Annotated in this window: 39 protein-coding genes and 2 pseudogenes; 18 read left to right on the top strand and 23 right to left on the bottom strand. The window is 70.5% G+C overall.

The genetic code is table 11. From position 1 onward, the window contains the following. Window positions 1–379: 379 nt before the first annotated feature. Window positions 380–1,012 (top strand): HAD family hydrolase, encoded by a 633-nt coding sequence (locus F3T56_RS10550; protein ID WP_149824605.1) that lies wholly within the window; start codon window positions 380–382, stop codon window positions 1,010–1,012. Here the strand turns inward: F3T56_RS10550 and F3T56_RS10545 are convergent. Beyond that, entirely contained in the window at window positions 1,009–1,260 is a 252-nt protein-coding gene (locus F3T56_RS10545; protein WP_149824604.1) for a hypothetical protein, read from the bottom strand. The genes F3T56_RS10550 and F3T56_RS10545 overlap by 4 nt on opposite strands. Before the next feature lie 225 nt (window positions 1,261–1,485). Here F3T56_RS10545 and F3T56_RS49255 point away from each other — a divergent pair, with 225 nt between their 5' ends. Then, window positions 1,486–1,869: a cold-shock protein gene (locus tag F3T56_RS49255; RefSeq protein WP_149824603.1), complete on the top strand. Its 384-nt coding sequence runs from the start codon at window positions 1,486–1,488 to the stop codon at window positions 1,867–1,869. 141 nt (window positions 1,870–2,010) lie between these two features. Here the strand turns inward: F3T56_RS49255 and F3T56_RS10535 are convergent, their stop codons facing one another. The 4 genes from F3T56_RS10535 to F3T56_RS10520 all read right to left on the bottom strand — a co-directional run bounded on the left by F3T56_RS10535 (window position 2,011) and on the right by F3T56_RS10520 (window position 5,679). Continuing rightward, on the bottom strand, window positions 2,011–2,928 hold the full coding sequence (locus F3T56_RS10535) for a 1,4-dihydroxy-6-naphtoate synthase (RefSeq protein ID WP_149824602.1): 918 nt from the start codon (window positions 2,926–2,928) through the stop codon (window positions 2,011–2,013). Next, a complete protein-coding gene (locus F3T56_RS10530) occupies window positions 2,918–3,628 on the bottom strand; it encodes a futalosine hydrolase (protein WP_149824601.1) in 711 nt (236 codons plus the stop codon). The genes F3T56_RS10535 and F3T56_RS10530 overlap by 11 nt, the downstream gene beginning before the upstream one ends. 47 nt (window positions 3,629–3,675) lie before the next feature. Beyond that, window positions 3,676–4,170, bottom strand: a complete 495-nt coding sequence (locus F3T56_RS10525) for a hypothetical protein (RefSeq protein WP_149824600.1) — start codon at window positions 4,168–4,170, stop codon at window positions 3,676–3,678. A 117-nt stretch (window positions 4,171–4,287) separates the two neighbouring features. Then, a complete protein-coding gene (locus F3T56_RS10520; RefSeq protein WP_246203553.1) occupies window positions 4,288–5,679 on the bottom strand; it encodes an MFS transporter in 1,392 nt (463 codons plus the stop codon). 528 nt (window positions 5,680–6,207) lie between these two features. On the opposite strand from F3T56_RS10520, the gene F3T56_RS10515 reads away from it, so the two are divergent. Next, window positions 6,208–7,140, top strand: a complete 933-nt coding sequence (locus F3T56_RS10515; protein WP_149824599.1) for a DUF3027 domain-containing protein — start codon at window positions 6,208–6,210, stop codon at window positions 7,138–7,140. Window positions 7,141–7,223: 83 nt separating this feature from the next. On the opposite strand, the gene F3T56_RS10510 is transcribed toward F3T56_RS10515, so the two are convergent. Further along, a complete protein-coding gene (locus tag F3T56_RS10510) occupies window positions 7,224–7,481 on the bottom strand; it encodes a Txe/YoeB family addiction module toxin (protein ID WP_149824598.1) in 258 nt (85 codons plus the stop codon). Beyond that, window positions 7,478–7,753, bottom strand: coding sequence for a type II toxin-antitoxin system Phd/YefM family antitoxin (locus F3T56_RS10505; RefSeq protein WP_149824597.1), 276 nt, complete (start codon window positions 7,751–7,753; stop codon window positions 7,478–7,480). The genes F3T56_RS10510 and F3T56_RS10505 overlap by 4 nt, the downstream gene beginning before the upstream one ends. 251 nt (window positions 7,754–8,004) lie before the next feature. Between F3T56_RS10505 and F3T56_RS10500 the strand changes: the two genes are divergently transcribed. The 3 genes from F3T56_RS10500 to F3T56_RS10490 all read left to right on the top strand — a co-directional run bounded on the left by F3T56_RS10500 (window position 8,005) and on the right by F3T56_RS10490 (window position 13,209). After that, the gene (locus F3T56_RS10500) at window positions 8,005–11,130 is read left to right on the top strand and encodes a sacsin N-terminal ATP-binding-like domain-containing protein (RefSeq protein WP_149824596.1); all 3,126 of its coding nucleotides are present in this window, start codon (window positions 8,005–8,007) and stop codon (window positions 11,128–11,130) included. Between the two features lie 157 nt (window positions 11,131–11,287). Continuing rightward, the gene (locus F3T56_RS10495; protein ID WP_246203552.1) at window positions 11,288–12,079 is read left to right on the top strand and encodes a calcium-binding protein; all 792 of its coding nucleotides are present in this window, start codon (window positions 11,288–11,290) and stop codon (window positions 12,077–12,079) included. A gap of 209 nt (window positions 12,080–12,288) precedes the next feature. Further along, on the top strand, window positions 12,289–13,209 hold the full coding sequence (locus F3T56_RS10490; RefSeq protein ID WP_149824595.1) for a hypothetical protein: 921 nt from the start codon (window positions 12,289–12,291) through the stop codon (window positions 13,207–13,209). 41 nt (window positions 13,210–13,250) lie between these two features. Here F3T56_RS10490 and F3T56_RS10485 read toward each other — a convergent pair whose 3' ends face one another. From F3T56_RS10485 to F3T56_RS10470, 4 genes are all read right to left on the bottom strand, one after another. Continuing rightward, on the bottom strand, window positions 13,251–14,756 hold the full coding sequence (locus tag F3T56_RS10485; RefSeq protein ID WP_246203551.1) for an NCS1 family nucleobase:cation symporter-1: 1,506 nt from the start codon (window positions 14,754–14,756) through the stop codon (window positions 13,251–13,253). 133 nt (window positions 14,757–14,889) lie between these two features. After that, a complete protein-coding gene (locus tag F3T56_RS10480) occupies window positions 14,890–17,310 on the bottom strand; it encodes an HAD-IC family P-type ATPase (RefSeq protein ID WP_149824594.1) in 2,421 nt (806 codons plus the stop codon). 124 nt (window positions 17,311–17,434) lie between these two features. After that, window positions 17,435–17,746, bottom strand: a complete 312-nt coding sequence (locus F3T56_RS10475) for a DUF2530 domain-containing protein (protein WP_149824593.1) — start codon at window positions 17,744–17,746, stop codon at window positions 17,435–17,437. A gap of 101 nt (window positions 17,747–17,847) precedes the next feature. Further along, on the bottom strand, window positions 17,848–18,030 hold the full coding sequence (locus F3T56_RS10470; RefSeq protein WP_172638885.1) for a ribbon-helix-helix protein, CopG family: 183 nt from the start codon (window positions 18,028–18,030) through the stop codon (window positions 17,848–17,850). A 149-nt stretch (window positions 18,031–18,179) separates the two neighbouring features. Between F3T56_RS10470 and F3T56_RS10465 the strand changes: the two genes are divergently transcribed. The 3 genes from F3T56_RS10465 (at window position 18,180) to thpR (ending at window position 20,887) form a co-directional block, all read left to right on the top strand. Next, complete coding sequence (locus F3T56_RS10465) at window positions 18,180–18,620, top strand: MarR family winged helix-turn-helix transcriptional regulator (RefSeq protein WP_149824592.1); 441 nt, start codon at window positions 18,180–18,182, stop codon at window positions 18,618–18,620. A 261-nt stretch (window positions 18,621–18,881) separates the two neighbouring features. After that, window positions 18,882–20,309, top strand: coding sequence for an MFS transporter (locus F3T56_RS10460; RefSeq protein WP_172638884.1), 1,428 nt, complete (start codon window positions 18,882–18,884; stop codon window positions 20,307–20,309). A 5-nt stretch (window positions 20,310–20,314) separates the two neighbouring features. After that, the gene (gene thpR / locus F3T56_RS10455; protein ID WP_149824590.1) at window positions 20,315–20,887 is read left to right on the top strand and encodes an RNA 2',3'-cyclic phosphodiesterase; all 573 of its coding nucleotides are present in this window, start codon (window positions 20,315–20,317) and stop codon (window positions 20,885–20,887) included. Between the two features lie 233 nt (window positions 20,888–21,120). Here thpR and F3T56_RS10450 read toward each other — a convergent pair whose 3' ends face one another. Next, entirely contained in the window at window positions 21,121–22,113 is a 993-nt protein-coding gene (locus tag F3T56_RS10450) for an aldo/keto reductase (RefSeq protein WP_149824589.1), read from the bottom strand. 29 nt (window positions 22,114–22,142) lie between these two features. Next, window positions 22,143–22,397, bottom strand: coding sequence for a hypothetical protein (locus F3T56_RS10445; RefSeq protein ID WP_149824588.1), 255 nt, complete (start codon window positions 22,395–22,397; stop codon window positions 22,143–22,145). Window positions 22,398–22,695: 298 nt separating this feature from the next. Here F3T56_RS10445 and F3T56_RS10440 point away from each other — a divergent pair, with 298 nt between their 5' ends. The 3 genes and pseudogenes from F3T56_RS10440 (at window position 22,696) to F3T56_RS10430 (ending at window position 24,634) form a co-directional block, all read left to right on the top strand. Further along, window positions 22,696–23,637 carry a hypothetical protein gene (locus tag F3T56_RS10440; RefSeq protein WP_149824587.1) on the top strand — a complete coding sequence of 314 codons (942 nt, stop codon included), beginning with the start codon at window positions 22,696–22,698 and terminating at the stop codon, window positions 23,635–23,637. A gap of 257 nt (window positions 23,638–23,894) precedes the next feature. Further along, window positions 23,895–24,065: pseudogene (locus tag F3T56_RS50035) on the top strand (nuclear transport factor 2 family protein); the annotation flags it as partial. 128 nt (window positions 24,066–24,193) lie between these two features. Further along, window positions 24,194–24,634 (top strand): hypothetical protein, encoded by a 441-nt coding sequence (locus F3T56_RS10430; RefSeq protein ID WP_149824586.1) that lies wholly within the window; start codon window positions 24,194–24,196, stop codon window positions 24,632–24,634. 52 nt (window positions 24,635–24,686) lie between these two features. Here the strand turns inward: F3T56_RS10430 and F3T56_RS10425 are convergent, their stop codons facing one another. Further along, window positions 24,687–25,955 carry an MFS transporter gene (locus tag F3T56_RS10425; RefSeq protein ID WP_149824585.1) on the bottom strand — a complete coding sequence of 423 codons (1,269 nt, stop codon included), beginning with the start codon at window positions 25,953–25,955 and terminating at the stop codon, window positions 24,687–24,689. A 126-nt stretch (window positions 25,956–26,081) separates the two neighbouring features. Then, window positions 26,082–26,669, bottom strand: a complete 588-nt coding sequence (locus F3T56_RS10420; RefSeq protein WP_149824584.1) for a Uma2 family endonuclease — start codon at window positions 26,667–26,669, stop codon at window positions 26,082–26,084. Between the two features lie 138 nt (window positions 26,670–26,807). Here F3T56_RS10420 and F3T56_RS10415 point away from each other — a divergent pair, with 138 nt between their 5' ends. Then, window positions 26,808–27,572 (top strand): SAM-dependent methyltransferase, encoded by a 765-nt coding sequence (locus F3T56_RS10415; protein ID WP_149824583.1) that lies wholly within the window; start codon window positions 26,808–26,810, stop codon window positions 27,570–27,572. Between the two features lie 21 nt (window positions 27,573–27,593). Here the strand turns inward: F3T56_RS10415 and F3T56_RS10410 are convergent, their stop codons facing one another. Then, window positions 27,594–28,277, bottom strand: a complete 684-nt coding sequence (locus F3T56_RS10410; RefSeq protein ID WP_149824582.1) for a GDSL-type esterase/lipase family protein — start codon at window positions 28,275–28,277, stop codon at window positions 27,594–27,596. Between the two features lie 296 nt (window positions 28,278–28,573). Between F3T56_RS10410 and F3T56_RS10405 the strand changes: the two genes are divergently transcribed. Further along, window positions 28,574–29,596, top strand: coding sequence for a WD40 repeat domain-containing protein (locus tag F3T56_RS10405; RefSeq protein WP_149824581.1), 1,023 nt, complete (start codon window positions 28,574–28,576; stop codon window positions 29,594–29,596). Between the two features lie 72 nt (window positions 29,597–29,668). Here the strand turns inward: F3T56_RS10405 and F3T56_RS46945 are convergent, their stop codons facing one another. Then, the gene (locus F3T56_RS46945) at window positions 29,669–30,679 is read right to left on the bottom strand and encodes a hypothetical protein (RefSeq protein ID WP_216372950.1); all 1,011 of its coding nucleotides are present in this window, start codon (window positions 30,677–30,679) and stop codon (window positions 29,669–29,671) included. Beyond that, window positions 30,676–31,341, bottom strand: a complete 666-nt coding sequence (locus tag F3T56_RS46940; protein WP_216372949.1) for a hypothetical protein — start codon at window positions 31,339–31,341, stop codon at window positions 30,676–30,678. The genes F3T56_RS46945 and F3T56_RS46940 overlap by 4 nt, the downstream gene beginning before the upstream one ends. Before the next feature lie 226 nt (window positions 31,342–31,567). On the opposite strand from F3T56_RS46940, the pseudogene F3T56_RS10395 reads away from it, so the two are divergent. The 3 genes and pseudogenes from F3T56_RS10395 to F3T56_RS10385 all read left to right on the top strand — a co-directional run bounded on the left by F3T56_RS10395 (window position 31,568) and on the right by F3T56_RS10385 (window position 35,972). Continuing rightward, window positions 31,568–32,396: pseudogene (locus F3T56_RS10395) on the top strand (ABC transporter permease). A gap of 188 nt (window positions 32,397–32,584) precedes the next feature. Further along, on the top strand, window positions 32,585–34,114 hold the full coding sequence (locus F3T56_RS10390) for a cellulase family glycosylhydrolase (protein WP_149824580.1): 1,530 nt from the start codon (window positions 32,585–32,587) through the stop codon (window positions 34,112–34,114). A 241-nt stretch (window positions 34,115–34,355) separates the two neighbouring features. After that, on the top strand, window positions 34,356–35,972 hold the full coding sequence (locus F3T56_RS10385; protein WP_149824579.1) for an alpha/beta hydrolase: 1,617 nt from the start codon (window positions 34,356–34,358) through the stop codon (window positions 35,970–35,972). A 72-nt stretch (window positions 35,973–36,044) separates the two neighbouring features. On the opposite strand, the gene serC is transcribed toward F3T56_RS10385, so the two are convergent. The 5 genes from serC to F3T56_RS10360 all read right to left on the bottom strand — a co-directional run bounded on the left by serC (window position 36,045) and on the right by F3T56_RS10360 (window position 41,412). Next, window positions 36,045–37,163 carry a phosphoserine transaminase gene (gene serC, locus F3T56_RS10380; RefSeq protein ID WP_149824578.1) on the bottom strand — a complete coding sequence of 373 codons (1,119 nt, stop codon included), beginning with the start codon at window positions 37,161–37,163 and terminating at the stop codon, window positions 36,045–36,047. A 188-nt stretch (window positions 37,164–37,351) separates the two neighbouring features. Beyond that, window positions 37,352–38,563 carry a cytochrome P450 gene (locus F3T56_RS10375; protein ID WP_149824707.1) on the bottom strand — a complete coding sequence of 404 codons (1,212 nt, stop codon included), beginning with the start codon at window positions 38,561–38,563 and terminating at the stop codon, window positions 37,352–37,354. Between the two features lie 76 nt (window positions 38,564–38,639). Then, window positions 38,640–38,987, bottom strand: a complete 348-nt coding sequence (locus tag F3T56_RS10370) for a DUF742 domain-containing protein (protein WP_149824577.1) — start codon at window positions 38,985–38,987, stop codon at window positions 38,640–38,642. Beyond that, window positions 38,984–39,484, bottom strand: coding sequence for a roadblock/LC7 domain-containing protein (locus F3T56_RS10365; protein ID WP_246203550.1), 501 nt, complete (start codon window positions 39,482–39,484; stop codon window positions 38,984–38,986). The genes F3T56_RS10370 and F3T56_RS10365 overlap by 4 nt, the downstream gene beginning before the upstream one ends. Further along, the gene (locus F3T56_RS10360; RefSeq protein WP_149824576.1) at window positions 39,481–41,412 is read right to left on the bottom strand and encodes a sensor histidine kinase; all 1,932 of its coding nucleotides are present in this window, start codon (window positions 41,410–41,412) and stop codon (window positions 39,481–39,483) included. Before F3T56_RS10360 ends, F3T56_RS10365 begins: the two co-directional genes overlap by 4 nt. 252 nt (window positions 41,413–41,664) lie before the next feature. Here F3T56_RS10360 and F3T56_RS10355 point away from each other — a divergent pair. Beyond that, window positions 41,665–42,652, top strand: a 988-nt coding sequence (locus F3T56_RS10355; protein ID WP_425473556.1) for an FAD-binding oxidoreductase, incomplete at its 3' end; no start/stop codon positions are given.

Raw genomic sequence — 42,652 nt, 5'->3', positions numbered from 1 at the left:
CCCCCCCCCCCCCCCCCCCCCCCCCCCCCCCCCCCCCCCCCCCCCCCCCCCCCCCCCCCCCCCCCCGATGAATGTGGCGGTGGCGGAGACTTGGCCGTGGGTGCTTCGGGTCGCCGCGATCTCGTCGGCGCTCTATCTTTTGTGGCGGTCGCAGCGGGGGCGTTGACCTGGAGGTTTTCTCGCCCCCGCCGCCCCTACCCGTTCCCATCGTCCAGGGGCTGCCGCCCCTTCGACCCCGCTCCGCCTTCTCGCCGTAGGGGCTTGTGTGTTTGTGCGTGTGCGGGATCGTCGTGGCTTGTCGCGCCCACGCGGCGGAGCCGCATATCGACACAGCCCCGCGCCCCTTCGGGGCGCGCTACTGCTGGGCACAATGGGGGGCATGGACTCTTGCCTGCTGACCGTCGGGTTCGATCTCGACATGACGTTGATCGATTCTCGGCCGGGGATTCACGCCTGTTTTGAGGCGTTGGCGGCGAGGACGGGGGCGTACATAGACGCCGATATGGCGATCACGCGGCTGGGGCCGCCGTTGGTGGATGAGCTGGCGTACTGGTTTCCGGCGGAGGAGGTGCCGGCCATGGCGGACATGTATCGCGCCATGTACCCGTCCATCGCCATCGCCGCCACGCCCGCGATGCCCGGCGCGGCGGAGGCGATCGCGGCGGTTCGGGCGGCCGGGGGGCGGGCGATCGTGGTGACCGCCAAGTATGAGCCGAACGCGAAGCTGCACCTGGAGCACCTCGGGATGGTGCCCGACGAGGTGGTGGGGGATCTGTGGGCGGAGGCCAAGGCGGAGGCGTTGCGGGAGCACGGGGCGAGTGTGTACGTCGGCGACCACACCGGCGACGTACGCGGCGCGCGCACCGCGCGGGCGTACTCGGTCGGGGTGGCCACCGGCCCCTGTGACGAGCGGGAGTTGAGGGAGGCGGGGGCCGACGTCGTCCTCGCTGATCTGACGGCCTTTCCGGAGTGGTTGGCCGCGCACCACCGCCAAGCTCCCCCCGCGCGCTAGAAACGCGCCTCGCGCGCCCTCTTGCGGCCCGCCGTGACGGACTGGAGGACACCGGCGCCGGCGATCAGGAATCCCACTCCCATGAACATGCTCAAACCGAACATGTATGTGGGGAAAGGTGTCGTTCCGAGGAACAGCGGGGCCACGGTGACCAGGGTGGCCACGGCGCCGACGAAGAACACGATGGCACCGATACGGATCAGCCGGTCACCGGGTTCGGCGGAATTCGGTTGGGTTTTGTCACGCACCGGACCAGGGTAGTTCCCAGCGCGAGAGAACAGTCGGGCGACGTCTTGTCAGCTCCCGCCGGAGCATTAGCCTTGGTACCGGCGGGTCCCGACGACCCGCTCCAGTGCTGTCCAGAGCAGTTTGCGCACATCCAGAACACAGTAAGGACACGCGCGGCCCACGCGCGGATACACCCCGAACACTTTCCGACGCAGTTTCCGACGAGTACGAGGACGAGGACAGACGTGCCTACCGGCAAGGTCAAATGGTTCAACAGCGAGAAGGGCTTCGGCTTCCTCTCCCGCGACGACGGCGGTGACGTCTTCGTCCACTCCTCCGTACTGCCCAACGGTGTCGACACCCTGAAGCCGGGACAGCGCGTCGAGTTCGGAGTCGTCGCCGGTCAGCGCGGCGACCAGGCCCTCTCCGTGACGCTCCTGGAGCCGGCCCCGTCGGTCGCCGCCGCCCAGCGCAAGAAGCCGGATGAACTGGCCTCGATCGTGCAGGACCTGACGACCCTGCTGGAGAACATCACGCCGATGCTCGAACGCGGCCGCTACCCGGAGCGCGCGGCAGGCAAGAAGATCGCAGGTCTGTTGCGAGCGGTGGCCGACCAGTTGGACGTGTAGCCGCAGGCCCAGTCCACCGCCCTGAGGGGCGCGGGGAACTGCGCGATCAGCCCACGACAAGCCGCACTCGCCGATACACGGACCATGGCAGACGCGACTGCGGCTTGTATGTGGCTGGTCGCACCCCGCGGCGGACCGCGGTCACGGAAACGCCAGCGCCTCCGGTGCCAGCGCCGGGACCAAGCCCTCCGCCGCCGCCCGCGTGAGCAAACCCCGTACCGCCGCGTAGCCGTCCTCGCCCAGTTCCGCCGTGAACTCGTTGACGTACAGGCCGATGTGCTGGTCGGCGACGGCCGGGTCCATCTCCTGGGCGTGTTCGAGGACGTAGGGGCGGGAGGCCTTGGGGTCGTCCCAGGCCGCGTGGACGGACGTACGGATCGACTCGGCGACCCTCGTCAGTGTCTCCTCGCCCAGTGAGCGCTTGGCGATGATCGCGCCCAGGGGGATCGGCAGACCCGTCGTGTTCTCCCAGTGCTCGCCCATGTCGGCGAGGCTATGGAGGCCGTAGTTCTGGTACGTGAAGCGGGCCTCGTGGATGACGAGTCCGGCGTCGACCTTCCCGTCCCGTACGGCCGGCATGATCTCGTGGAACGGCATCACCACGATCTCCCCGACCCCGCCCGCCCGTCGCCCACCACCACCCTCAACCGAGGGCCCTGCGGGCCCGCCCCTCTTGATTCCAAGCGTGTCCGCCGCCCACAGGCGGAAGAGGAGATACGCGGTCGACTTCTCGCTCGGCACGGCGACCGTACGGCCGGTGAGGTCCGTGCCCGGCTCCCGTGTCAGTACCAGCGGGCCGCAGCCCCGGCCCAGCGCGCCGCCGCAGGGCAGCAGGGCGTACTCGTCGAGGACGTACGGCAGGACGGCGTACGACACCTTCAGTACGTCGAGGTCGCCGCGCTCGGCCATGCCGTTGGTGATGTCGATGTCCGCGAACGTCACGTCGAGCGCGGGCGCGCCGGGGATCCGGCCGTGGGCCCAGGCGTCGAAGACGAAGGTGTCGTTGGGGCAGGGCGAGTACGCGATGCGCACGGTGTCCGTCAGCTTCTCAGGGCTCATATGGGTCCCAACTCTCCAGTACGGGCGTCAGCTTCCCGAAGGCCTCGGTGAGTGCGGTCAGCGCGTCGCCGATGCGCCACGCGGCGCGGTCGCGGGGGCCGACGGGGTTGGAGACGGCGCGCAGTTCGAGGACGGGGACGGCGTGCGCGGCGGCCGCCTCGGCGACCCCGAAGCCCTCCATCGCCTCGGCCAGGGCGTGCGGATGGCGGGCGCGGAGGGCGGTGGCGCGCTCGGCGCTGCCGGTGATGGTCGAGACCGTCAGTACGGTGCCGGTGCGCGCGCCGGTCGCGTCCGTGGCCCGGCGCACGAGGGCGCGCGGCGGGTGGTGCGTGACGGTGCCGAAGCCCAGTTCGGTGACCGGGAGGAAACCGTCGGGGGTCTCGGCGCCCAGGTCGGCCGCGGTGATCGCGTCGGCGAGGACCAGGGAGCCGACGGGGGCTTCGGGCTGGAAGCCGCCCGCGATGCCGGCGGAGACGACCAGCGTGTACGGCGTGCCGTCGAGGGCCGCGGCGGTCAGCGCGGCGGCGGTGGAGGCGGCGGCGAGGGCGGGGCCCACACCGGCGGCGAGGAGGTCGTAGCGGCCCTCGCGGACCCGGTGCAGTGTCACCGAGGGGAGCCGTACGTCCGTACCGGGGCCCGGAAACGCCCGTGCCACCGCGTCCCGTTCGGCGGGGACCGCGGTGGCTACGAGGATGCGCATGGGCGGCGGCGGGGACGGATCGCGGACCGGACCGGACCTGGCCGGGATCAGGCGTCGGGGTTCTTGAGCGTGAAGTTCCACACGCCCTTGAACTCCGTGCCTTCCTTGTTCTGCTCGACGACGCTGATCGTCAGCGACTTCTGCGGGGCCTGCCCCTGCTGGGCGGAGAAGAGGTCGCCGGCGTTCGGGAAGGTGTAGTACGTCTTCTTGTACTGCGGGGTCGCCGGCTGGCCGTCGATCCACAGGGACCAGCCCGTCTCCGAGACCTCGGGGTCGACGCCGACGCGCAGGGTCTCGCCCGCCGGCAGCTCGATCGTCTCGGAGGGCTTCTCCTTCACGCACTTCTGGACCTCAGCCTGGTCGAGGTCGTCGTAGCACTCGGCCTCGGTGTTCACCGAGTCCTTGCCGAGCGTGAGGGTGGCGATCGGCGTCGGCTTGTCGCAGGCGGACAGGACGAGAAGTCCGGCGGAAACGGCGCCGATCGTGGCTGCGGCGCGACGGCTGTGTCGACTGGCGGCTCCGCCGCGGGGCAGGAAGGTCATGGGCGAAGGCTATCTGGCCCGTCGAGGGGTGCCCTTACGTGGGGTACGGCGTGCCGGTCCGGTCCCTGTGATGTGCGGCCGATGTGCGGCTTCGGGAACTCGCACCGGGGGCTCGGCTCACGCCACGCGGGTGCGGGGCGCGCCGCCGTGGCGGGCGGAGGAGAGGAGGCCGCGGATCGTGGTGAGCCAGCCGGCGGCGACGATCGCGGCGGCCACGACCATGCCCAGGGTGCCGTAGAGGGGGAGGGCGATACCGATGGCGCCGCCGACCACCCAGGCAATCTGCAGCAGGGTCTCGGAGCGGGCGAAGGCGGAGGTGCGGACCAGTTCGGGCACGTCACGCTGGATCAGCGCGTCCAGGGCCAGCTTGGACAGGGCCTGCGAGAAGCCGGCGACCGCGGCGAGGCAGGCGATGAGGAACGTGCTGAAGAAGCAGGCCGTGGCGATCGCCACCGCGAGTTCCACGGCGACGACGGTCACGATGATCAGCTCCGGCGCGCGCTGTTTCAGCCACGCCCCTACGGCGGTGCCGAGCGCGTTTCCCGTACCGGCCGCGACGGCGACCATGCCGAGGGAGACGGCGGCGCTCTGCCCGCCGAGCGGGTGCTCACGCAGCAGGAACGCGAGGAAGAAGATCAGGAAGCCGGAGAGGCCGCGGAGGGCGGCGTTGGCGCCGAGGGCGTGGGTGACGGCCGGGCCGACCGTACGCAGCCCCGGCCGCTTCAGCGTCTTGGTGCGGTGCGGGCCGTGCAGGTGCTCGGGGTCGGCGGCGAGCAGCGCCGTGTCCTCGCCCTTCGCGGAGTCGACCTTGTGCGGGAGCGAGAAGGAGAGGAACGTTCCGGCGACGAAGATCAGGAAGGCGCCGTAGAGCGGGTAGCGGGGGCCGAGGGCCTGCAGCCCGGCCCCGATGGGCGCGGCGACGCCGGTGGCGAGCAGCCCGCACAGGGTGACCCGTGAATTGGCCTTGACCAGCGAGAACCGTGGCGGCAGCAACCGCGGCACGACCGCGCTCCGCACCACCCCGTACGCCTTCGACGCGACCAGTACGCCCAGCGCGGCCGGGTACAGCTCCAGGCTGCCGGTCTGGACGGCGCCGACGAGGATCAGGGCGAGGAAGGCGCGGGCCAGCATGGCGCCGGCCATCGCGGCGCGGCGGCCGTGCGGGAGGCGGTCCAGGAGGGGGCCGACGACCGGGGCCAGCAGCGCGAAGGGGGCGAGCGTGATGGCGAGGTAGAGGGCGACCCGGCCGCGGGCCTCGTCGGTGGGGACGGAGAAGAAGACCGTGGAGGCGAGCGACACGGTGATCATCATGTCGCCCGCGCCGTTCACGCCGTGCAGTTCGATGAGCTTGCCGAGGCCGGACTCGCCGGCGCCCTGCGCGTGGGTCGCCCTGCGGATGCCGCGGGCGGGGCCGGTGACCGGGCGGTGCAGGGCACGGCCCACCGAGCGGACGGCCCCGGTCACCCGACCCGACCCGCCGCGCCGTTCGCTCCGCTCGGCGCCGGTCACCTCGTCATAGTGCCCCGAGAAGGGAGCGCGTGGTGCGATTACCGCGCGGATGGCGGGCGGGGCGTTGGGGGCGCATTCGAGCTCGGGGGATCTGTGCGTCGGCGGGTGCGGGTCGTCTGTGGCTGGTCGCGCCCCGCGGCGGAGCCGCAGATGTCACAGCCCCGCGCCCCTTAAAAACCGGGGGCTGCCCCCAGTTTTTTCAGGGGCGCGGGAACTGCGCGAGCAACCCCCACCCACCCGCACCCGCTGGACGACCTCGACCGACCGAGCTCGCAGGCGACCCCGCCCTGTTTCACCGAACCACTAAGTCGGTGTGGGCGCCGGGCGTCGGAGAAGGTAGCGTGCATAGCGCGCCCGCGGCGGTTGTTCTCGGCCGCGCGCCTCTCGTTCATCCCGCAGAATGGATGACATAGGTGCGCCCGAGTGCGATCGGGCGCGGACGTCGACGCGGCCCTCCGGTCCGCTCCGTCCGCACCCCCCGCCGAGGGAGGCGCACTCGTGAGACGGCGTAGGAGAGAAGCGATACCTGTGAGCGCAGCGACAACGCGAAGCCGCACCCCCGACCGTCTGTGCGCCGAGGCCGTCGACCTCGCCCGCGCCGCCGCCGAGGAGGCTGCCGCGCCTGGAGTAGTGGGCGAGCATGCGGGGCTCGCCGTCGAGGGGGACCGTGTCGTCACCCACTTCTTCGAGTGCAAGGAGATGGGCTACCGGGGCTGGCGCTGGGCCGTGACCGTGGCCCGGGCCTCGCGGGCGAAGTTCGTGACGCTGGACGAGGTCGTGCTGCTGCCCGGCCCCGACGCGCTGCTCGCGCCGGAGTGGGTGCCGTGGAGCGAGCGGCTCCGGCCTGGGGACATGGGGCCGGGGGACCTGCTGCCCACCGACGCCGAGGATCTGCGGCTGGAGCCCGGGTACTCCGGCGAGGACGAGCCGCTGCCGAACTCCCCGGTCTCGCACGACATGGCCGAGCTGGTGGAGGCGGAGGACGCCGAGGTCACCGCCGGGGTGCCGGCGAACCTTCCGCTCGCGCCGACCCGCGGGTCGATCGCCGCGGTCGCCGAGGAACTGGGCATGCGGCGGGCCCGCGTCCTGTCGCGGTACGGGCTGCACACGGCCGCCGACCGGTGGGACGAGGGCTTCGGCGCCAAGACCGCGATGGCCCAGGCGGCACCCGCGTCCTGCGTCAGCTGTGGCTTCCTCATGCCGATCGGCGGCTCGCTGGGCCAGGCCTTCGGGGTGTGCGCCAACGAGTTCTCCCCGGCGGACGGCCGGGTCGTCTCCCTGACGTACGGCTGCGGCGGCCACTCGGAGGCCGCCGTCATGCCGAAGCCCCCGCAGCCGGCCCCCCCACGCCTCGACGAGACCCGTGTGGACCCCTTCCCCCTGCGCCCGTCCCCCGACTCGGGCTCGGTCTCCCCGCTCGGCGAGGAGTCGGAGGCCGAGGCGGATCTGGGTCACTCGTAGCGGCTCGGGACGCGCTCCGATGCGGCGGCCACCATCCGCCGGGCTGGTGGCCGCGGGCGCGTGTCAGTGGGGACGCGGGCGATTCAGTAGTGGTAACGGGCCTTGAGGATCTTTACCTCTTTCTCGTCCGCCCGATACACCAACCGGTGTTCATCGTCGATCCGGCGGGACCAGTAGCCCGACAGATCACCCTTCAGTGGTTCCGGCTTGCCGATGCCCTCGAATGGGGTGCGCTTCATCTCGTCGATCAGGCGCACGATGCGGCGAGCCTTCTTCAGGTCCGAGCCGAGCCAGAACAGAAAGTCCTCCCAGCCGTCCGGATCGAAGTGAACGCTCCTCACTCTTCGCCCCCGGCCATGTCGCGAAGCTCATCGATCGTCTTCAGGACAGTGGCCTCACCGGCCTTGTCGCGGGCTACGGCTTCCATGAGCCGCCGAGCGTTGGCGGGGGACCGCAGGAGATACACGGTCTCCTGCCACGAGTCGTAGTCCTCGGCGGACATCAGCACGGCATCACCCGCCTTGGAAGTGATCCTTATGGGGTTGTGGTCGGTGTTGACGCGCTCAATGAGCGGGAACAGGCTCCGCCTTGCTTCGCTAGCGCTCATCGACATGTGAAGTCCGCCTTCAATGGTACCGAATTTCTGTACCGACATGGTACGTGAATATGGTACCAGTCCGGCCCGGGTCCGCGTTGTGCGTCAGCGCCCGGTGGCCTCCCGAAGCGCCCCGAAGCGCCCCGAAGCGTGACGGCCATGGCCGGACCCCGTTGGTGTCCCGGCCGTGGTGCGTTCGTGTGGGCGGTGCGCGATACCTTCGTGCGGCGGCGGCCAAGCGGGGCGCAATCGCAGGAGGAGAGTGGACCGTGAGCAAGTTCGTGCGGCCGGCGGCCGAGGGTGCGGACCCGTTCGGGACGGCGCGGCTGCGGCGCGGGGTGCTGGATGCCTGGGCGACGAGCCCGGCCCGGTTCCGGGAGGACGCGAACGCCGAGGAGGATCTCGTCCTCGGCGGGTATCGCGATCGGCTCGTCGTCGAGCTGGCGCAGAACGCCGCCGACGCCGCCGCCCGCGCCAAGGTGCCGGGGCGGCTGCGGCTCACCCTCCGGGACGGCGTCCTCGTCGCCGCCAACACCGGCGCCCCGCTGGATGCGGCAGGTGTCGAGTCCCTGTCCACGCTCCGTGCCTCCGCCAAGCGGGAGACCCAGGAGAGCGCGGTAGGGCGGTTCGGCGTCGGGTTCGCCGCCGTGCTCGCCGTCACCGACGAGCCCGCCGTCGTCGGGCGGCACGGCGGTATCCGCTGGTCGCTCGCCGAGGCCCGGCTGCTCGCCGCCGACACCGCCCGGCACAGTCCGGGGCTGGGTGATGAGATTCGGCGTCGTGACGGGCATGTGCCGCTGCTGCGACTGCCGTTCGCGGCGGAAGGGTCCGCTCCGGAGTCGTACGACACCGTCGTCATCCTGCCGCTGCGGGACGCCGCCGCCGCGGATCTCGCCGAGCGGCTGCTCGACAGGGTGGATGACGCCCTGCTCCTCGCGCTGCCGGGTCTCGACGAGGTCGTCATCGAGAACGGGGACGCGACGGTACGGACGTTGCGGCGGCGCGCGGAGGGGGCGTACGTCGTCGTCGAGGACTCCCGGGACGGGGTCACGCGCTGGCGTACGGTCGCCGCGCACGGGGCGGTCGAGGCCGCGCTGCTCGCCGACCGGCCGGTCGAGGAGCGGCTGCGTCCGTACTGGTCCGTGACGTGGGCCGTGCCGACCGGGGTCGACTGGGTGCCCGTCCGGCCCCGTACCAGCCCCGTTGTGCACGCGCCCACACCCAGCGACGAGGCCCTCGGCGTACCCGCGCTGCTCATCGCCTCCTTCCCCCTCGACACGACCCGGCGGCACGCCGCGCCCGGGCCGCTCACCGACTTCCTCGTCCAGCGCGCGGCGGACGCGTACGCCGAACTGCTGGCCGCCTGGGAGCCGGTGAGTGAAGGGATCATCGACCTCGTGCCCGGTCCGTTGGGCAAGGGTGAGCTGGACGGGGCGCTGCGGCAGGCGATCCTCGAACGGCTGCCGCGTACCGCCTTCCTGCCGCGTGCGGTGCCGCCCGGGGAGGACGACGATCTGCCTGCGGCGCTTCGCCCCCGCGACGCCGAGGTCATCGAGGGCGCCGGGGCCGACACCGTACGGGTGCTCGCGGACGTGCTGCCCAGTCTGCTGCCCGCCGGGCTCGAACGGCGCGCGGAGTTGCGTACGTTGGGGGTCGCGCGCCTTCCGCTGGGCGACGCGGTCGACCGGCTCTCGGGGCTGGAGAAGGCGCCCGACTGGTGGCGGCGGCTCTACGACAGCCTCGCCGGGGTCGACCCGGACCGGCTCTCCGGGCTTCCGGTGCCGCTCGCGGACGGGCGGACGACGATCGGTCCGCGCCAGGTCCTCCTCCCGGCCCCCGACGGCCCGCAGACGGCGTCGCCCGAGACCCTCGCCCGGCTCGGCCTCAAGGTCGCCCACCCGGACGCCGCGCACCCGCTCCTGGAGAAGCTGGGCGCCCTGCCCGCGACCCCGCGCGCCGTGCTGACCACACCCCAGGTGCGGGCCGCCGTCGCCGCCTCCCTCGACGACGAGGGCGGGGCCGCCTGGGACGAGGACGCCCCGGACGCCGACGAACTCGCCGACCTCGTCCTCACCCTCGTCCGCGACGCCGCCCTCGACCCCGGCGACGAACCCTGGCTCGGCGCCCTCGCCCTCCCCGACGAGGACGGCGAACTCTCGCCCGCCGGTGAACTCGTACTCCCCGGCAGCTCCTTCGCCCAGGTCATGCGCGAGGACGAACTCGCTTTCGTTGACGCCGAGTTGGCCGAACGCTGGGGCGAACAGCCGCTGGCCGCCTGCGGAGTCCTCGCCAACTTCGCCCTCGTACGCGCCACCGACGTCGTCCTCGACCCCGACGAACTGGAGCCCCGCGACTCGGACTTCGCCGAGCCCGACGACGCCGGGCTCCTTGACGCCGTGGACGTGTGGTGCGAGGACATCCTGGACCGCTTCCCGGACAGCCCCGTGCCGCCTGTCGCGACCGAGCTCGTCGCCGTACGCGACCTGGACCTCGTCGACGAGGACCGCTGGCCCGAGGCGCTCGCGCTCCTCGCCCGGCCGCCGCTGCGGGACGCGCTCGTCCAGCCCGTACGGATCCTCCTCCCGGACGGCACGCACGAGGTCGTACGCCCGTACACGGCCTGGTGGCTGCGCGGGCATCCGGTCCTCGACGGCCGTCGGCCGGCCGGCCTCCTGGCCGCCGGTGGCGATCCGCTGCTGCGCGGCCTGTACGACGAGGCCGACGCCACCGGGTTCGACGACGAGCAGGTGCTGCGGGCGTTGGGCGTACGCACGTCGGTGGCGGCGCTGCTGGACGAGCCGGGCGGCGCGGCGGAGCTGCTGGACCGCCTGGCCGACCCGGACCGTCACGTCGGTGCCGCCCAACTCCATGGCCTGTACGGTGCGTTGGCGGAACTGGACCCCGAACAGGTGACCCTGCCGGACGACTTGCGGGCGGTCGTGAACGGCGAGGTGACCGTCGTGGACGCGGCCGACGCCGTCGTCGTCGACTCACCCGACCTGCTCCCCTTCGCCTCCGGCGTGCCCCTGCTGCCCGTACGGCCGTCCCGGGCCGCCGAGTTGGCCGAACTGTTCCAGGTGCGGCGGCTCAGCGAATCGGTGACGGGCGAGGTGGACTCGGAGGGCGCCGAGCACGAGGTGCCGGATTCGGTACGGGTGCTGCTGGGGCCCGCCACCCCGTCCTCGTACGTCGAGCACGAGGAACTCGTCGTCGACGGGGTCGAGTTGGACTGGCGCCGGACGCGGGACGGCGTCGTGCACGCCTCGACCCTGGAGGGCGTCGCCGCCGGGCTGGCATGGGCAGCGGGGCAGTGGCCACGGCGGTTCGAGGTGGCGGCACTGCTCGAAGATCCTTCCAGGACAGAGGAGTTGGCCCGGGACCGCTGGTTCGACTGATCAAACCCCCGAGATGTGAACTGCGCAACATTCGCCAAACTCGTTCACAACTCGTACAACCATTCCCGTGCGCCCCGTGTCCTGTCTGGTGAGCCATCAGGCTCACCAGACAGTCGGGCTCCGCGTGACAGCTCTCTGCCGCGGGTCCCCTTTCCACGTGGGGAACACATTGCGCAAGCGTGCCACTCTGGGCGTTGCCGTCACCGGCGCCCTGGCTCTGACCGCTCTTGCCGCTCCGGCCGCGATGGCCGATGAGAAGTACGGCAGCATCTCGATCACCAGCGCCTCCGTGAACGGTGGCAAGGCCGTCGTCGTCGGGGCGAAGGCGAAGAAGACGGTCACGCTCAAGTTCACCGTCAACGACAACTCCGGCCACCGGATGGCGACCGCGTACCTGTACCGCGGCAAGAACATCGACACCGCCGACAGTGCCGCCTCGCCCAGCAAGGACCCGATCACCTGCAAGAAGGTGACCTCCCGGAAGTACAACTGCTCGGCGACCTTCACCTTCACGCCCGGTTACAACGCGATCAACTCCGTCGCCGGCACATGGAAGACCTGGGCGATCGCCCAGGCCAAGGACTACGACTATGTCCAGAAGGACAACCTCAAGTCCTTCAAGGTCCTGCGCGCCGCCCAGCTCGCGTCGTCCAACGCCGCCCCTGAGCCGGTGGCCAAGGGCAAGACCATCACCATCACCAGCAAGCTGACCCGCGCCAACTGGAACTCCGGCGCGAACGGCGCGTTCGGCGGCCAGTCGGTGCAGCTGCAGTTCAAGGCGAAGAGCGCCTCCTCGTACAAGACGGTCAAGACGGTCAAGTCGTCCTCCACGGGCGCCCTGTCCACCACCGCCAAGGCGGGCGTCGACGGCTCGTACCGTTACGTCTTCGCGGGCACCTCCACCACGGCGTCGGTCGCGGCCGCGGGTGACTTCATCGACGTGAAGTAAGCCGTCCGGGGGCTCAGTCCTCGGGTCGGAAACACGCTCAGTGGGACGCGCCGGATGACCCGGCGCGTCCCGCCACGCGACAGATCTACCGACAGATCTAGCTGCAGATCTTGAGATCGCGCGGGTCAACGGACCCGCGGCCCACCCAGGCCTCCCGCGCGGACGACCGCCGGGCCGCCCACATCTGTTCCACCAGGGGGGAACACATCATGCGCGTACGAGCCACCACGGTCGCCGTCTCCGGCGCCCTCGTCCTCGCCGTCTCCGCCTTCGCCGTCCCGGCCGCGTACGCCGCCGGTGACTCGGCGTCCCCGAGCTGGGCGGCGGCGGTCTCCGCCGGTGCCGGGCCGTCGGCGTTCGGCGCGGCCACCGCCGCCGACGCGACCGCGGGGGACCTCGACGTCACCTTCACCAATGTGAAGGTGAACGGCGGCAAGGCGATCGCCGTGGGTGCGACCAAGCACGTGAAGGTGCCGGTCACCTACACGCTCAAGCACGCCGCAGGCCTCGACGTCACCGCGTCAGACGTCCTCAACGGCCCGTTCCTGTACTTCAAGTCGATGCCCACCTCGGTGGCGCAGGACTTCAAGGACCCGGTCCTCTTCGGCGACAACCCGGCGACCTGTGTCGACAAGACCTCGACCACCGCCACCTGCAAGGCGATCATCGACATCCGGCCGGGCGCGGGCGACCTCGCCAACTCCCTGGCCGGAACCTGGAAGGTGGGCGGCCTCGCCATCCGGGCCGACGAGGCGAACGAAGAGTTCGACGAGACCTGGCAGGGCAAGCTCGGCACCGTCAAGGTCCAGCGCCAGGCGAAGCTCGCGGGCGCCAACGCCGCCCCCGAGCCGGTCAAGAAGGGCAAGACCATCACGGTCACGAGCAAGCTGACCCGCGCCAACTGGGACACCAACAAGACCCCCGGCTACGGCGGCCAGCCCGTGAAGCTCCAGTTCAAGAAGAAGGGCACGTCCGTCTACAAGGACGTCAAGACGGTCAAGACGTCCTCCACGGGCGCCATCAAGACCACCGTCAAGGCCACCGCCGACGGCTCCTACCGCTTCGTCTTCGCGGGCAGCAACGGCACGACGACCGCGACGTCCGCGGGCGACGCCATCGACGTCAAGTAGCAGTCGCACAGCTGAGAGCAGTGAGAGCGGGCGTTACGAGGTCAAGCTCTGGCGGCCAGCGGGCTCTTCGCGCCGCTCACCGCGAAGTAGATCGCTCCGGCGATCGCGACCCCGATGAACCAGGAGTACGGGCCGAGGGTCGCGCCGTAGCCCTCGGGGCCGTAGACCGGCAGGATGCTGGAGAAGACGGCGCCGATGCCCGCCGCGATGAAGGCGCGTATGTTCCAGCCGCCCTGGAAGCGGAACTCGCCGTCCTCCTTGTAGAGGGCGGGGACGTTCAACTGTGCCTTGCGGAGCAGGTAGTAGTCGACGACCAGGACGCCGAAGATCGGGCCCATGGTCGAGCCGATGGCGTTGACGAAGCTGGGGGCGTTGTCCCAGGGGTGGAGGGGGTAGAGCAGGAGGGCTATGACGGCGGCTATCAGGCCGCCCCGGCGGAACGTGATGTGCTTCGGGGCGACGTTGGCGAAGTCGAAGGCAGGGCTGACGAAGTTGGCGACGACGTTGATGCCCAGGGTGGCGACGGCGAAGGTCAGGGCCGCCAGGAGGACCAGGAACGCGCTGTCGAACTTGGCGGAGATAGCGGCCGGTTCGAGGATGACCTCGCCGTAGACCTTGCTCGCGGAGGCGGTCGTCAGGGCGGCGACCAGCGAGAACAGGATGAGGTTGACCGGCAGACCCCAGACGTTGCCTTTGCGCAGGGTCTTCTCGTCCGGTGTGAAGCGCGCGAAGTCGCCGAAGTTGAGGAAGAGGGCGGCGAAGTACGTCACCCAGGTGGCCGCGATGGCCGCGATGGCGGCGAAGGAGCCCGGGGTCACGTCCAGCCCGGTGGCGGTCTTGGCCAGGGCGGCGAGATCGGCGGCCGGCATGTCGACGGAGAAGGACAGCGTGCCTGCCTTGATGGAGAGGCCCACCGCCAGGATCAGCATCATCAGCCACACCGCCGGGCCCGCGAAGTCCTGGAAGCGGCGAACGGTCTCCATGCCCTTGCTGATGATCAGCAGCTGGGCGGCCCAGACGAAGAGGTAGCAGATGACCTCCAGACCGGTGTGGTCGAGGAGGGTGGTCGTCTCGTGCAGGTTCTTCGGGCCGTCGTAGCGGATCAGGAAGGCGACGATCGCGCCCGCCGCCGCGCTGGTCTGGGCGCCGTACCAGAAGGTGGCGACCACGGCTCGGACGAGCGCCGGGACGTTGGCGCCGAACGTGCCGAAGGAGGCGCGGGCGAGGACGGGGTACGGGACGCCGGTCTTCACGCCCGCCTTGCCGATGAGGGTCATCAGCCAGTAGATGATCAGCGAGCCGACGCCGATGCCGATGAGGAACTTGAAGGTGTTCCCGGCGACGAGGAACAGGCTGGCGGCCAGGAAGTAGCCGAACAGACTGTGTACGTCGGAGGTCCAGACGTTGAAGATGCTGAACGCGCCCCACTTGCGCTCGGTGGCGGGGGCGAGGTCCTCGTTGTAGAGGCGGGGGGAGTACCCCTCGGGGAGGGGCACGGGTGCCGTCGTGCCTCTGTTTCCCGTCCCTGCGTCGGTGGTGTCTGTCATCGCTCTTCATCTCCCTGCGCGGGCCGCCCCAACGGCGCTCGATCGCGTACAGGGAACGAGTGATGGATTTCTCCGGCATGTCGGTCCTGTAACTTCCCGGTCAACGGAATTCTGCTTCCGTCCAGCGGAGCCGCTACGCCGGGAACCGGTGATCCACCCACCTCCACAGGAACTCCAGGGCCGCCGCCGCCCCGGCCGCGATGGCGACCGCCGCCCACGGCATCGTCGTACCCACCAGCCGCAGCGCGAAGAAGTCCTGGAGCCAGGGCACGACGAGGACCAGCAGGAACCCGGCGCCCATCGCCGCGACCAAGCCGAGACGCCACCAGGTGTAGGGGCGGGCGATGATCGCCAGGACCCAGATGGAGATCAGGAAGAGGGTCAACGTCGCCACGCTGGTCTCGGCTTCCAGCGCTCCCTCACCCCGGTAGTAGTGGCGGGCGAGCAGGTACGTGGCGAAGGTGGCCAGGGCGGCGAGGGCGCCGCCCGGGATCGCGTACCGCATCACTCGGCGGACGAAGTGGGGTTGCGCCCGCTCCTTGTTGGGGGCCAGGGCCAGGAAGAAGGCCGGGACGCCGATCGTCAGGGTGGAGAGGAGGGTCAGGTGGCGGGGGAGGAAGGGGTATTCGACCTGCCGGCAGACCACCAGGATCGCCAGCAGCACCGAGTAGACCGTCTTGACCAGGAACAGGGTGGCGACGCGGGTGATGTTGCCGATCACCCGGCGGCCCTCCGCGACCACCGACGGCAGGGTCGCGAAGCTGTTGTTCAGCAGCACGATCTGGGCGACGGCCTTGCTGGCCTCCGAGCCCGAGCCCATCGCCACGCCGATGTCGGCGTCCTTGAGGGCCAGGACGTCGTTCACGCCGTCGCCCGTCATCGCGACCGTGTGGCCGTGGGACTGGAGGGCGCCGACCATGTCCCGTTTCTGCCGCGGGGTGACGCGGCCGAAGACCGTGCCGGAGTCGAGGGCCGTCGCCATGCCGTCGCGTTCGGCGGGGATCCGGCGGGCGTCCACCACCTCCCCCGTCAGGCCCAGCTTTCCGGCCACCGCACCGACCGACACCGCGTTGTCGCCGGAGATGACCTTCGGCCGTACGTTCTGCTCCTCGAAGTAGCGCAGGGTGTCGGCGGCGTCGGGGCGCAGCCGTTGTTCGAGTACGACGAGGGCGGTCGGCTTCACCTCGCGGGCGACGTCCGGATCGTCCAGCTCGCGGGAGACCCGGGCCAGCAGCAGGACCCGTAGGCCTTCCTCGTTGAGGCGGGCCGTCTCCGTGAGGGCCGGGTCGTCGTCCGCGAGGAGGACGTCGGGGGCGCCGAGCAGCCAGGTGCTGGCCTCGCCGTTGCCCTCGCTGAAGGACGCCCCGCTGTACTTGCGGGCCGAGGAGAACGGCAGCGACTCCGTGCAGCGCCAGTCCTCGCTGTCCGGGTAGGCGTCGATGATGGCCTGCAACGACGCGTTCGGGCGAGGGTCCGATTCGCCCAGCGCGCCGAGGACCCGTCGTACGTACGACTCGTCGCTGCCGCCCAGGGCGCGGAGCTCCGTGACGTCCATGCCGCCCTCGGTCAGCGTGCCCGTCTTGTCCAGGCATACGGTGTCGACGCGGGCCAGGCCCTCGATGGCCGGCAGCTCCTGCACCAGGCACTGCTTGCGGCCGAGGCGGATCACGCCGATCGCGAAGGCGACGGAGGTCAGGAGCACCAGGCCCTCGGGGACCATGGGGACGATGCCGCCGACCGTGCGGGCGACGGAGTCCTTGAAGTCGTTCTGCTTCACGATCAGCTGGCTGATGATCAGTCCGATCGCGGTCGGGACCATCATCCACGTCACGTACTTGAGGATCGTGGAGATGCCGGAGCGCAGCTCCGAGTGGACGAGGGTGAAGCGGGACGCCTCCTCGGCCAGCTGGGCCGCGTATGCCTCCCGGCCGACCTTCGTCGCGGTGAAGGCCCCGCCGCCCGCGACCACGAAACTGCCCGACATCACCTGGTCACCGGGCTGCTTGACGACCGGGTCGGCCTCGCCGGTGAGCAGCGACTCGTCGATCTCCAGGCCGTCGGTCTCGACGCACTCCCCGTCCACGACGATCTTGTCGCCGGGCCCGATCTCGATGAGGTCCCCGAGGACGATGTCGGAGGTGCCGACCTCGGCCGCCACCCCGTCCCGTCGCACCGTCGGTTTCGCCTCGCCGATGACGGCCAGCGAGTCCAGGGTCTTCTTCGCCCGCCACTCCTGGACGATGCCGATGCCCGTGTTGGCGAGGATCACGAAACCGAACAGGCTGTCCTGGATCGGCGCCACGAACAGCATGATCAGCCAGAGCACGCCGATGATCGCGTTGAACCGGGTGAAGACGTTCGCGCGGACGATGTCCACCGTGGAGCGGCTGCTGCGCACGGGGACGTCGTTCACCTCGCCGCGGGCCACCCGCCCGGCCACCTCTGCGGCGGTCAGACCGCGCGCCCGCCTCGTGGCCGAGGCCGTCCGCGAGGCAGGGGTGGGGCGCATGGGGTGCACAGGATCGAGGTCGGTGCCCGGGCCGATGTGCGTCATGGATCCGACGGTACGGGCGGATTTGAGCGTTCACCTGCCGAGTGGGCCAAAGATCCGACCAGGGGAGGACGGGGGGAGGGGAGGGGGTGGTGCCGTGGTGGTACGGGTCTCCCGTACGGGTGCCTTACGGAGTCTCCGACTCCACGGGCTTTACCGGCTCCGCCGACTCCGCCTGCTCGGCGGCCGCCTTGATCGCCGCGTTCCGCTTGATGGTCGCTTCCCGCTTCCGTACGAACCAGGTGCCGTAGAGGCCGAGCCCGCCGCCCGCGAGGCACGTCCACAGCCACCACGTGTGCCCGTGGTCGTCGTACCAGCCGTAGAACGGGATCTGGACGACGAAGAGGACGAACCAGAGGATCGTGCCGCCGGTGATGGTCGCGACCACGGGGCCTTCCAGGGGCTCCGGTGCCTCGTGCTTGGGGGTCCACTTCGCCATGGGGCACAGCTTACGGGCATGCGTTTCATCCCCTTCCGCGCATGGGTTTCATCCCTTCGTCGTCCTGCGCCCGGCCGCCGGGGCCCACGTGATGGCTGGTCTCACCTGACCCCGTAGAACTTTTCCGTCTTCTCGACGGCGGTCTGGAAGCGCTGGTCGAAGTCGTCGCGCATGAGCGTCTGGATCACATAGTCCTGGACGCTCATTCCCCTCTTCGCCGCGTGGTTCCGGAGCCGGTCGAGCAGCTCCCCGTCTATCCGCAGGCTGAGCACAGTGGTCCCCATGGGTATCAGGGTCGGGTACGCCCTGGCCGACTGTGTCACGTTCTGCGTATTAGTTACTCGTATGAGTGATGAAATACGTGACGGGATTAACGTCGGCGCAGTGCCGTTCGAGTGGTCTTTAGGGAGGGTAATGAGTTACGCTAAAGAACATGCCTGACCTCACCACCCATGGCGACGACGAGGCCGCCGTGAACGCGCTGCGGTCCGCCGTGATGCGCCTGTCCCGTCGGCTCAAGCACCAGAGGGTCGACGAGTCGCTGAGCCCGACCGAGATGTCGGTGCTCGGCACCCTCGCCCGCTGCGGTACGGCGACGCCGGGCGAACTCGCCCGCAAGGAGCATGTGCAGCCGCCGTCGATGACCCGCATCGTCGCCCTGCTGGAGAGCAAGGGGCTGGTGAAGCTGGAGCCGCACCCCGAAGACCGGCGGCAGAAGGTGGTCACCCAGACCGAGCGGGCCGAGGCGATGCTCGAGGAGAGCCGCCGCAAGCGCAACGCGTTCCTCGCGTCGCTGGTCGAGGGCCTCGACGAGGAGGAGTGGGCCAAGCTCCGCGCCGCCGCGCCGGTACTGGAGAAGCTCGCGCATTTGTGACCCCGGAGACCCCCGGGGGCGGCCGTCCGACCGTTCGGGCGCGCCGGGAGTGTCCGGTGCGCCTGGTCGGACACCGGTCGCCGGAACGGACGCCAGCACGCCGCACTGAACGCCGGTACGCCCCGTCGTTCAGACCGTGCGCCTTCTCGGACCGCGCATGGGCGGAGCCGAAAACCAGCAGACAGAAGCAGACAGAACAGGAGCGGTGAGGCTCACGAACCGCAGTACGCGCACACGTTTCACGCAAGGAGGCGAACCCCTTTGAGTACGGGACCCGGAGCAGCTTCCGCCCCCGCACCGACGACCGCCCACGAGTCCCCGCCCACCCCCGGCGTCCCCGAAGCCCCACCGGATACCAACCCCGGTCCACCAGCCGCCTCCGAGTCCCCCGAGTCCCCCGGCCCCCGTGAGCGTGCGTCCATGTTCCGTTCCTTGCGGATCCGGAACTACCGGCTGTTCTTCGTCGGGCAGGTGGTGTCGAACGTCGGTACCTGGATGCAGCGGATCGCGCAGGACTGGCTGGTGCTGAGCCTGACGGGGTCGTCCACGGCGGTCGGTGTGACGATGGCGCTGCAGTTCCTGCCGATGCTGTTGTTCGGGCTGTACGGCGGGGTGCTGGTGGACCGGTTCCCGAAGCGGCGGCTGTTGTTCCTGACGCAGACGTCGATGGCGGTGACCGGGCTCGCGCTCGCCGCGCTGACGCTCTCGGGGTACGTACAGGTCTGGCATGTGTACCTCGCCGCCTTCGCCGTGGGTATGGCGACCGTGGTCGACAACCCGGCCCGTCAGTCGTTCGTGTCGGAGATGGTCGGCCCCGAACAACTGCAGAACGCGGTCAGCCTGAACTCCGCCAACTTCCAGTCGGCCCGGCTGGTCGGCCCCGCCGTCGCCGGTGTGCTGATCACCACCGTCGGCACGGGCTGGGCCTTCCTCTACAACGGCCTCTCCTTCGTCGCCCCCATCGCCGGCCTGCTGCTGATGCGGGCCCGCGACCTGCACCCCGCCCGCCGCGCACCCCGCGGCAAGGGCCAGCTCCGCGAGGGCCTGCGCTATGTCGCCGGGCGCCCCGAACTGCTCTGGCCGATCGTGCTCGTCGGTTTCATCGGCACCTTCGGCTTCAACTTCCCGGTCTGGCTCTCGGCGTACGCGGACGACGTGTTCCACTCCGGCGCCGGCTCGTACAGCCTCTTCAACACCCTCATGGCCGTCGGCTCGGTCTCCGGCGCCCTGCTCGCGGCCCGGCGCGGTACGGCCCGGCTGCGCGTCCTGATCGCGGGGGCGCTGGCCTTCGGCGTCCTGGAGATCGTGGCGGCGCTGGCACCGTCGTACTGGATCTTCGCGCTGCTCATGGCCCCGATAGGGATGTTCGGCCTGACGGTGAACGTCACCACCAACACGGCCATCCAGATGGGCACCGACCCCGCCATGCGCGGCCGGGTCATGGCCCTCTACATGATGGTCTTCCTCGGCGGTACGCCGCTGGGCGCGCCGATCGCCGGCTGGGTCACCGACGCGTACGGCCCCCGCGCGGGCTTCGTCGCCGGCGGCGTCGTCGCCACGGCCGCCGCGATCACGGTGGGTCTGGTGCTGGTCAGGGCCAGTGGGCTGCGGCTGTCGCTGGGGTGGAAGCAGGGGCGTCCTCGGGTGCGGTTCGTACCGAGGGAACGGGTCCCAGTTCTGGAAAAGTGACGGTCATGAGACTGTTTGCCGCCGTGCTGCCGCCCGCCGAGGTCCTCGATGAACTGGGGCTGATGATCGGGGAGTTGAAGGGGCGGGCCGGTGCCGACCGGTTGCGGTGGACCGAGCCGCCCGGGTGGCACTTCACGCTCGCCTTCTACGGCGAGGTCGACGACGACGTCGTACCGGAACTGTCCGAGCGGCTGGAACGCGCCGCCCACCGCACCGCCCCGTTCCCGCTGGCGGTGCGGGGCGGCGGACAGTTCGGACACGGCCGGGTGCTGTGGACGGGGGCGGAGGGGGACCTGGAGACCCTGCGGCTGCTCGCCGACCGTGCGGAGGCGGCGGGGCGCAAGGCCGGGCTGGACATGGGGGAGCACCGCCGGTACACGGCCCACCTGACCGTGGCCCGCAGCCGGCACGCCCTCGACGTACGGCCGTACGTCGCCGCCCTCCACGCCTTCGCCGCCCCGGCGTGGACCGTCGCCGAGCTGGCGCTGGTGCGCAGCAACCTGCCGGCCTCCGGGGTGCCGGGGGAGCAGCCGCGGTACGAGGTGGTCGGCCGTTGGGGTCTGGGGGCGGGCGGTTAGTCTCGGAGGGTGGACCCGAAGACCCGTAACCGGATCATGGCCGGTGTGCTTGTGCTGATGTTCGCGGTTGTTGCTGTCGCGGCGGCGGCTGGTAAGTAGCCGTTGCGCTCCGCTGGGAGTGCCGGGGAACCGCGGACCGTTCTTGGCCGCGGCCCGGTGGGGGCTTGTCGCGCCCACGCGGCGGAGCCGCAGATCAATACAGCCCCGCGCCCCTTACGGGGCGCAGCCCCTGGCTACCAGGCGAAGGCCTCTGGCGACGGGCCCGGGCCCGGGAAGATCTCGTCCAGTGACGTCAGCAGCTCCTCGCTCAGCTCCAGCTCCAGCGCCCGTAGCGCGGATTCGAGCTGCTGTGCCGTACGCGGGCCGACGATCGGGCCGGTGACGCCGGGGCGCGTCAGGAGCCAGGCCAGGGCGGCCTCGCCGGGCTCGATGCCGTGCTTGTCGAGGAGGTCCTCGTACGCCTGGATCTGGGCGCGTACGGCGGTATCGGCGAGGGCGTCGGCGGAACGGCCGGAGGCGCGACGACCACCCTCGACCTCCTTCTTGATGACACCGCCGAGCAGCCCGCCGTGCAGCGGCGACCAGGGGATGACCCCGAGGCCGTACTCCTGCGCGGCCGGGATGACCTCCATCTCGGCGCGGCGCTCGGCGAGGTTGTAGAGGCACTGCTCGCTGACGAGCCCGATCGTGCCGTGGCGGCGGGCGGCGATCTCGTTGGCCTGGGCGATCTTGTAGCCGGGGAAGTTGGAGGATCCGACGTAGAGGATCTTCCCCTGCTGGACCAGCACGTCGATGGCCTGCCAGATCTCCTCGAAGGGAGTGGCGCGGTCGACGTGGTGGAACTGGTAGACGTCGATGTAGTCCGTCTGGAGCCGCTTGAGGCTGGCGTCGACGGCCCGCCGGATGTTCAGGGCGGAGAGCTTGTCGTGGTTGGGCCAGGCGTCCTGGGACGCCGCCATGTTCCCGTACACCTTGGTGGCCAGCACGACCTTGTCGCGCCGGTCGCCGCCCTTGGCGAACCAGCTGCCGATGATCGATTCCGTGCGGCCCTTGTTCTCGCCCCAGCCATAGACATTGGCCGTATCGAAGAAGTTCAGACCCCCGTCCAGCGCCGCGTCCATGATCGCGTGACTGTCCGCTTCGTCGGTCTGCGGCCCGAAGTTCATGGTCCCGAGAACCAGTCGGCTGACCTTGAGGCCCGTGCGTCCGAGCTGTGTGTACTTCATGACTGCTAGCCAAGGGCGTGGAGTGCGCTCTAGGCAAGGGGGATTCGGCCGGAGGGAGGAGGCGTATGTTTCACCGCTCGCACGGCGACACCGACTTGCTCGTTGTCGATGTCGATCGTGGGCTCGACCTCGATCAGATCGCCGAGTCTCCCGTGGAGCGCCAGCACGGTTCCGAGCTTCATCACCTTCCCACCGAGTCCGGTGTCGAACAGGTGGCGAAACAGGGCTTCGGCATCGTCTACGCGGCCGTCCTGGAACAGCCACACACCCAGCAGTTGCGCCACCTCGCAAGCGGCCGTGCGGTGACCGTCTCCCGCTTCGAGCGCACCGCGAAAGGGCATAGGTGGCCCGACCGAGGCCCACGGTGCTGATACTCGACATGGCCCGCTTCGTGATGTGGGGAGCCGAGGCGATGGCGTTCAAACCGATGAGCAACTTGTCGGTGTCACCGACCGCGTGTGCCAGTGCCGCCTCCCACACCGGATCCGCCACCGGCGCCCCGGCATGGTCGACCAGGTAGTCGAAGGCCCCCCACCGGTTCCCGTCCCCCGGCATGAGCAGGCTGGTCACCCCGTACCGCACATGCGCCGCCCACTCGAACGCGGCCTCCAGAGGCTCGGGGCGCAGGACGGCACCGCCCGCCGCCGACAGATGGTGTTCGTGCAACTCGGCCAGCAGTTCACGGGGATACGGTCCCCGCAACCCCGTACGCGCCAGATCGACGGCCGTCGCGACGAGCGCCGCCCCCCGGGCATGCCCGATGGAGGTGCGGGCCTGGCGCCAGTCACGGAGGAGGACCGGACCCGCGGCCAGGTACTCGGCGATCCCGTGGGGCCCGTGATGGGCGACGGCGTCGGCGATGCGGGAGTCGTCGCAGGCGCCGGCCCGCTCCAGCTCGGCCAGGGGATGACTGCCGCCGTCACCGTCACCCGGCGCGTAGAACTTCGCGTACTCCTTGCGCCGCATCGTCGCGATCACCGGCACCCCGAGGGCGACGAGTTCGTCGAGGACGTCGGCTTCGAGGCCGTCGGGACCGAGGTGCCGTTCCAGGTCGTCGAGCCAGACCAGGCACGGGACGCCGACGCGCTCGACCGCGTCGGGCGCCCTTCCCAGGTGGGCCGAGCGGCTGGGCGGGACGATCACCTGGTGGTCGGGCAGTACGTGCCGTACGGCCTCGAACGTCGCCCGCGTCTTGCCCGCCGTCGAGTCGCCGAGGACCAGCACGAGTCCGCCGCGCTCCGCTGCCGTGCGGACCCGGTCGCGCAGTTCGTCGTCCACGTCGCGGCGTACGTAGGGCGGCAGTTCGGTGCCGTCCTCGCCGGGGCGGGCCCGGTGGGCGCCGGCGGCCAGGGCGTTCCAGGCGCCGACGAGGGGCCAACGGTCGGCGGTCTGAAGGTAGCGGGGCAGGAGAGCGGGAGCGTCCGCGGCCGAGGTGACGGTCAGGTTCTGGATCGCGTGGGCCTGCACGACCTGGTCCTGCCGGCCACCGGAGACGCTGTTCTCCCCCATGCCTCCCTACGCTAACCGGACTTGGGGTGGTCGGGATGGCGGGCGGCGGTAGTGGACGCTGGCCGAGTAGAGGCTGCGGGCGGCGCGGCCTCGTGGTGCGGGGCGGCCGGGTCCGGCGAGCTCTCGGTGGGCCTCCCGGCGGGCCGCGCCGTGGCCAGGGTCGACACGGTCAACAGCGCGGTCAGGGCCGCGGCTTTCCCACATTGGTCGGGTGGAGCCGGTTCGGGGTCCCTGCTTGATGCTAACTGGAAGTTAGTGCTTTCCTTCGGTGAGTACACAGGGGCGACCTGGTCGCCGTCCACAGCCACTACGTCAACGCCCCCGGCGAGCGCGGTCAGGCCATCGTCGACCTCTTCCGGGTGCGCAACGGGAAGATCGTCGAGCACTGGGACGTGATCCAGGACGTGCCTGCCACTTCGGCGAACGACAACACGATGTTCTGAGTCTCGAACACGGTGTTCCGAGCCTCGGCTTGGCCGGTCCGGTGAGCGCTCCGTCTTCCGGCCGGCCATGTCCGTTGGTCGGGGTCTGCTGCGATGATCCTCCGAGTGTTCGGGGCGGGAGGCGCGGTATGGCAGCGGAGTTGACGGCGTTGAGGGAGTTGACGATGGAGGAGGGCGAGCGGGTTCGGGGGCTTGTGGTGCCGCCGTTGTTGATGTCGCTGCTGCGGGAGGGGCGGTGGGTTCATCCGGGCGACGAGGAACTGCGCCGGCTGATTCCGTGGTTCGAGGATCCGCTGGACTTCCTCACGAGCGTGGCCGGGATGGAGTGGGAGTCCCGCTCGATGGACATGTTCGCCGACGATGCCTCCTACCCCGAACTCTTCCGTGAGGTGCGCGGCAGCGAGCGGGAAGCGCCCGTCGAACTGCCCTGGCTGGACGTCGAGAAGGCGTTCCTCATCGCGGTCTGCCGCCACGCCGGTGACGATGTCGCGCTCGCCCTCGACTACCGGACCGACCCGGCCGACCCCCGGGTCGTGGGCAGCGACTTCTGGACCGATCCCCGGGGATGAGAATGGCGGGTGGTGGCCCTCACGTTCTCGGAGTTCGCCGCCGCGCTCGGTCTCACGCCGTAGTGGGGGCGTTGTCGGGGGCGGGGCGGGTCGGCTGACGGCGGGGCAGCAGGAGTGGGGTCGCCAGGAGGAGCAGGCCCGCAAGGGCGATCGCGGGTCGGGGGCCGGTGGCGGCGGCCAGGAGGCCCCACAGGGCCGTCAGGGCCGCGATCGTGAGTTTGGTGGTGACCGACCAGGCGGAGAGGGTACGGGCCACTCGGTCGGGCGGGGTCTCGTTGAGTCGGTACGTGGCGCTCACCGGGTTGAAGACGCCCGCGCAGGTGATCAGGCCGAGTTCGACCGCCATGACCAGGACGAGTCCGCTGACGCCGGGGTGGACGAACGCCAACCCCAGCGACCAGCACGCCCGCAGCGCCCCGGCGGTCAGCAGGACCCGGTGCGAGCCGTAGCGGGCGACCAGGCGCCGCGAGAGGCGGGAGCCGATCAGGCCGCCCACGCAGGGGACCGCGAAGGCGAGGCCGTACTGCCAGGGGGAGAAGCCGAGTTCGCCGACCATCAGGACCATCAGCAGCGGTGCGGTCGCCATGATCAGGCCGTTGACCAGCACCGTGTTGAGGAACAGGGGGCGCAGGGCCGGGCTGGTGAGGATGTGTCGCCAGCCGTCCAGCAGATCACCGGGGCGGAGGCGGGGCGATGCCTCGGTCCGGGCCGGTGCCTCGGTCCGGGCCGGACGCGGGTCCGTACCGCCACCGATCGCGCGGATCCCCACCGCCGAGAGCAGGAAGCTGACCGCGTTGGCCAGGACGGTCAGCACCGGACCGAACAGGCCGATCGCGGCACCGCCCAGGGGCGGGCCGAGCATCGTGGTGGTCCAGGTCGTGGCCTCGAAGCGGCCGTTCGCGACGAGGAGGTCACCGGGCGGGACGAGGGACTTCAGATACGCGCCGCTCGCCGCGGTGAACGTGATGTCGGCCGCCGCGACGACCACCGAGACGAGGAGCAACTGCGGAAAGGTGAGGAGGTCGAGAACGTACGCGGCGGGGACCGTCAGCAGCGCCGCGCACCGGACCAGGTCCATCGCGATCATCACCGGCCGCTTGCGGCGGAACTCCACCCACGGCCCGAGCGGCACCGCCACCGCCGCCCCCACCGCCAGCCCGGTCGCCGCGAGCGCCGACACCTCCGCCGGCCCGACGTCCAGCACCAGCACCGCGATCAACGGAAACGCGTCGAACGCCAGCCACGTACCGACCGCACTGACCGCATACGCCGCCCACAGCCACCGAAACTCCCGGCCCAGCGACCGCTTGGCCACCGTCATCCCCCGCCCCCTCCCGCCGCACTCGACCGAGCCCTTACGCTCGCGCCGACGGACCATCCAAGCGAGCGGTGGGCCGACCGATCAAACGGGGAGCTTCTCCGCGGTGACCGCCGAGGTGCGACTCCGTCAGTCGCGCGGGAACTCGGCAGTCGGAAGAACGAGGCCGAGGAGAGTGGTGGTCATGTCGACGTCACCGCCGTAGGTGATGGATGTGTCGCTCACATAGTCGCCGTCCTTGGGCTGGGTGAACAGGCGGCACTTGCCCGTGTAGGGGTCGGCGATGAGATAGACGGGGACTTCGGCGAGGGCGTATGCGGTCTTCTTGGGGCCGTAGTCGTTCTTGGCCGTGTCCTTGGAGATGACCTCGGCGATGAACTCGACGTCCTCGTAACGCCAGTGGCCCTCGGAGTTCTTCTCGGCGCCGTCGCGCAGCTTCGCCACGTCCGGAGCGAGACCGTTCTTACGGCCGGGGAAGTCGATGCGGACGTCTGACAGCGCGTTCACGTCCATGCCGAAGGTGTCCTCAAGCGCTCGGACGATTCGGCGAATGGTGTGCCAATGAACGTCCCTCTGCGGTGACATGTAGATGGTCCCCTCGACGATCTCGACCTTGTATCCCTCGGGGACGGGCATCTTCTCGAGCCGCTCGAACATGTTGTCGAGCCAGCGCGTGTCGCTCTCGGCCATCGCGATCCTGTCTTCAAGGACGGTCATCATGGCGCTCCTCCCCGGCTGCCCCACGGACGAGCGCAGCCGCGCAGTACAACGATACGCATGGCGACCAGGACACGGACGGCACGCACGGCGAAACTCCCTTGCGCGGGTGTCGCCCGTGCCGCTTGGGTCGCGGGCATGACTACCACCGCTCTCGCCGCCCTCACCCGCCCCGGCCGTTACCCCCGCTCCTCCGCCTACGACCCCGGCTGGCTGCTCGGGCTCGACATGGGGCCCAACCCGCTGTGGTTGTTGGAGGACCTGGTGCGCGATCTCGAACTCCGGCCGGGGATGCGGGTGTTGGACCTGGGGTCGGGGAGGGGGGCGACCTCGGTGTTCCTGGCGCGGGAGTTCGGGGTGGAGGTCGTGGCGGCGGACTGGTGGATCGCGGCGGAGGAGGCGGCCGGGGTCTTCGAGAGGGCCGGGGTCGGGGATCGGGTGCGGGCCGTGCGCGCCGAGGCGCATGCCCTGCCGTTCGAGGAGGGGAGCTTTGACGCCGTCGTCAGTGTCGACGCCTTCGAGTACTTCGGTACGGCGGACGGCTATCTGCCGTATCTCGTACGGTTCCTGCGGCCGGGCGGGCAGCTCGGGATCGCCACGCCCGCGATGACCCGCGAGGTCCGGGACCTGGGGTTCATACCGGCGCACATCAAGGCTGTCGTCGGGTGGGAGGCCATCGCCTGGCACACCGCCGCGTGGTGGCGGTTCCAGTGGGAGATCACCGAGCTGGTCGACGTCACCTCGGCCCGGCTCCAGGAGGACGGGTGGGAGGACTGGCTGCTGTGGGCGCGGGCGTGCGCCGAGCGGCGGCCGGGGGGTGGGGACCAGGCGGTCGTGGAGATGTTGGAGGCCGACCGGGGGGAGTATCTGTCGTTCGCGCTGGTGACCGCGACCACTTCGTAGAGCGGCGGCTCGTACCCATGACTACGGCAGCTCGTACGCGTCACCCAATCCCCACGCCTCATGCATCGCCCCCGCGAACGCCGCCGCGATCCTGTGCTCGCCGGAGGCGTTGGGGTGGGTGCCGTCGTAGGTGTCCCAGTGGATGTCGTACGAGGGTGGCGGGGACGCCAGGAGGAGAGGGGAGCGGGGTTCGTCGAGGTCGGCGGTCGTCTTGGCGAGGAGTTCGTTGAAGCGGGCGACCTGGGCGGCGAAGGGGGCGTCGGTCTCGGCGCGGACGTTCGGGATCACCGGGAGCAGGACCATGCGGATGCGCGGGTCGGCCTCGCGGGCGGCGGCGACGAAACGGTGGGCGTTCTCGGCGGTCTGCTCGGCGTTCGTGTAGAAGCCCAGGTCGATGAGGCCGAGGGAGACGAGGAGGACGTTCGCGCGGTGGGCGCGGACGGTGTCGGCGATCACCGGGGCCATGTGCAGCCAGCCCTCGCCCCAGCCGGCGAGGTGGGCCCGGGGGAAGCGGGGGTTGGTGTCGGCGTACTCGTACGACGTGGGCGTGTCCGTCGCCTTGTCGTAGAGGGCCTCGCGCGGGCCGACGATCTTGAAGGGGCCGTCGTGGGTTGCGCGCAGATGCTGCCAGAGCCGGTAGCGCCACGTGTGTTCGCCCGCGCTTCCGATGGTCATGGAGTCGCCTACGGGCATGAACCTGAGCATTGGCACATCATGAACGATCGCTACCGGTCGGTATGGGAAAGTCGGTCATCCCGGCGCTGTGAACATCGCCACGTGGTGGGCCGCATGGGCGTGGTTGTCCGCTTGTCGCGCCCCGCGGCGGGCGACGCGCCCCGGCCGCGCCGCCACATCACAGCCACCGATCAGCGGGGCCGCGCCCCAAAGGGGGCGCGGGGAACTGCGCGACCAGCCACAACAAACCCGCGCCCGACCACAACCCCTCCCCCAATGGCGCTCCCCCACCCCACCCAGCAGAGCGACATGGCAGGGTTGAGGGCATGCGCCGTCCACACCCCCTCCGCACAGGCCTCGCGGGCCTGGCCGCGCTCTCCGTGATCCTGTTCGCCGCCGTGGCGGCGCCCCCCGCGGTCGCCGATGACGGCGACGAAGGGTTCACGATGAAGGACCCGGGGATCACCGAGTCCAGCGGGCTCGCCGCCTCCCGTCAGCACCCGGGGGTCTACTGGACCCACAACGACAGCGACGACGGGGCGTACCTCTACGCCGTCGACAGCAAGACGGGGGAGACCGTCGCCACCGTCACGCTGACCGGTGTCGGCACGCCGCGTGACGTCGAGGCGATCTCGATCGGCCCGGACAACCACCTCTACGTCGGTGACATCGGCGACAATCTCGGCGGAACCTGGGCGTACGTGTGGATCTACGACCTCCCGGAGCCGAAGGAGCTGAAGGACCAGACGATCCGGGCCACGCAGTACGTGGTGAAGTACGAGGACGGGGCGCGGGACGCGGAGGCGCTGATGGTGCATCCGAAGACGGGGCGGGTGTACATCGCCGACAAGAACGAGAACGGGGGGTCGTTGTACGAGGGCCCCGCCGAACTCTCCGCCTCCGGCACGAACGTCTTCAAGCGCGTCGCCTCCGTCCCCGACCTGGAGGTCACCGACGGCGCGTTCTCGCCCGACGGCAAGCAACTCGCCCTGCGCGCCTACTTCGGAGGCATCCTCTACGACTGGAACGACGGCAAGATCAAGAAGGTCGAGCGGCTGCATGTGCCCTTGCAACGGCAGGGGGAGTCGCTGACCTTCACCACCGACGGCTCCAAGATCATGTACGGCAGTGAGGGCCAGGGCAGCTCGGTCGTGGCCCGCGACGTACCGGGCGACGGCTCGGCCGGCGGCGGCTCCGACTCCTCCTCCGGCGACGGCGACGGCGGCTCGGACACCGCGCAGGCGGACGGCGAGGGTGTCAGCTCCGGCGTCAAGGTCGGAGCACTCGCGCTCGCCGGGGCGGTCGTCGTCGTATGGGGCCTCAAACGCGCACGCCGACCGTCGTCGTGATCTACACACACGACCCCCGGCCCGCCGGACGACCAGCACCTCCAGCCCGTCCAGAATCCGCTGCAACCGTTCCTAGTGTTGTTGGCCGGTGTTGGCCGCATCAGCACATTCCGGGCCAGGTGTGAGGTGTCTGGCGCCGGGGGCACCCCGAACGGTCCTGGGCGCGGGGAACAGCACGAGCTGGTCACTTCGGCTCCGGCAGGTCTTGCCGCCCTGGTGGGGCGTGCCTGTGATCCTGGGTGGGCTCGTGGTCCCGCGCGCCCTGGGGTCGAATGCGGTCTGGCCGGTAGCTCTCCGCTGTCCGATCCTCCGGTCGGAAGCGGTCACACCTGGCCGACGCCGGATCCGATGCCCTAGGGCGCGTCGTCCGATCGCCACCGCGGCCGCGTGATGCCGGGTGACGGTGGTCTTCGATTTGTCGTTGAGTGGTGCCTGCCAGTGCTGGGCGCCCCAGCGGGAGGTGTAGGCCGGGTCGACGGCGATGACGACCAGCCCGTGGTGGTAGGTCATGCCGCGCAGCCGTTCCCGGAACCTGGCGGTGGGGATACCGGCCACCGTGCGGCGGAAGGCCTTGCCGCGCCGGCCGCGGCCCATCGTCTCCCGGCCGGTCTGCCTGGCGTCGGTGAAGCCCAGGTTCTCGATCACGAACCCGGTACAGCCGTGTGCCTGGGCCAGCTGGATCAGTGAGGTGACAGCTGCCCGTAGTCTGCCGTCCCGCCGGGAGGCGGTGCCGGTCAACTCCAGCGGCACCGTGAGGGGTTCGCCGAGTGGGTTGCCGTGCACGTCGAGCACGCAGGCGGCGAGGTGGTCGGCGTTGAGGTCGACCGCGAGCAGGCGCCTGCCTGCCGCCCGGATCTCCTGCGGCGAGGGCGGCGTCGTCTTCGCTGCTGACCATGAGGCGTCGCAGTACCAGCGGTCGCGTACGGGGTCGTGGACGATGTCGTAGCGCACGGACCGGTTGGCGCAGGCGCGGTCCAGCCACTCCTGCCTGCGGTGGGAGAAGGTGACGGTGCAGGTCAGCCGGTAGCGGCCGCGCGGCTGGTTCGCGAGATGCCTGAGCGGTTCGGGCAGCACGATGGTCACGCTGCCTCCGCCGGGTCGACCGTGATGGTGTAGTTGCCGTGCGGGGCACCGGACTCGCCGTCCGCGGTCAGGAACAGCCGGGCCGCATCCCACCGCCTGCGCCAGTCCTCGGCCGTGAGCTGCGCATGGGCCAGGTTGTGCCGCATCCTCGCCGTACGGCGGCCACCCATGACCACCGGCGGCCGGCCCTCGGTGATGCGCTGCTCGACCACGGCAAGACGGGCCTGAAGGGCCTGCAGACGTTGCTGCTTGTTGAAGCGTTCGCCCTGGTCCCGGTAGCCGCGCACCCGGCCCGTGCGCTGCCCGCACGGCACCGCGAGACGACGGGTGATCTTTGCGATGGCGCGCCGGAGCCCGGCACGCTCGTCGTACAGGCAGCGCATGCTGAGCTGGTACTGGTCCTCGCTGGTGCGGGTCATCGCCCCCGCCCAGCGGGACGACGACACCGCTGTCAGGTTCTTCTTCCGCTCGGCCCGCCGGTTGTCCTTCACCGCCACCAGGCCGATCGAGATGCGCTCGGTGAGATCGGCCCGCTGATGACGGCCGAGATGCTGCCCGACCAGGGTGAGGACCTTCTGATCCGGGGCATCGACACGCAGCCGGTCCCGGATCCGGGCACCCGGGGGCGCGGCCACGGTGAACGGGGCTGCGATCGTACGCAACGCACGCTTCCTCCCACGCTGACGCGCCACCGGCCACCCCTTCCCCTCCGGCTCACGAACCCGGTTGCCAGTACCAATCATGCGTTCCTGCACCCGCGGAATCCCGGTAACCGGCCCCGTTCACCCTGACGAGGGATACTCCGGCCAGCCATGGCCAACAAATGAAGCAGTAGTTACCAACCAGGTCGGTCCGGGCCCGGTCGATCCGAACCAGGTCGGTCTCCACCTGCCCGCGCGGCACGGCCGTACGTACTGGCTGCTCGCCGACTGCTGGAACATCGTCTGCCGTGGCCTCACCCTCCCCCAGTGCCTGAACGGCCTGGGGGACCCCCATCCAGCGCCAGCCGGTCAACATCGCCTGGCAGCTCGGCTTCCCGATCCTCTCCGTCCTCCTCTACGGCTATGTCTTCGGCAGCGCGATGCAGGTGCCGGGCGGCGGGAACTACCGGGACTTCCTGATGCCGGGCATGTTCGTGATGACGATGGCGTTCGGCTTCATCAACACGGCGACCCTCGTGGTCTACGACTCCACCAAGGGCGTCATCGACCGCTTCCGCTCCATGCCGATGGCGCCGTCGGCGGTGGTCGCGGGGCGGGGAATCACCGATCTGCTCGCCGCCTGCGCGGAGTTGGCCATCATGATGCTGACCGCCTTCGCGATGGGCTGGCGCCCGGACGCCGGCCTCGGCTTCCTGGCCGCCTTCGGCCTGCTCCTCTGGCTCCGCTTCGCCCTGATCTGGATCGGCGTGTGGCTGGGCCTGCTCGTCCCCAACCCGGAGGCGGCGGGGGGTCTCTTCGCGGTCGCCTTCCCGCTGACCATGATCTCCAGCCTGATGGTCGCCCCTGAGCTGATGCCCGACTGGCTGGGCTGGGTCGCCGCATGGAACCCCATCTCCTCCACGGCCGCGGCGACGCGCGAGTTGTTCGGCGCACCGGTCATCGGCGACTCCTGGGTCGAGCAGCACGCCCTGCTGATGGCCGGGGTCTGGCCGCTGGTACTGACGCTTATCTTCCTGCCGCTGGCGGTACGGAGGTTCCAGAAGCTGAGCCGCTGACCTACGGCCGGTGGAAGGGTGAGGGGCATCCGGCGTACCAAAGTGACGCCGGACGCCTTGACGTGTTCATGCGACCTGCTTCCATGGGGGATGCGGGCAGGTGGGAGCGCTCCCACCTCGGTTCCGGGTCCGTGCCTCTCTCCCCGCTCCCGGGGTCCCAACGATCCCTCCCGAGAGGAAGCAGCGACATGTTCCGCAGCTTGCGAAGAGCGCTGTGCGCGATGGCGGCGGCGCTCCTCTTACCGCTGGTGGCAACCCAGACGACCGCTCACGCGGCGGAGGCCGAGGCCGGCGCCGGCTACTGGCACACCAACGGCCGCCAGATCCTGGACGCGGCCGGCCAGTCGGTCCGTATCGCCGGTATCAACTGGTTCGGCTTCGAGACGAGCAACCGCGTGACCCACGGCCTGTGGACCCGCGACTACAAGAGCATGATCGACCAGATGAAGTCGCTGGGCTACAACACCATCCGCATGCCGTTCAGCGACGACATCCTCAAGCCCGGCGCCGCCCCCGACAGCATCAACTTCGCCGACGGCAAGAACGCCGATCTGCAAGGGCTCAACTCCCTCCAGGTGCTGGACAAGATCGTCGCGTACGCCGGTCAGAGCGGCCTGAAGGTCATCCTCGACCGGCACCGCCCGGACGCGGCGGGCCAGTCGGCGCTCTGGTACACCTCGGCGGTCCCCGAGTCGACGTGGATCACCAACCTCAAGGCGCTCGCGACCCGGTACAAGGGCAACTCGACCGTCGTCGGCATCGACCTCCACAACGAGCCCCACGACCCCGCCTGCTGGGGCTGCGGCGACACGACGAGGGACTGGCGGCTGGCCGCCGAGCGCGCGGGCAACGCCGTACTCTCCGTCAACCCCGACCTGCTGATCCTCGTCGAGGGCATCCAGACGTACAACGGCGTGTCGGGCTGGTGGGGCGGCAACCTCATGGGCGTCGCCGAGCACCCCGTACGACTCGACGTCCCCAACCGCCTCGTCTACTCCGCCCACGACTACGCGACCAGCGTGGCCCAGCAGAGCTGGTTCAACGACCCGTCCTTCCCCGCCAACATGCCCGGCATCTGGGACCGGTACTGGGGCTACATCTTCAAGCAGAACATCGCCCCCGTCTGGCTCGGCGAGTTCGGTACGACCCTCCAGTCGACGATCGACCAGCGCTGGCTCGCCGCCCTGGTGACGTACCTGCGCTCGACCTCCACCTACGGCAACGACTCCTTCCACTGGACCTTCTGGTCCTGGAACCCCAACTCCGGTGACACCGGCGGCATCCTGAAGGACGACTGGCAGACCGTGGACACCGTCAAGGACGGCTACCTGACGAGCATCAAGGCCCCGGGCTTCCCGGCAGGCGGCGGCGGTGACCCCGGTGATCCCGACGACCCCGGAGACCCGGGCGGCGGAACGGCCACCTGCACCGCCGCCTACACCGTCAGCAACGACTGGGGCAGCGGCTTCAACGCCGAGGTGAAGGTCACCAACACTGGTACGCCCGCTATCGGTTCCTGGAGGGTGACCTGGTCCTGGCCCGGCTCCCAGCAGGTCACGAACATGTGGAACGCGACGTACACGCAGTCCGGGGCGACGGTGACGGCGACCAACGCCGCACACAACGGCGCGATCCCGAGCGGCGGTTCGGCGAGCTTCGGCTTCGGGGGCGCCCCCGGGGGCGGAGGTGTGCCGAGCGTGAGCTGTGCGGCGGCGTGACCGCGGCGTGAGATGGGGGCGCCCGGGTGCTCGCAGGGCGCCCTCATCGTCGGGGGCTGGGGGCATGTCCCGTTTTGATACAACTGCCCCTTTCTATGAGCCATTTGAGAGTAAACAATGACTCGATTCGGTCAAGTCTTGGTCGAATAAGTCTTTGTGTGGCGTGCTCTTCCGGAACCATGCGGCACGGGCCGCGTACCTCGCGGCCCGTGAACCCCCCTCACCGTTGCGAGAGAACTCCATGAGAAGAAGCGCAGCCGTGCTGTGCGGCGCCGGCGTTGTCCTGGCCGGGACGCTCACCGCCGTCCCCGCCAACGCCAGCGCGTCGCACTCCGCGAACACCGTCCAGGCAGCCGCCGCGAAGGTCACCTGGAAGAAGTGCGCCACGGACCAATACCCGACGCTCCAGTGCGCGTCGGTGAAGGTGCCGCTCAACTACGCGAAGCCGAGCGGGAAGAAGATCACGCTGGCGTTGTCGCGCGTGCCGCACACGTCGAAGACGTACCAGGGCCCGCTGCTGGTCAACCCCGGAGGCCCCGGCGGCAGCGGTCTGACGCTGGCCGGATTCGTCGCCTCCTCGCTGCCGAAGAAGGTGGCGGCCCAGTACGACGTCATCGGTTTTGACCCGCGCGGAGTGGGTGCCAGCAAGCCCGCCCTGAACTGCAAGCCGGGGTACTTCAACCCGGTGCGCCCGGACTCTGTGCCCAGCACGTCCGCGATCGAGAAGGCCAACGTCTCGCGTGCCAAGGCCTTCGCCAAGTCCTGCGGCACGAAGTACAAGGACGTCCTGCCGTACATCAACACGATCAGTGCCGTGAAGGACCTGGACTCGATCCGGAAGGCCCTCGGCGCGAAGAAGATCAACTACTTCGGTTACTCGTACGGCACCTACCTCGGCGCGGTCTACGCCAAGCTGTACCCCGAGCGGGTGCGGCGTCTGGTGCTGGACTCGATCGTCGACCCGACGGGTGTCTGGTACGAGGACAACCTCGACCAGGACTACGCCTTCGACAAGCGCCACAAGGCGTTCATGAAGTGGGTCGCCAAGTACAACTCCACCTACAAGCTCGGCACCGACCCCGCCAAGATCGAGGCCAAGTGGTACGCCATGCGGGCGGCCCTCGCCAAGAAGCCCGCGGGCGGAAAGGTGGGCGTCTCCGAGCTGGAGGACACCTTCATCCCGGGTGGGTACTACAACGGCTACTGGCCCTACCTCGCCGAGGCGTTCGCGGCCTACGTGAACGACAAGGACGAGGCCCCGCTGGTCGAGTCGTACGAGAACTTCGCCGCCGTCGACTCCTCCGGCGACAACGGCTACAGCATCTACACCTCGGTGCAGTGCCGTGACGCGTCCTGGCCGCGCGACTGGAAGAAGTGGACCAAGGACAACTGGGCGGTGCACAAGAAGGCGCCGTTCATGGCCTGGAACAACGCCTGGTACAACGCGCCGTGCGCGTTCTGGCCGACGAAGTCGCTGAAGCCGGTGAACGTCGCCAACTCCAAGCTGCCGCCGGTACTGCTGTTCCAGGCGACGGGCGACGCGGCCACCCCGTACCAGGGCGGCGTCACCGTCCACAAGCTGCTCAAGAAGTCCAGCCTGGTCGTCGAACAGGGCGGCGGCAACCACGGCATCACGCTGAGCGGCAACACCTGCCTCGACAAGTACCTGGCGACGTACCTCAGCAACGGCAAGGTGCCCCGCGGCAAGGGCAACGTCGACGCCGTCTGCAAGAAGCTGCCCGACCCGAAGCCGCAGGCCGCGCAGCAGAACTCGGCGCAGTCGACGCTGAGCACGGCACCGGGGGCCGCCGCGACGAGCGGTGACACCCTGCACGGCATCCTCGGCTTCCGCGGCTGACAACGCCCTCAGGACGCGCGAAGGGCGCCCGGTGATGGTCACCGGGCGCCCTTCAGCGTCGTACGGGAGTGATCAGAGCTTCTCGATCACGTAGTCGACGCACTTCGTGAGCGCCTCGACGTCGTCCGGGGCGATCGCCGGGAACATCGCCACGCGGAGCTGGTTGCGGCCGAGCTTGCGGTAGGGCTCGGTGTCGACGATGCCGTTGGCGCGGAGGGTCTTGGCGATGGCGGCGGCGTCGATGTCGTCGGAGAAGTCGATCGTGCCGATGACCTGGGAGCGCTTGGCGGGGTCCGTGACGAACGGGGTCGCGTGCTTGGACTCCTCCGCCCAGGTGTAGAGGCGGGTCGAGGAGTCCTTCGTCCGGGCCGTCGACCAGGCGAGGCCGCCCTGGCCGTTGATCCACTCCAGCTGCTGGTTCAGGAGGAAGAGGGTCGCGAGGGCCGGGGTGTTGTACGTCTGGTTCTTGCGGGAGTTGTCGATCGCCGTGGGGAGCGAGAAGAACTCCGGGATGTGGCGCCCGGACGTGTGGATGCGCTCGGCTCGCTCGATCGCCGCCGGGGAGAAGACGCCGATCCAGAGGCCGCCGTCCGAGGCGAAGGACTTCTGCGGGGCGAAGTAGTAGACGTCCGTCTCGGTGATGTCGACCGGGAGGCCGCCGGCGCCGGACGTGGCGTCGACCAGGACCAGGGCGCCCTCGTCGGCGCCCGCGACGCGCTTCAGCGGGGCCGCGACACCCGTCGAGGTCTCGTTGTGGGTGAAGGCGTAGACATCCACGCCCGCCTCGGCCCGCGGCTCCGGGTGCGTGCCCGGGTCGGAGGAGATGACCGTGGGCTCGGCCAGCCAGGGGGCCAGCTTCGAGGCCTTCGCGAACTTCGAGCTGAACTCGCCGAACGTGAGGTGCTGGCTCTTGTTCTCGATCAGGCCGTGGGTCGCGATGTCCCAGAAGGCCGTCGAGCCGCCGTTGCCGAGGATGACCTCGTAGCCCTCGGGGAGGGAGAACAGTTCGCTGATGCCCTCGCGCACCTGGCCGACGAGGTTCTTCACCGGGGCCTGGCGGTGGGAGGTTCCGAGCAGGGAGGTACCGGTCGCGGCCAGCGCGTCCAGCGCCTCCGTCCGCACCTTGGAGGGGCCCGCGCCGAAACGTCCGTCGGCGGGCTTGATGTCAGCGGGGATCTGGATATCAGCCACGGGCTGGAGCCTAGCGGCTCCGCGAAACCTCGGCGAAACGTCGTCCGGCGGATGAGATGGGTGGCTGCGTCCGTCGCTCGGTTGGGTGCCTGATAGCTCGGCGCTCCGGTGTGTGTGGCGGCTGCGGGTGATTCGTGGCTTGTCGCGCCCACGCGGCGGAGCCGCATATTGATACAGCCCCGCGCCCCTTAAGGGGCGCGGGCTGGGGTTGGTGTGAAGTGCACCGGCAATCCCACCAGGCCGCGTAGCCACGGAGATGTTCGTCGTGTCAGGGACTCCGGCGGGACCGCCAGGTCGATGTCCGGGAGTCGGTCCAGTACGACCTCGATGCCCGTGCGGGCGATGACCTCGGCGAGTTCCTGGGCCGGGAACGGGCAGCGGTGTTCGCCGTGGCTGAAGGAGAAGTGGGCGTTGTTGCCGCCGGTGAGGGCGGAGCCGTGGGTGCGGACGCGGGGGTCGGAGTTGGCGCCCTGGAGGCCGAGGACGATCAGGTCGCCGGCGCGGAGGGCGTGGCCAGCGAGGCGGGTGTCGCGGGTGGTCCAGCGGCCGGCGGCGTTCTGGATGGGGGCGTCCTCCCACAGCACCTCGTTCATGGCCTCCGCCACGCTGCTGCGGCCGCCGAAGAGGGAGGCCGCGAAACGGTCGTCCGTCAGCATCAGCCGCAGCGAGTTGCCGATCCAGTCGGCGGTCGGCTGGTGACCGGCGGCCAGCATGACCGTCACGTCGTGGGTGACCTCCTCGACCGTGAAGCCGTGCGAGTTCGAGTTCGACAGGAGGCGGGACACCACGTCGTCCGCCGGGTGGCGCCGGCGTTCCTCCACCAGGCGGCCCATCGCCGTCGACACGTACGCCTCCGCCGCCATGGCCCGGTCCTGGCCGTCGAGGATGTCGTTCAACGCCGTCACCAGACCGGGGCCCTGCTCCTCCGGGAAGCCGAAGAGGTACGCCAGCACGCGGACCGGCAGCAGCGCCGCGTACTGCGTCACCAGGTCCGCCTCGCCCGCCCCGCACACCGCGTCGATCAGCTCGTCGGCGAACCGTTCGGCGTGGCCGCGCAGTTCGAGCGGGTCCACCGCCTCCAGCGCCGCGCTCACCATCGCAGCCCGCTTCCGGTGCCGCTCGCCGACCGTGCCGATGACCGAGGGGTGCTTCCGGCCGATCACCGGGAGCAGCGGCCAGTCGGCGGGGATGTTCGGCCACTGGTTCCACAGCGCCGAGTCCCGGCTGAACAGCGCCGGATCACTGGTCACCTGGTGCAGCTCGCGATAGCCCAGCACCAGCCAGGCCGGTATCCCGCCGTCCAGTAGTACGGGGACGACCTCGCCGTACTCGCGTCGCAACTGCCGGTACAGGGGGGCGGGTTCGGAGCGGAAGAGGGGGCCTGGGAGGGAGACGGGGATAGGGGTGGGGACAGGGGCGACCGGTCCTGGCCCGAGCTCGGGCCAGGGTTCGGCCGTCCCGCCGAGCCCGTCGTTCTCAGAGGTTGCGAAGTCCAACTAGTACCTGCTCAAGGATGTCGAGGTCGATCATGGCGGCCTTGTGCGGCTGCAGGGCGCTCACCCGGCCCGCGGTGAGGAGGTCGGAGAGCAGGACCTTGGTGATGCTCACCGGGAGCCCCAGCTCGGCGGCTATCTCCACCACCGCCGTCGGCCGCTCCGTCAGCCGCAGGATCGTCGTGTGCTCCGACTGCATGCCCGGCACCGGATCGCACTCGGCGACGACCAGGGTCACCAGGTCGAACGGGGTTCCGGGCGCGGAACGGCTGCGTCCCCCGGTGAGGGTGTACAGCCGGTCGGGCGAATCGTCCCTTCCGGGGCGGCTCATGACGTACGGGGCCCCATGGTTGTGATCGTCGCCGTCGTGATGGTGTTGGCGGTCGTCGCCGACATGATCGTGTGCGCATCCGTACTCGACGGTCGGCGCGGGCGTGCGCTCAAGTGCGCGCCCAGCTGTTCGACCAGCTCACTCATGTTGTGGCCCACGAGCCCGGCGTCCGCGTCCTCGTCCGTGACCACGGCCAGGTGCGCGCCCTCGCCCGCCTCCACGATGAACAGCACCCCGCCGTAGAACTCCGCCATCGCCGACCGTACGCCCCCACTGCCGTCGCCGAACTCCACGGACGCCCCGTGGGACAGCGACTGGATACCGGCGGCGATCGCGGCGAGCTGGTCGGCCTGGTCCACGGACAGCTCGGGCGTACGGCACAACTTCAGGCCGTCCCGGGAGAGCACGAGCGCGTGGCGGGCGCCCGGAGTGCGTTCCAGCAAACCCTCCATGAGCCAGGTGAGCCTGTCGTCGGCGGTGGCGCCAGTGCCGGTCATGGGGTGGGGTCGCCTTCCAGGTGGGGGTGCGGATACGTCGGATGCGTGTGCGGGGCGGGGGAGGCCGGGGAGTGTGGGTCTGCCTGTGCCGGGTGGGGTTCCCGTACGGGATCCAGCTCCCACTCCGGTTCCGGCGTCGGCTCGGGGTCCCACTTCGCGCCCTGTACGGGTTCGGGCTCCCACCCGGGTTCGGGGACGGGGGCGGCCTCCCACGCGGGCTCCCACTTGGGTTCCGGCACGGCACCCCACTCCAGTTCCCGTACCGGCTCCAGCATCGGATGGCTCACGATCTCCGCGGGCGCGGGCGCGGGCGCGGGCGCGGGCGCCGGTGTCGGCGTCGTATCCGGTACGTCCCTTGCGGGTTCCCGCGCCGGATCCCGTACGGGCTCGTCCTCCGCGGCCGTCCCCTGGACGAACGCCTGGTCGAGCCCGCTCGTACCGCGGACCGCGCGGCGGAAGCTGCTGAAGCGGACGGCGCCGGTGCTGGCGTCCTCGGCGGGGCGGGAGTCGCGGGCCGCCGGGCTGGCGTCGGCGGCCTGGGCGCCGGTGCGGGCCTCGGCCTCGGCGAGGGAGCGGCCGCGGCGGCGCCGGGGGAGGGCGTCGGGGCCTGTCGGGAACTCCTCGGCGGTGGCCGGGAACTCGTGGGTGGGCGTCGGTTCGGGGCTCAGGTCGTAGGGGGCCGTGAGGCCGTACGACGTCGCCGAGTCGTCCGGGGACGCCGTGGTAGCCGCGGGAGACGTGGCCGTTGGCGCCGTACTGGCGAGGACGTCCTGGGGAATGAGCATCAGCACGCCCGTGCCGCCGCGGGCGGAGGGGCGGAAGGAGACCTTCAGGCCGTGTTTGCGGGCGAGGCGGCCGACGACGGCGAGGCCGAGGCGGGTGCCGGCGAGGCCGGTGAGGTCGGCGGACTCGCCCGAGACGGCGCGTTCGGCGCGGCGGAGCTGGACGTCGCTCATGACGAGGCCGGAGTCCTCGACGGAGATGATGGCGCCGGCCGGGACCTCCTCCACGTAGACGTGGACCTCGGCGGTCGGGGGCGAGAAGTTGGCCGCGTTGTCGAGGAGTTCGGCGAGCGCGTGCATGACGCCCTCGGCGGCGTGTCCGGCGACGGCGGACTCGCTGGAGGAGTGCAGCCGGACCCGGCGGTAGGCGCCGATGCGGCCCATCGCGCCGCGCAGGATCGACTCCATGGGGATCGGCCGCGCCCAGCGGCGGCCGGAGCGCGCGCCCGCGAGGACGGCGACGGAGTCGGCGAGCCGGCCCGTCTGGGCGGTGCGGTGGTCGAGGTGGAGGAGGTCGGTGAGGACGTCCTCGTCGGAGTGACGTTCCTCCATGGCGCGCAGATCGGCGAGGGTGCCGGTGGCGAGGGCCTGCATACGGCCGGCCACGTTGGCGGTGACGGCGAGGGCGGCGGTGCGGTCGGCCTCGGCCCGCCGGGCGCGTTCGGTGAGGCGGGTAGTCTCCTGGGCGGTCTCCTCGGCCGCCTGCTCCCGCTCCTCGGCCAGTCGCCCGCGCTCACGTTCGAACTCGGTGGTCAGGCGTGTCCGTTCCCGCGCGAACTCGGCCGCGATCCGGGCCCGTTCCTGTACGAACTCCTCCGTCAGCCGGCCCCTTTCCTGACCGAATTCCTCCGCCATCCTGGCCCGTTCCTGGAGCAGCAGTCCGGCGTCCCGGGACACGGCGTCGAGGCGGTGGCGTAACAGTCGCACCGACTGCCGGGCGTGGACGGCGAGCGCGACGGCGACCGTGAGCAGGAGGGCGGCCGCGCCCGCGCCGGCCGCCAGGGGCGGTCTCACGGACTCCGGCACCAGCGCGACCGAACCGCCGACCACGACCGCGCCGAGCACAGCGGTGACCAGGGGCGCGGGGAGCGTCGAGCGCAGGGCCGGGCGTTCGCCCGGGGGGCGTGGGGGGCTGGGCGCGGTCATGGGCTGCTGTCCTCGGTCGGTTCTGAACTCGGTAACGCAGTCGGTTCCTGGCCTCGGTAACACGGTCGGTTCCTGAACGAGAAGCGACACCTGGTGCTCAATTGGCCGTCACTATATGGGAGTTCGTGACCTGAGTCGGGCGGTTTCCGGTTAGCTCCCCGGAATCCGTGCAACGTCCCCGGTGAGCGCCACGGGCCTGACGGAGACCGTCACCGAATGGTCACTGTCAGTGGTCGGGGGCATGCTGGATCCATGACGGAATTCGGGGGCACGACGAGTCGTGGGGACGAGGGCCGGGCCGGGGGCCGGGCCGGGCCCGGCGGCGACGTGGACGTAGGCGGTCTGCGGGCCGCCCTGGTGGCGGCCGTGGGCGGCGAGGTCGACTTCGGCGCGACCGCGCGGGCGCTTATGACGATGGACGCGTCCAACTACCGGCGGGTGCCGCTCGGCGTGGTCGCGCCCCGGGACGCGGACGACGTGGCGGCCGTACTGTCGGTGTGCCGTGCGCACGGCGTGCCGGTCGTGGCGCGCGGCGGCGGTACGTCGATCGCCGGGCAGGCCACGGGTACGGGCGTGGTGCTGGACTTCACCCGTCACATGAACCGGCTGGTGTCGCTCGACCCCGAGGCGCGTACGGCCGTGGTCCAGCCGGGCCTCGTCCTGGACCGCCTCCAGGAGGCCGCCGCCCCGCACGGCCTCCGCTTCGGCCCGGACCCGTCCACGCACAGCCGCTGCACCCTGGGCGGCATGATCGGCAACAACTCCTGCGGCTCGCACTCGGTGGCCTGGGGTACGACGGCGGACAGTGTACGGCAGCTGTCCGTGCTCGACGGGAGGGGCGAGGCGCGCAGACTCGGCCGGGAGTGGGCGGGCGCACCCGACGGCCTCCGCCCCCTGGTGGAGCGGGAGTTGGCGCTGCTGCGCACCGGCTTCCCCGACCTGCCCCGCCGTATCTCGGGGTACGCGCTCGACGCCCTGCTCCCCGAGAGGGGCGCGGACGTGGCCCGCTCCTTCTGCGGTTCGGAGGGCACGCTCGGGGTGCTCACGGAGGCGGCCGTACGACTCGTCGAGGCACCCCGCGCGCGTGCCCTGGCCGTGCTGGCGTACGCCGACGAGAGCGCGGCGGCGGAGGCGGCGCCCGGACTGCTGCCGCCAGGGGGTGTGGTGAAAGCCCCGCACAGCACCCGCGGCGCCCGGCACGCTCCCCCACTCTCGGCTTCGCTCGAGCGGGGGGACCCCC

This window comes from Streptomyces tailanensis (assembly GCF_008386495.1).
Taxonomy (GTDB): Bacteria; Actinomycetota; Actinomycetes; order Streptomycetales; family Streptomycetaceae; genus Streptomyces; species Streptomyces tailanensis.
Note: the sequence above shows the minus strand (reverse complement) of the source record. Positions and strands in the feature narration are given on the sequence as shown.

Coding starts and splice junctions, on each gene's coding strand:
- F3T56_RS10550 (WP_149824605.1), top strand. CDS start 380: ATGGACTCTTGCCTGCTGACCGTCGGGTTCGATCTCGACATGACGTTG.
- F3T56_RS10535 (WP_149824602.1), bottom strand. CDS start 2,928: ATGAGCCCTGAGAAGCTGACGGACACCGTGCGCATCGCGTACTCGCCC.
- F3T56_RS10530 (WP_149824601.1), bottom strand. CDS start 3,628: ATGCGCATCCTCGTAGCCACCGCGGTCCCCGCCGAACGGGACGCGGTG.
- F3T56_RS10525 (WP_149824600.1), bottom strand. CDS start 4,170: ATGACCTTCCTGCCCCGCGGCGGAGCCGCCAGTCGACACAGCCGTCGC.
- F3T56_RS10505 (WP_149824597.1), bottom strand. CDS start 7,753: ATGTCGATGAGCGCTAGCGAAGCAAGGCGGAGCCTGTTCCCGCTCATT.
- F3T56_RS10490 (WP_149824595.1), top strand. CDS start 12,289: ATGCGCGTACGAGCCACCACGGTCGCCGTCTCCGGCGCCCTCGTCCTC.
- F3T56_RS10485 (WP_246203551.1), bottom strand. CDS start 14,756: ATGACAGACACCACCGACGCAGGGACGGGAAACAGAGGCACGACGGCA.
- F3T56_RS10480 (WP_149824594.1), bottom strand. CDS start 17,310: ATGACGCACATCGGCCCGGGCACCGACCTCGATCCTGTGCACCCCATG.
- F3T56_RS10475 (WP_149824593.1), bottom strand. CDS start 17,746: ATGGCGAAGTGGACCCCCAAGCACGAGGCACCGGAGCCCCTGGAAGGC.
- F3T56_RS10470 (WP_172638885.1), bottom strand. CDS start 18,030: ATGGGGACCACTGTGCTCAGCCTGCGGATAGACGGGGAGCTGCTCGAC.
- F3T56_RS10465 (WP_149824592.1), top strand. CDS start 18,180: ATGCCTGACCTCACCACCCATGGCGACGACGAGGCCGCCGTGAACGCG.
- thpR (WP_149824590.1), top strand. CDS start 20,315: ATGAGACTGTTTGCCGCCGTGCTGCCGCCCGCCGAGGTCCTCGATGAA.
- F3T56_RS10450 (WP_149824589.1), bottom strand. CDS start 22,113: ATGAAGTACACACAGCTCGGACGCACGGGCCTCAAGGTCAGCCGACTG.
- F3T56_RS10440 (WP_149824587.1), top strand. CDS start 22,696: ATGCGCCGCCCACTCGAACGCGGCCTCCAGAGGCTCGGGGCGCAGGAC.
- F3T56_RS10430 (WP_149824586.1), top strand. CDS start 24,194: ATGGCAGCGGAGTTGACGGCGTTGAGGGAGTTGACGATGGAGGAGGGC.
- F3T56_RS10425 (WP_149824585.1), bottom strand. CDS start 25,955: ATGACGGTGGCCAAGCGGTCGCTGGGCCGGGAGTTTCGGTGGCTGTGG.
- F3T56_RS10420 (WP_149824584.1), bottom strand. CDS start 26,669: ATGACCGTCCTTGAAGACAGGATCGCGATGGCCGAGAGCGACACGCGC.
- F3T56_RS10415 (WP_149824583.1), top strand. CDS start 26,808: ATGACTACCACCGCTCTCGCCGCCCTCACCCGCCCCGGCCGTTACCCC.
- F3T56_RS10410 (WP_149824582.1), bottom strand. CDS start 28,277: ATGCTCAGGTTCATGCCCGTAGGCGACTCCATGACCATCGGAAGCGCG.
- F3T56_RS10405 (WP_149824581.1), top strand. CDS start 28,574: ATGCGCCGTCCACACCCCCTCCGCACAGGCCTCGCGGGCCTGGCCGCG.
- F3T56_RS10390 (WP_149824580.1), top strand. CDS start 32,585: ATGTTCCGCAGCTTGCGAAGAGCGCTGTGCGCGATGGCGGCGGCGCTC.
- F3T56_RS10385 (WP_149824579.1), top strand. CDS start 34,356: ATGAGAAGAAGCGCAGCCGTGCTGTGCGGCGCCGGCGTTGTCCTGGCC.
- F3T56_RS10370 (WP_149824577.1), bottom strand. CDS start 38,987: ATGAGCCGCCCCGGAAGGGACGATTCGCCCGACCGGCTGTACACCCTC.
- F3T56_RS10365 (WP_246203550.1), bottom strand. CDS start 39,484: ATGACCGGCACTGGCGCCACCGCCGACGACAGGCTCACCTGGCTCATG.
- F3T56_RS10360 (WP_149824576.1), bottom strand. CDS start 41,412: ATGACCGCGCCCAGCCCCCCACGCCCCCCGGGCGAACGCCCGGCCCTG.